This window comes from Pseudoalteromonas sp. SG45-1 (assembly GCF_014164135.1).
Lineage (GTDB): Bacteria > Pseudomonadota > Gammaproteobacteria > Enterobacterales > Alteromonadaceae > Pseudoalteromonas > Pseudoalteromonas distincta.
This window is the reverse complement of the sequence record NZ_JACJEP010000003.1, coordinates 173015-230685: the sequence shown is the minus strand read 5'-3', so window position 1 is coordinate 230685 and position 57671 is coordinate 173015. Positions and strand designations below refer to the sequence as shown.

The following is a 57671-nucleotide window of genomic DNA, read 5'->3' as shown; positions in this document are numbered from 1 at the left end:
ACAGACTTAGAAATAGAGCGCGAAATAAATTCGCACCTACGATTTGTATTTTTACTTTGTGTAGGCGAGGTTTATGCCTCTCCTTCACCTTCTTTATTTTTTTCAGCCTCTTTGTACCATAACGCAAAAAAGCACTCTGTTAATTTGTGCTCTATCTCAAGCGCTTTTTCTGTCGGGCAAAACAAGGTAAAGCTTGCTTTAAATTCACCTAAATCGGTTGTACCAAAGTGAATTACCGGCTCTGGGCCAGATATTTTTGCATCAAGTTTACGCTCAATCATCGAATTATAACGGCTTGCTACTTCTTGAAACTCTTCGCAGTACAGTTTAGCTTGCTCAGTGAGTGTGTCGTGAATAGGGTACGGGTTAAAGCTCTCTCTTCGGACAATAATAAAATGATGTGTAACAAAGCGTTTTACAAAGTTTAAGTTTTTAATAGAGCTGGTAATCAGCTTATTATTAGGTATGTATATGGTTTTTCTAGAAAATTGATAAGTATGTATATCAATTTCATGCATGGTTGTTTTTATCCAATCCGTTTCAGCTACTTCACCAAAGTAATCACCAACTTGTATCCAATCACCCACTCTAAACGGGCGAGTTGTTACGAGGTAAAAAAAGCCTATTACACACTGAATAAACTCACGCGTTGCAAGTACAATCGCCACGGCAAAAGCAGCAATAGAAAGTGCAAAGTTTTGAATTTCAGTAGACCACACAAATAGCAGCGATATCATCATTACAAAATTAATAAAGTGCTTAATATTGTGTGCGATGTAACGGATGTCTTTTTCTTTTTTTTCTGCGCGACTTTTAGCAAGCTTATCAACAAGCACTTTTAGTACAAATGCAATTGTGATCATTACAATTGAAAGAAGAAACGGATGCAGCAATATATCTCTAGTCATGGTATCCAATTAAATGTGAGTTGATAAAAACAGGCTCAGTATATTGATTTATTAAACCAATTAGCAAATTTAGTGTAAAAAAAGTAACCAATAAAAAATGTAGCTATGTTATTGAGTTACTTGATCAGTGCAATGCTTGTGATTTTTAGCCATTCTTTTTCGGCATATGAGTACAAGCTCAATGGCTGAAATAAAAATCAAAGTATAGCCAAGCGTTTCTATACCTTCTTCAACAATGTTTTTTACCGCACGTACATAGTCATCACCCATTACTGAATGCCAAAATGCGCCTTTGCCCATCATTCGCGAAAATGCGAGTAAAGTAACCATGCCTGATAAGCAAATTCCATAACTAGGAGTGAGGCTATAGGCTTTTAAAGCGTTAAAAATACTTCCTCTGTTTGTTATTAAATAAACAAACACGCCAGCTAAAATTGAATAGACGATACTTTGCCAAGCGCCATCAAAAAAGTATAGGTCGAGGTAGGTATCAAACTCTCTCACAAACATCATTGCCGATAACGCAGCTAGTAATACAGCCGGTATTTTGAGTTGAAAGTTAATTCGCGAAGCGTAAAAAAATAAAATACAGCTTAAAAAAGTTAAAACATCTTGCATATGTTCGGTAAGAGTTTCTTCACTGTAAAGTGCATCCTGTTTTAATTCAAACCCTTCAAGTTGAATTAAATGAGCAACACCCGCTAGGCATAATAAATAAATAAAAGATCGCAGTAAAAACATAAATAACCAAGAGAAACTATAAATGCGCGGGATTCTAATCGTTAAAATGCTTTAAAGCCAAAACAAAATTTAAACTTTTAACCTTTTTATTGGTCTAAAATTTTTACTGTTAAAATAATGGCTTAGATGTTTTTTTAATGTTGAATGGATGTTTTTAATGTGACGTTTTAAGTGGTTTATTGTGCAAAATATAACAAGCATTAAAAAGCCCTTACTAATTACTTAACAAGGGCTTTTTATAATTGAGCGCTTAGAGTTTAGCGCCTAGCGCATAGTAACAAACTCTTCAGAACCTGTTGGGTGAATCGCAACAACGGCATCAAAATCAGCTTTAGTAGCGCCCATTTTCATGGCAACTGCAAAACCTTGAATCATTTCATCAACCGCAAAACCAATACCATGTAGGCCAACTACTTTTTCGTCTGGGCCGGCACATACAAGTTTCATTTTACAAGGCTGGCGATGTTTAGTTACCGCTGTGTACATAGCTGTAAAACCAGATTGGTAAATCTTAACGTTTTCTTCGCCGTATTGAGAAATAGCTTCTTGTTCAGTAAGGCCAATAGTACCAATTGGTGGGTGACTAAATACAACAGTAGGAACTAGGCTGTAATCCATTTTTAAATCATCAGGTAGTTCTTTATTAAATAAGCGTTCTGATAAAGTACGCCCTGCTTTAACTGCTACAGGCGTAAGTTCAATACCGTTTTCGATAATATCACCAACAGCATAAACGTTTTTAGCTGTGGTATTTTGAAACTCATCAACTTTAACAAAACCATCGCTGTTAACTTCCACGCCGGCAGCAGCTACATTAATTGCATCTGTTGTTGGCTGGCGGCCAATGGCCCAAATTACTTGGTCAACGTTATGAGTTTTACCATTATCTAAATGTAGCGTTACAGAGCCATCATCTTCTTTAACTAATTTATGAGGTACAGATTCTGTATGAAGAGTAGGGCCTTCGGCAGCCATAACATCAACAAGGGTTTCAACTATGTATGGGTCAAAGTTACGAAGTGGAGAATGCTTACGAACAAATAAATGTGTTTCAGTACCTAAACCATGTAATACACCAGCAAGCTCAACGGCTATGTAGCCTGCGCCTATTACTGCAACGCGCTTAGGTTGCTCTTTTAGCTCAAAAAAGCCATTTGAATCGATACCGTGTTCAGCACCTTCAATATGCGGAATGCTTGGGCGTCCACCTACTGCAATTAATATATGGTCGGCTGTGTAGTGCTTGCCGTTTACTTCAACTGTTTTATTATCTACAAATTTAGCAAAGCCTTTAATTACAGTAACGCCATTGCTAGCAAGGCCACTGTCATAACCTTTATGAATTCGACCTATGTAGGCTTCACGGCTTTCTACTAACTTGCTCCAATCAAAGCCTTTAACTTCAACATTAAAGCCGTAATCTGGGGCATATAAATTAATTGCTTCAGCAACCTGAGCACCGTGCCACATTACTTTTTTAGGTACACAGCCCACGTTTACACACGTGCCGCCCATGTGTTTTGCTTCTATAAGTGCTACTTTAGCGCCACGCATTGCCGCTCTATTTGCAGAGGCAATACCACCACTGCCACCACCGATTGCAATATAATCAAAGTGTTGTGTCATTTTATGTCCTTAGGCGTTGAGTTTTATGCGCATTAGCATAACATTAAGTTTTAAAAATAAAGAGTGTTTAGGTGACCTATGTTTAGTAAAAAAACATTCGAATTTCTTGCTCAGCTTGATCAAAACAATAATAGAGACTGGTTTAATGACCATAAATCACAGTATGAGGAATACGTAAGAGAGCCCGCTTTAGATTTCATTAGGCAAATGCAAGCACCACTTGCTGAGGTTTCTAGCCATTTTGTCGCATCAGATAAAAAAGTCGGCGGTAGTTTAATGAGAATCCATAAAGACGCGCGTTTTAGTAAAGATAAAACCCCATATAAAATTAATGTAGGAATTCAATTTCGCCATTTTATGGGAAAAGACGTACACGCCCCTGGTTTTTATTTTCACTTAGCAAATGACGAATGTTTTGTAGGTGCTGGTATTTGGCGACCAGAATCAAAGGCGCTTAATGCCATTAGAACCTGCATAGATGAAAACCCAAATAGCTATAAAAAAGCAATTTATGATGAGCAATTTAAATCTATATTTGAAATGTCAGGAGAGTCGCTAAAACGCCCACCAAGGGGTTTTGAAAAAGATCATCCCTTAATAGATGAGCTCAAACGAAAAGACTTTATAGCCATTAGCCCACTTACTCAAAAGCAAATATGCAGTAATAACCTAGTTGATACGGTACTAGAACGTTATAAAGTGGCCGACTCATTAATGGGTTATTTGTGTTTTGCTTTAGAGCAACCTTATTAAAATTAAACAACTTAAAAGCGGCTGAGTTGTTTTTTTACTTTTAGACCCAATTTAAAACGTAATGCATTAACGCAAAGAGAGTATTTATGAGCAACCCACTAATTGGCCTTGAAGGCTTACCACCATTTTCAAAAATAAAGCCTGAGTACGTAGTACCAGCACTAAAAGACGGTATTGAGCTTTGTCGTAAAGCCATTGATGACGTGCTAGCGAAAGGTTCGTACACGTGGGATGACTTAGTATTACCCCTTGAAGAAGCCGACGACAAATTATCGCGTATGTTCTCCCCTGTATCGCATTTAAATTCAGTAATGAATAACGACGAATTACGTGAAGCTTACGAGCAGTGCTTACCGTTAATATCTGAATATTCAACATTTGTAGGTCAGCATCAAGGTTTATACAACGCGTATAATACGCTTTATAACAGCGACGAATTTAAAACGCTGACTACAGCACAACAAAAAACAATTACTAATGCGCTTCGTGATTTTAAATTATCGGGTATTGCATTAGCGCCAAAGCAGCAAAAACGCTACGGCGAAATTAGCGCGCGTTTATCAGAACTTGCCTCAAAATTTGGCAACAACGTAATGGATGCCACACTTGCTTGGCACAAACATATTACTGATGAAAGCGACTTAGCTGGCTTGCCAGAATCTGCTTTAGCGCTTGCAGCTGACACAGCAAAAAGTAAAGAGTTAGACGGTTGGGTATTCACCCTTGATTTCCCGTCGTATTTACCAATTATGACCTATGCAGATAACCGCGAACTCCGCAGAGAAACTTACACCGCGTTTTCTACGCGCGCATCAGATCAAGGCCCTAATGCCGGTGAATTTGATAACTCAGAGATTATGAGTGAGGAGCTTGCGCTTCGCCATGAACTTGCACAGTTACTAGGATTTAACAGCTACGCTGAAAAGTCACTGGCAACTAAAATGGCCGAAACACCAGCGCAAGTATTCTCGTTTTTAGAAGACCTTGCTGCTAAATCAAAACCACAAGCAGAACAAGAAGTGGCAGAGTTAAAAGCCTATGCTGAGCAAAAACATGGTATTTCTGAATTACAGGCATGGGATTTTGGTTACTACAGCGAAAAACTTAAGCAAGAAAAATACGCTATTTCAGATGAAGTACTACGTCCTTACTTCCCTGCAAATAAAGTATTAAGTGGCTTATTCGAAACCGTTAACCGCTTATTTGGTATTAGCGTAAAAGAAGTTACTGATTTTGATACTTACCACAAAGATGTACGTTTTTTTGAAATTGTAGATAGCAGCAATACCTTACGTGGACGTTTTTATCTCGATTTATATGCACGCGACCGTAAACGCGGTGGTGCGTGGATGGACGACTGTATGGGTCGTAAAGTACGTGCTAACGGCGAACTACAAACTCCAGTGGCTTATTTAGTGTGTAATTTTAATAAAGCGGTTGGCGATAAACCTGCATTGTTTACTCATGACGAAGTGACTACCTTATTCCACGAGTTTGGTCATGGTATTCACCACATGCTTACACAAGTTGATGCTGCCCCTGTTGCGGGTATTAATGGCGTGGCGTGGGATGCGGTAGAGCTTCCTAGTCAGTTTTTAGAAAACTGGTGTTATGAAGAAGAAGCATTGAGCTTTATTTCAGGTCATTATGAAACGGGCGAGCCGTTACCTAAAGAGCTACTTGATAAGCTACTAGCGGCTAAAAACTACAACTCAGGCATGCAAATGCTGCGTCAAATTGAGTTCTCGTTATTCGACTTTAAAATCCACAATGATTATAAAGCGGGTGAAGAGTGTCAAATTCAAGCAGTACTTGATGACGTACGCAGCCGTACCTCGGTCGTTAAGCCTCCTGAGTTTAACCGTTTTCAGCATGGCTTTAGCCACATTTTTGCAGGCGGTTACAGCGCTGGTTATTACTCATATAAATGGGCTGAAGTACTCTCTGCTGATGCTTATTCTAAATTTGAAGAAGAAGGTATTTTTAACCCGCAAACCGGTCAAGCCTTCATGCAAAATATTTTAGAAAAAGGCGGCAGTGAAGAGCCAATGGAATTATTTAAAAAGTTCCGTGGTCGAGAGCCAAATGTTGACGCGTTACTACGTCACAGCGGTATTGCAGCTTAAAAATCTAATATTTAGCACAAACCAAATTAAAGCGCCTAAATGGCGCTTTTTTATTATTTGTAAATTATTATCTAATAATTTTTAGTAATTTCATCCTGTCGTACTATGCTTTTAGCACACCTATTAAAATGGATTAAGGCATGGCAAAGTTGGTATTAGCAATTGATGACGACAAATATGTTCATCATATAATTGAAGAGTCTTTAGCAGGGTTTTGTAAAATAATTCATGCAAAAGATGGCGATGAAGGATTAAGGCTAACCAATAAATATAACCCTGATATTATTTTACTCGATATTGAAATGCCAGGTATGTCAGGCTATGACGTATGTAAAACGATAAAGCAAAGTGAAAGCACTCAAGATATTCCCGTTATGTTTCTCTCATCTAAAATAGAGTTAAGCGATCGGGTAAAAGGTTATAGTGTTGGCGCATCTGATTACATTACTAAACCCTTTAACGCAGAAGAGTTAATAGCGCGTATAAAAGTGCTTTACGAATATCGACAGCAATGTGCAAAGCTAAAATTGGATATAGCAAAAGCGAATAAAACAGCGGAAATAGCGATGACAGAGTCGGGCGATATGGGCCGTATAATGCGCTACGTTGGACAAAGCTATCACGCTAATAACTTTCAATCGTTGAGTGAACACTTTTTTACCTTTTTTGCTCCTTTAAATTTAGATGTTGTGGTTGTGTTTTGGTATCAAGGAACAGGTGTTTTTTACAGCCAGCAAAGTGGTGTTTGCCCGTTAGAGCAAGAGCTGCTGGAGCAACACAGACAAGCTCAACGATTTGTTGATATTGGTAGTAGTACTATAATTAATTACCCCAAAGTATCCCTTTTAATAAAAAATATGCCAGTTGATAACGATGCTTTGTACGGGCGCTATAAAGATCTGTTCCCGCATATATTAGAAGTAACCAACGAGAAGGTTATTACCATGGAAAGAAGCGAAAGCAGTTATGAGCAGGCAGCTCAAATAAGTACAGCCCTTCAAGATATTGTTAAGCAGTTAACTACACAAAATATAGAGCAAAACAAAAGTACTAAAATATTTATAGAACAGCTACATGAACTTGACTGCGCCATTAAGCTACAACAAACACAAGCAAATCCCGCGGATCTCACTTTATATATATCCCAACTGGATCAAACGATGCAGTTATTTGTATCGGCTAATAGTGATTTAGCCTTTATCAAATATCAGCTTAAACAAGTTGCCGAAAGCCGCAATGAGCTTATATCTAATTTACGCACTAAAGCGGAAGCCGCAAAGGTCAATACTAATCATCATAGTGATATAGAGCTATTTTAGTGCTTTAAAGTAAAGCGGTTGATATACTACAGGCGTATTTTATCGTCGGAGTTTATTGTGGTTATTCAGTGTGCTTTTAAAGAGTTACGCCCTTATTTAAATGAATTAGAAACACGCTTTGGTTTAGCCCAATGGGCGCAAAATTGCAGTGGCTTTAGCTTACATTACGACGATAAAGGGTTAAGCCTATTTAAAACCGACGAGCCTAAACTAGGTGCAATTAACGTTGATTTTGTAACCGGTGCTGCCGCCCATAGGCGTAAGTTTGGCGGTGGTAAAGGGCAAGCAATTGCCAAAGCGGTTGGCTTAAATAAAGGTGCAACGCCTGTTGTACTCGATGCTACCGCAGGCCTTGGGCGAGATGGCTTCGTACTTGCCTCGCTAGGGTGCAAAGTTATATTACATGAACGTCACCCGGTTGTAGCTGCACTTTTATACGATGGCTTAAAGCGAGCCTATAGCGATATTGAAATTGGTTTGTGGATGAAAGAAAATATGAGCCTAATATTTGGTTCAAGCCATACCCTACTATCGCAATGTGAAAGCATGCCCGATGTGGTTTATTTAGATCCTATGTTCCCGCACCGCGAAAAATCAGCATTAGTTAAAAAAGAAATGCGTGTATTTCAAGAGCTTGTTGGTGCAGATACCGACGCTGACGATTTACTCGAATTCGCCTACCCACTCGCCAGTAAGCGCGTAGTAGTAAAACGCCCCGATTACGCCCCATTTTTAAATGACAAAACCCCAAGTATGCAAATTAAAACCAAAAAGAACCGTTTTGATGTCTATGTAAAGGCAGCAATGGTTTAAACATCAAAACAAATTGGTGGTATATCCCTAGAATTTACCCATGTAAGAATCGTTATATTGGCTTGGATCTTAGGATCTAGCCTTTTGAATCTAGGATCTTATTACATTTTCATGTTAGAATTTGCGCAATTTTTTGGCATAGCAAAGTAGCACAGTAATGATCTTAGATGATATTCGCATTGTTTTAGTTAACACGTCACATTCGGGCAATATTGGTTCGGCGGCTCGCGCCATGAAAACCATGGGTTTATCAAAGCTTTATTTAGTTGATCCTGCTTGTGAAATAGACAGCCAAGCAAGTGCTTTAGCCGCAGGCGCAACTGACGTTTTAGGCAATGCAGTTATTGTAGGTACTGTTGAAGAAGCTATCGCTGACTGTACATTAACAATTGGCACAAGTGCGCGTTCTCGTACGCTTTCGTGGCCAATGGTTGAACCACGTGAATGTGGTGAAAAACTCGTTGCTGAAGCCGTAAATGGTCCTGTAGCGCTAGTATTTGGTCGTGAAAACAGCGGCTTAACTAATGAAGAATTACAGCTTTGTAATTACCACGTATGTATTCCTGCTAATCCAGAGTACAGCTCGCTTAATTTAGCTATGGCCGTACAAACACTTAGTTACGAAACACGTATGGCGTTTTTAAATCAACAACCTAAAAAGGTTGAAGAAGACGATGCAGTTTACCCAAGCTCAAAACAAACAGAACTGTTTTATGAGCACCTTGAAGAGACGCTTTTCAAAACCGGTTTTATTATCAAACAGCACCCTGGGTTAGTTATGACTAAATTACGTCGTTTATTTAACCGAGCTCACCCTGAAGATGCCGAAATGAATATTTTACGCGGTATTCTCACTTCAATTAATAAGTCTATCCCTAAGTAACTTAGGTATAGCTATTAGTTATAAAAACCAATGGGTAAATAACTAGCTAATACTTGACTAAAATACTCAGGTAATTACAATGGCTGTAATACTTGACCAAAGAGGTCAAGTATTAAAAGTTTGTTAACTCTACAATTTAAAAAGTAAGAGTTTATAAATCAAATTTTTATCAAGTGATAATACTTGACTAATTTACTCTGGTAATTAAAATTTGCACTCTTTTGTGCAGGGGGCGTTATGAAGTTAACATCAAAAGGCAGATATGCCGTTACAGCTATGCTGGATGTTGCACTACACACAGGTGTAGGTCCTGTAGCCCTTGCTGATATTTCACAAAGACAAGAAATTTCTTTGTCTTACCTTGAACAATTATTTGCTCGTTTACGTAAAAATGGCCTAGTAAGTTCTGTTCGTGGACCTGGTGGTGGTTATTTACTAGGGCGTGAAGCGAGCGTTATCTCTGTTGGCGATATTATTAGCGCCGTAGACGAATCGGTCGATGCAACACGTTGCCAAGGTGCCGATACCGGCTGTCAGAGTGGTATGCGTTGTTTAACACATAATTTGTGGTCAGACTTAAGCGCACGCATAGAAGAATTTTTGAATAATATTACCCTTGCTGAATTGGTGGAAAAATCAGATGTGAAAGAAATAGCATCGCGCCAAGATAACAGTATCAATAATGCAATTAAGCAGTTGGAAAACATTCAAGTAAGCTGTCAACTTTAAGGTTGACCTGCAGCGGAGAGAGAAATGAAGTTACCGATTTATTTAGATTACGCAGCGACCACGCCTGTTGATGAACGTGTTGCTAAAGAAATGATGCAGTGCCTGACAATGGACGGTAAGTTTGGTAATCCTGCGTCACGCTCACACCGTTTTGGTTGGCAAGCAGAAGAAGCTGTTGACCAAGCGCGTACAGATATTGCTGATTTAATTAATGCAGACCCACGTGAAATTGTTTTCACATCGGGTGCAACAGAATCAAATAACCTTGCTATTAAAGGTGCAGCACAGTTTTACAAGAAAAAAGGTAAGCACGTTATTACCGCTAAAACTGAGCATAAAGCTGTAATCGACACATGTCGTGAGCTTGAGCGCCAAGGTTTTGAAGTAACTTACATGGACGTTGAAGAAAACGGCCTACTTGATTTACAAAAACTTGCCGACACAATGCGTGACGACACAGTACTTGTAAGCATCATGCACGTTAATAACGAGCTAGGTGTGATTCAAGATATCGCGACTATTGGCGAAATGTGTCGCGAACGTAAAATTATGTTCCACGTAGATGCAGCGCAAAGCGCGGGCAAAGTATTAATCGACGTGCAACAGCTTAAAGTTGATTTTATGTCGTTCTCTGCACATAAAGTGTATGGCCCTAAAGGTGTTGGTGCACTTTACGTTCGTCGTAAACCACGTGCTCGCCTTGAAGCGCAAATGCACGGTGGCGGACATGAACGCGGTATGCGCTCTGGTACACTAGCAACTCACCAATTAGTGGGTATGGGTACTGCGTTTAAAATTGCTAAGCAAGATTTCGAAAAAGATCACGCACACATCAGCGCCTTACGTAATCGTTTAATCGACGGCATTATGGCTGATATGGACGAAGTATACTTTAACGGCACACAAGACCAATCAGTACCGGGTATTGTAAACATCAGCTTTAACTTTGTTGAAGGTGAGTCGTTACTTATGGCAGTAAAAGACATTGCAGTATCGTCAGGTTCAGCCTGTACATCTGCAAGCTTAGAGCCTTCTTATGTATTACGTGCACTTGGCCGTAACGACGAATTAGCACATAGCTCAATTCGTTTTAGTATTGGTCGCTTTACTACCGAAGAAGAGATTGATTACACCGTCGAATTAATGAAAAACTCTATCGGTCGCCTACGTGAGATGTCTCCACTTTGGGAGATGCATCAAGAAGGTATTGATTTAGATTCAGTTGAATGGGCTCACCACTAATAGTGTGAGCACATACCCTAGCAGGTAATGAGGATAGAATAATGGCTTATAGTGATAAAGTAATCGACCACGTAGAAAACCCACGTAACGTAGGTACTCTAGATAAGAACGATCCGTCAGTGGCAACGGGTATGGTAGGCGCACCAGCATGTGGTGACGTAATGAAACTGCAAATTAAAGTATCTGCCACTGGCGTTATTGAAGATGCAAAATTCAAAACCTACGGTTGTGGTAGCGCAATTGCTTCTTCTTCACTTGTAACAGAGTGGGTTAAAGGCAAAACGCTAGACGAAGCAGCGACAATTAAAAACACTGATATCAGTGCAGAGCTTGAGTTGCCACCAGTGAAAATTCACTGTTCAATTTTAGCCGAAGACGCAATTCAAGCAGCAATTGCAGACTACAAAAGCAAACAAGCGAAGTAAGAAGAGAAACTCATGGCAGTGACATTGACAGATGCGGCAGCAAACCGCGTACAATCATTTTTAGCAAACCGCGGTAAAGGTTTAGGCCTGCGCGTTGGCATTAAAACGACGGGCTGTTCAGGTCTTGCTTATGTACTTGAGTTTGTTGACGATTTAAACGAAGACGATGAAACTTTTGCGGCTAAAGGTGTCACATTAATTGTTGACGCTAAAAGCTTAGTTTACATCGATGGCACAGAGCTCGACTACACTAAAGAAGGCTTAAATGAAGGGTTTAAATTTAATAACCCGAATCAAGCAGATGAGTGTGGTTGTGGCGAAAGCTTTACCGTTTAAGCTTTAAATATCTTTGTAGTATAAATAAGCCCTGCCAGTTAATGTAGGGCTTTGTTATTTCTGAATATTATTGGTTGAAGTTATGCGTTACTTTGAATTATTTGCAGTCCCCGTTGATTACAATATTGATTTAGCAACGGTTAACAAGCACTACTTGGAATTACAGCGTACTGTACATCCCGATCGCCACGCGAATGCGAGCAGCCGCGATAAGTTAATGGCTGTGCAAAGCACTGCCGAAATTAACGATGCGCTACAAACATTAAAGCACCCAGTAAAACGTGCTGAATATATGTTGAGCGAGCTAGGCGTTGATATTCGTGCAGAGCAGCAAACCTTGCAAGATCCAATGTTTTTAATGCAGCAAATGGAACTTCGCGAAGAACTTGAAGAGCTAACATCAGCTAGCGATCCTGATACCGCCATTGCAAATTTTGAAAAACAAATTAAGCAATTAAACGCGCAATACAGTGCACAACTTGCTGAGCAATTAGCAAGTAATGATGAGCAGCAATATCAACTTGCCGCAGATAATATTCGTAAACTGAAGTTTGTTTATAAGTTACGTGAAGAACTAGAGCGTATCGAAGACAGTTTATTTGACGATTAATTACTTGCTGCAAAGCGAGCAACACGAGTTTAAAGAGCATTATGGCATTATTGCAAATTGCTGAGCCGGGGCAAAGCGCGGCACCACACGAACATAAACTAGCAATTGGTATTGACCTTGGTACAACTAATTCATTAGTTGCAACAGTGCAAAGCGGCGAAGCCCGCACGTTAACTGATGATCTTGGCGCGGCTATGTTACCGTCGGTTGTTCGTTATCAAGCAGGCGGTATTACTGTTGGCGCAGAAGCTGCACAAGCAGCAACGCAAGACCCTGCTAACACACTTATTTCGGTTAAGCGTTTTTTAGGTAAAACTCAGGCTGAAATAGAGCAAAGTTATGGGCAACTACCGTATGAATTTTGTGAGCACAATGGTGCGCTAGCAATAGAAACTGCGGCAGGTAAAATTAGTCCAATTAAAGCATCAAGCCATATTTTAGCTGCATTAAAAGCACGAGCTGAGCAAAGTTTTGGTAACCAAGAAATTTTAGGGGCTGTAATCACAGTACCAGCGTACTTTGATGACGCGCAGCGCCAAAGTACTAAAGATGCCGCAGAGCTTGCGGGTATTAACGTACTACGTTTATTAAATGAACCAACAGCAGCAGCAGTCGCTTATGGTTTAGATTCAGGTCAAGAAGGTATTATTGCTGTTTATGATTTAGGCGGTGGTACGTTCGATATATCAGTACTTAGATTACACCAAGGTGTGTTTGAAGTAATGGCAACCGGTGGCGACTCTAGCCTCGGCGGCGATGACTTTGATTCGCTCCTTGTTGATTACTTTAAGCAGCAAACAGGTGTGTCAGCATTATCACCTTCAGTTTTACGTTTATTTATCAATAAAGCAAAAGCGTGTAAAGAAGCATTAAGCCAATACGCTAAAGTAAACGTGGGCCTTGAGTTTGACGATCAAAAATACACCGTTGAAGTAACGCGCGAAACGTTTGATGAAATGGCTATGCCACTAATTAAAAAAACGCTTCGCTCGTGTCGTCGTGCTGTAAAAGATGCTGGCATTGAAAACGAAGAAGTGCTGCAAGTTATTATGGTAGGCGGTTCAACCCGTATGCCATTGGTACGTAGCCAAGTACAAAGCTTTTTTGATAAAGAGCCGCTAACTTCAATCGATCCTGATCGTGTTGTAGCCTTAGGTGCCGCGCTTCAAGCCGACGTGTTAATTGGCAATAAGCCCGATTCTGACATGTTATTGCTTGATGTATTACCGTTATCGCTAGGCCTTGAAACGATGGGTGGTTTGGTTGAAAAAATCATTCCGCGTAATACAACGATTCCGGTAGCACGCGCACAAGAATTTACAACGTTTAAAGACGGTCAAACAGCCATGTCATTACATGTGCTGCAAGGTGAGCGTGAGCTTGTTGATGATTGTCGATCGCTTGCTAAGTTTAGCTTAAAAGGTATTCCACCAATGGCGGCAGGCGCTGCGCATATTCGTGTAACCTTTAAAGTTGATGCTGATGGCCTATTAAGTGTTTCAGCTATGGAAAAATCAACAGGTGTACAAGCTGAGATTCAAGTTAAGCCTTCGTTTGGTTTATCTGATGACCAAGTAGCTAACATGCTAAAAGAATCAATGAGCAACGCTAAAGGCGACATGCAAGCGCGTATGCTTAAAGAGCAACAAGTAGAAGCGTTGCGCGTAATAGAAGCGCTTAACGCATCACTTGAAGCCGATGGTGCATTACTTGACGATATGCAACTAGCTAACTTACGCGCTGAAATTGCAGAACTGGTAAAAGTGCGCGAAAATGCACAAGAGCCTGGCGAAATTAAAGCAGCTATCGAAAAAGTCGATAATGCGAGTAGCGACTTTGCATCGCGTAGAATGGATGCATCAATTAAAAAGGCCCTTACAGGGCAGTCAGTAGACAACATTTAAGAGAGATTAGAATGCCACAAATTGTTTTTCTTCCACATCCTGAATTATGTCCTGACGGCGCTGCAATTGAAGCTCCTACAGGTCAAACGGTACTCGACGCTGCGCTTAAAAATGGTATTAGCATTGCGCATGCTTGTGAAAAGTCTTGTGCATGTACTACGTGTCACTTAGTGATTCGTGAAGGATTTGACTCACTTGAAGAAAGTGATGAGCTAGAAGACGACATGCTAGATAAAGCATGGGGCTTAGAGCCTGAGTCACGCCTTGGTTGCCAAGCAATTATAAGAGATGAAGACCTAGTGGTTGAAATACCTAAGTACAATCTCAATATCGTTAATGAAGAGCACTAGTTTTTAACGATGTATATATTAAAAGCCGCTGTTTGATACAGCGGCTTTTTTGTTTGTGAATTGTAGGCGTGACAAGCAAAGCTCGTATGTTATTTTGTAGACGCAAAGCTTGCTGGCGTTATGTGTTTTAACTCTAGGTTATAAATATAGAAGCTGCGCTTCTCACGTGAGCAAAGATCCTAAAATGTTAGCCTTGGCTCTATGTCACGTATTAAAAGCTAACACCTTAAAACGTAATTTTGGAGGTTTATTTTGAGTAATCTTATTTTCTCAGACTCATTTATTAACGGCGAATTTTATAAAACTGATACGCGCTTTAGCGTTAACGATCCCGCTACCGAAAAAAGTATTGTTGAAGTAAGTGATATTGACGAGCAGGGTGTAAATAGCGCAATAAACGCAGCTCAAGGGGCTTTTGTTAAGTTAAAAACGACAAATGCCACTGAGCGAAGCGAAACCTTGATGCGCTGGTATGAGCTAGTAATAAAACACAAGCAAACACTTGCAGAGCTAATGACCAAAGAGCAAGGCAAGCCACTCAAAGAATCTCTTGGTGAGATTGATTACGGTGCAGGTTTTATCAAATGGTTTGCAGAAGAAGCCAAACGTAGTTACGGAGATGTAATTCCGCCAACAGATGACTCGCATCGTTTAACTAGCTTTAAGCAGCCTGTCGGTGTTGTAGCTGGTATAACGCCGTGGAACTTTCCTATTGCTATGGTTACTCGTAAAGTAGCGCCAGCCTACGCTGCGGGCTGTAGCTTTATACTTAAACCTTCTGAACATACGCCACTATGCGCTATCGCACTTGCTTATTTGGCCGATCAAGCTGGTTTTGTTAAAGGTGCATTTAATGTACTGGTTTCTCAAGATGCCAAAATAGTAGGTAAAATGCTGACTGACTCAGAAATCGTGCGTAAGTTTACATTTACCGGCTCTACTGGTGTAGGTAAGCAGTTGCTATCGCAATGTGCAGACACAATTAAACGCACCTCGATGGAGCTTGGCGGTAATGCACCTTTTATTATTTTTGATAATGCCGACTTAGATGAAGCTGTTGAAGGGCTAATGGCGGCTAAATTTAGAAATAGTGGGCAGGCATGTGTTGCTGCAAACCGTATTTTTATACAACGTAATATTCTCGACAAAGTACTTTCAAAAATCACGCCTAAGGTTGCAGCGTTAAAAGTGGCGAATGGTTTTGAAGACGATGTTGATATTGGTCCACTCATTTACCCTAAAGCCAAAGAGAAAGTGCAACAGTTAGTACAAGACGCACTCGATAAGGGCGCGACGCTGATTGGCGATAACAGTGACTTAGGTGGCAGCTTTCAAAATCCATTAATAGTAAACAATGTCACCACAAAAATGGATATTTACCACGAAGAGGTATTTGGTCCAGTATTGACGGTTATTCCTTTTGATGAAGAAAGTGAAGTGCTTGCACTTGCTAACGATGTACCATTTGGCCTAGCAGCCTACTTTTACAGTCAAAACATTAAGCAAGTCTACCGAATTAGTGAAGGGCTTGAATTTGGTATGGTAGGTGTAAACGAAGGTGTTATATCAAACCCAGTAGCGCCATTTGGTGGTGTTAAGCAATCTGGTTTAGGCCGAGAAGGCGGTCATCAAGGGCTTGATGAGTACTTAGAAGAAAAGTACGTGTGTATTAAAATATAACGCCCGTTAAGTTTATGAGCGCGAATTTACTTCGCGCTTTTTTATGACGTTAATATGGCAGATATATGAACTTTATCTTTTACTGTTGCTACACAGAGCACTAAATGCTACCTTTGGAGCCATATTTTTTGTTAATAAAACAACATAAAAAAACAAATAAAAAGTAAAAGGATTTCTATAAGTAGAAATAACCCCGTGTGTAAATGCCACCGTATGGTGGCATTTTTTTGTTTCAATAGTTATAGACTGTAATAAGCGCATTTTGAATAAAGGCATGGCTTATAGGTGCTAACTTATAGGTGTGTAACCGGGTAAATTATCAAAATCTATCTCATCTAACTGCTCTGGATCTGCATACTCGTTGATATAATTTTTATAAACCTCTGACTCAATAAAAATAGCAAAAATATCACCATCAAGATGGTTTTTAGCAACCATTGACCCTAAAATAAATAAACACTCACTGACCGGTTTTGCTTTTTTGTAGGGTCTGTCTACTGCAGATAGCGCTTCAAAAATATCCGTAATAGCCATTAACCTTGCAGGCACCGACATTTGCTCTTTGGTTAAACCTCTTGGGTAACCAGTACCATCAAGTTTTTCATGATGACCTAAAGCATATTCAGTAACATTGCTTAAGTGTTTAGGAAACGGCAGGGCATCTAAAATATTTTTAGTTACATCCATATGACGCTTCATTACTTCACGTTCGGCTTCGGTTAGCGTGCCTCTTCGTATTGTTAAGTTTTCAACTTCATCAGCTGAGAGCAATGGTGTATTAATATCATTAATAACGAGTTGGTATTTGTTTGCAATGCGTTCAATGTGCTCAAGTTCTGCATCACCTAAAAACTCGCCCCCTACATTAACACGCTGTAATAATGCACGGTCTAATGCCAACTGTTTAAGCTCGGTATCAAGTAGGCGTTCAAATTGTTGAACTTCGATAGGTTTTTGCAGCTTCATCGCACAGATGATCTTTTGCTGATACGCTATTTTTAAATCTCGGCTAATTATTTCAAATTTAGCATCTACATATTTTATTCGATCAAAAATAGTTTCTAGTTTTGTCGACTTTTCCATGATGTGATCGGGGGTCGCTATTTTCCCACAGTCATGTAACCAGCCAGCTATATCAAGCTCATGTCGGTCAGCTTCAGTCATCGAAAATGAAGCCAAAGGACCTTTATTTATATCATTAACGGCATCAGCTAGCATTAACGTGAGTGCTGGCACTCGTTTACAATGGCCACCGGTATGAGGAGACTTTTCATCTATTGCCATCGCAATTGTTTCAGCAAAGGTCGAAAAGAGATCTTCCATTCCCTTAATTAGTGTTGAGTTAGTTAGCGAAATAGCGCCTAAAGAGGCAAAAGATCGAATTAGAGTGACGAGCTCTTCACTAAAAGGAATGTTTTTATTTTGCGCATCTTTTACATTTATAAGCTGGATTACGCCAATAATGTCATCTTCATGATCTTTTAAAGGAATTGTTAGCATGGACTCAGAACGATAACCCGTGCGTGCATCCATTTTGCGTGCAGCGCTCATATCAAAAGGCAAGGCATCATACACGTCAGGAATGTTAATCACTTCCCCTGTATTAACAGAATGCGCAACAATAGCAGTGTCATTTGGTTTGCCATCAATAAAAAGATCTATATTAGGAAAATCAACAGGACCACCTAACGTGCCACCTAAATAAAGATTTAATGACTTGTTTATTACCGTTTCAAACTTGAGTTGTTTGTTTGGGGTAATAGAGTAAATGCTGCCAGCATCAGAATGTGCTATCGACATTACAACTTGCAGTATTTCATCAAGTAACTTAGACGAGTTTTTTTCGGTTGTTAGTCTAATGCTAATATCGATAAAGTGCTGAAGATTTGTTTTGTCTTTAATGTGCTGTCGCATATGTTTACTACTTTTGAGTATGTTTGAAGGCACCATTCCAATCCTTAGCTAGTGTTTGCAAATCAGTGCCCTTAATACGTTCAATAAAAATGGCATAAATGTTGGGGCTAAATACGGTTGTACTGCGTAGTTCTTTAAATAAGCTAAGTGCTTGTGGCCAGTTTTTATTATAAAAAAGCGTCATGGCCTGCTGCGACTTTTTAACTTCATTTAACTGCTCTTCATCGAGCTTATCTGTAAAGTTTATAGGTTCAAACAACTGTACAGCGGCTGTTTTACCAACAACTTGCACTTTATCTATTAAACGAAATGAAATATGAGGGCATTTTTTCATTGTCTCTTCTGTAACAAGAATAGCTACGCCATAAAATTTGGTCAAGCTTTCTACTCTAGCACCTAAATTAACAGTATCACCAAGAACTGTATAGGCTTTACGGTAAACCGAACCCATATCACCTACATTCATGTCGCCAGTACTTAAACCGATACCTATTTTTATTGCAGGCTGGTTGTTTTCTGCAAATAACTGATTTATTTTCGTTAACCCGTTGATCATAGACATTGCGGCTTCAACACCATGGCGAGCGTGGTTTTCATCTTTCAGTGGGGCATTCCAAAATGCCATCACCATATCGCCTACGTACTTATCAATAGTTCCGTGATGATCAAATATGATTTTGGTAATAGCTGTAAGATATTCGTTTAAATATTCACTTAACTGATGAGGCGACATACTTTCTGATAGTGAAGTGAAACTACGAATGTCGGCAAACAACACCGTCATATTTTTTCGCTCACTTTTTTGAGATAAACTTTTACCTTGAAGTATCATTTGGTTTATTCGCTCAGGAGGAACATATTGGTCAAACATAGATTTTATTTTTCGGCTGTGTTTCATTTCAGCGATAGAGCCTACAATGATGTAATAACCGGCTAATATAGTGATAAGTAAAAGAGGCATTAATAAAGGTAAACTAATTTTTTGTACTGACCATAAATAAACGTTTAAAAATATAACGACACTTGTGACTGTAAGAGACAAAACAATAATAAAACGTGCGCTCTTAGCGTGGCTAAAAAATGACAGTACGCAACCCGTCAATGCAATGATGAGTAAGCTTGCTCCCTGTGACCAATTAGGTTTAGATGGCAGTAGCTCTGGGTGCATTAACCCTTCAAATATATTGGCATGAACCTCCACACCCGGGTATTGCAAACCAACAGGTGTTGATCTTAAATCAGCAAGCCCTACGGCGGAAGTACCAATAAAGGCTACTGTGCCTTCTAATTCATCTAAACCAATTTTTTTGGTCAAAATATCGGTAGCCGAATAATAGGGGAAGCTATGCGCACGCCCTTTGTAAGGAATTAATATTTGCCCATACTCATCAGTTTGAATCCACTTATCTTGAAACTTTATACCTTCGAATAAGGTTATACCATCTAACCTATTGGAACGGGTTTCTATGTTTTCAGCAAGGGTATAAAGTCGAGCAACTTCAAGTGCTAAAGAAGGATAAAGCTTATCGCCAACTCGATTTATAAGAGCTGCTTTACGTATAAAGCCATCTTCGTCGATATGTGCATTAATAAAGCCGGTGCCCGTTGCAGCATTTTGTAACTGTGGAATATTTACAATAGCACCAGGAAACTGGTTTATTTGTGAATTAGTGTGTTCTTCGCTTGCCCATACAACACTGTTTTTAGCTGGCAAGTTTTGATTAGTCAGTTGTTCATCAATTAGTAAAAAACCAAGAACAGTATCATTTTTAGATAATGCGCTTGCTAGTTTTGTGTCTGCATCGACTTGTTTAGTAATTTCAGCAAAGGGGATGGTGTACTTTTTTGATAAATCAGGAATTTCAGACATAATTTTTGTAACAGGGTTTTCTTCCTGTTCAGAAAAAAATATATCGAATGCAATAACAATAACACCTGCATCACTAAGCTTTGTAACAAGGTCTGCTAATTTTGAGCGACTCCAAGGAAAGCGTCCTTGTTCTTGCATGCTCTTTTCATCGATATCAATTATTACAACGGTTTCATCGATGCGTCTAGGCGTCTCTGAAAGCGTCAGTAATAATCGAGAGTCGTATATTATACCTTCTACACGGTTAACTAACTTTGCAAGCGACCCAGTTGAAAATAACTCTATTGATGCAATTAATAATGTAATAACAGCGCCAATAAAAAAGTGCTTTGAGGTAATGGGTTTTAAGAAGCTAATGAGCAACGCTCCTTGATAGACTAAAAATCAAAAACTCGTCCTTCTCGGCCGCATTCTATTTTTACCTGTTGAGCGTACTGCGTCTGTAAATACTTTTCTATAGAGACTAACTGTTCATCGGTTCTTGATGGATCGTGGCTAATAATAATCACATTTTTAATACTCGCTTTTATAGCAAGCTCAGCAACCTGATCTATGGTGCTATGACCCCAACCATGCTTAAGAGGCAAGTCTGCATCTATAAATTGAGCATCGTGAATTAGTAAATCAGCGCCTTCAATAAAATTACTCCATTCGCAAATACTTGTGTTTAGCTTGTCTGGTGGGTTTAGCTCATTGTCGGTAACGTAAGCTATCTTTTTTTCATCTGCTTTAATGCAATAAGCAGTACCGCCACCAGGGTGATTCAGTGGAGCAGTCGAAACCAAAAAACCGTTAAGTGTAAATTGCTTTTGAGACGATAAATCAGTATTAAGCGTAATATTGGCAGGTAAATCCTGATAACACACAGGAAAGTACGAACCACTCATTTGCTTTAATATGGCATCTTGGCTTTTTTTATCATCAACGTTGCCAGCTACAATGGTTATATTGCGGTTGGGCTGGTAGATAGGTTTAAAAAAAGGAAACCCTTGAATATGATCCCAATGATTGTGCGTTAGCAAAATATTGATAGGACTTTGTGTTTCTAGTAAACGTGTACCGAGTTCTACAATACCGGTACCAGAGTCTAAAATAAGATCTTTACCGTTGTTTTGTTCAATGTACACACATGAGGTATTTCCCCCAAAAATGTGTGTATTACTTCCAGCTGAAGGCATCGAGCCTCTAACACCAAAAAATTCAACTTTCATAATTTAAGGCTAAGCTCCATCTGCTTCAAAATTGAATTTAGAAATACTAACATTGTTAGAGTTAGTGTCATTACAAGTGCTACTTACAACAACTTGGGTATCATTTTGCAGGATAATTGAAGTAAATACATGTGTACTGACACATTGGCTTGCTTCATAAAATCCGACACCACTGGCTCCAAACGTATTATCTAAAGTACCGTCAGTTAAAATGCGCGCTAACATGCCTTTATTGTTGCCCATACCAACTAAAACAATATTGTTGTTGGTATCAAAAACGGCACTTTTTACTTCGGTATCTCCCGTTGAAGCTAATGTATATTGGCCTAAAGGGTAGCTGTCATCAATTACTCCGGATGCGAGTAATCGCGTAATACTGGCTTTATAAGGCGTATCTACAACGTTTGCAATTAAATATAATTTATTTGATTCGTCGACTAAAACTTTTACCATTTTATTCTCGGAATCAGTGGTTGTTTCACCTATGTATTTGTAGGTTTGCTCACCGTCGGAGTCGAGCTTTAATGCTATTAATTCTGAACTGGCACCTGATACAGATTTACCACCAATAAAAATACTATCATCACTGATAAAAACACTTTCATAATATTCAAAAGGTGTTCCTATAATTTTTCCATTGCTACCAAAGTCATCGTCAAGTGTACCGTCAGAATCTAGCATCATGATAAACGAACTAGGAGTATCGGCTATAACTACAGAGCCAACTGCTACAACGTTGCCATCATGTAGTGCTAAATCAGTTAAGTTAAGCTTTTCAGCATCTGAAATAGAAGTAGAGTAAATACCATCACTGGCGAATGAGGTATCTAAATCACCATTTTGATCGACTTTAGCTATAAAGCCCTCTTCACCGTCAGTTTTGCTTTTAGATCCCGCAACAAATAAGCTGCCGCTATTGTGTTCAACCAACGCGATATTAGGTACGCTCAAATCTATGGCAATTTCTTTATGACCACTTTCGCTAAAGCTAGTATCTATAGCCCCCGTACTCGTAAAGCGTGTTAATACTAACTTAGTAATTGAGTTCGATTTAGCCGTTGATGCAAGAATATACTTACCGGCATGAGGGCCATTGCTCAGTTGTAAAACGTGCATTGATTGATCGTCAGATTCTGCGCTTATAGTATCAAAAGCAAGATAACCAACGTCTGCAAAGTTACTGAATAATGTGGCTTGCTCGTCAATTGCTGCAACAAATGGTTTAGTGGTTGAGTCGTCAATAACACCCGATACCCATACTGTATCATTCGCATCTATAGTTGCCGATTTGGCAAATTGCTTACCATTGATACCTGAAATAATATTAATACCTGATGCACCATAAGTACTATCAAGTGAACCATCAGACATTAAAATACGGGCAGAAAATAGTTTTTCACTAGCAGAAACTCCAGTAGTGCCAGATAACGTAATTTCATTTTTTATAGGTTCGTATTTTATGCCGGTTATATCCGCCCCACCATTTCCACTTCCGCCATTACCATCAATATCGTAAATAGCAGTACCTGCATCACCAAAACTCGTTATAAGAGTACCCGTTTTATCAATAGCCAAAACCACGGCTTCTTTTTCACCACTATTACGAGTTATGTAACCACCTACAAAAGCTGTAAAGTCGGTGTTTTTAGCGCCGCCAATTGCAAATAGTTCGTCATCTTTATTATTCTTGGACAAGTCGAGCGATAATGCTGCACTACCATTAAAACTTCCATTGTTTTCACCATCAGAAATTAAATAACGTATAAGTATGTCTTTATCGCCAGTTGCACTTGTGACACTGCCAACAACCATAAGATCAGAGCTATTAAAGTTTTTAATAGCAAACGCTTCGTCATCTCTACTAGCGCCGCTCACATCGACAATTTTAGGGCTTCCGGCTTCATAAGCGAGCGTAGATATATCGTATTTTATCCATAAGCTATCGCTGTCGTTACCATTAAATGACTTACCAACAGCCTGAATTTTATTGTCGCTAAATTCAAGGTCATTAATCACGAGGGTGCTTGCTAATGCGGTACAGTGAATACCTGAATTATTATCTCCAGAGTTATTACTTAATACGCCAGCGGTATTCATTTTCAACAAACATGCTTCGGTATTTGTGCCATCAAAACTAGTGTAAGCAACAAAGAGGCTTGTACCATCAGAGATGATAGCTGTTGCTTGTTCATCATTTTCTAAATCTAATACTTTAACGCCATCACCATTAAATGCTGTATTTATCACACCACTCGTTGTATACGATGCAATAACGATATCTTTGTCGCTGTTATTACTAAAACCTACAAAGTAAAGGTTATTATTTAGCTCAATACTGTCATTAAATTCACCGCTTGAAAAAACTCCAGAAAGCTCAAGTTCACCTGTTATAGGGCGACCAAATGTTTCATCTTCAACAGGAACTAGAGGCTTCGTATCATCAGTGATATCAATTATTATATTAATAGTAGTTGTTTCGTTAGGCGTACCATCATCAGTAATAGCTAGGCTCAATATGTACTGAGGAGTTGTTTCAAAATCAAACGGGCTTTCACCTTTTACAGTTAATAAGCCAGAATCATTATTTATTTCGAATATGGGGGCACCACTGAGTAGGGTGTAACTTAAATTTTGGTTCTCAATGTCTGAGGCACTAACAGTCCCAATAGTGTCTCCATCGGTTGCGTTTTCGCTAATATTAAAACCTTGGTTTGACGCAACTGGAGCATCGTTAATAGGAGCAATCGTAATTGACAAACTACCAGCATCTGTAGCGTTATTCCCATCATCAACAGTATAACTGACAACAACAATACCGTTGGTATTTACAGCCGGTGTGTACTGTAGTTTGTTATCAATAACGGATACTGAACCGCTATCGGCTGACGCTGCTGTTATGCTTAGGCTATCACTATCAGCGTCTAAATCATTAATCAACACATCAATGAGTAGCGGTGCTGCATCTTCATCCATCGTTGCTGTGTCAGTATTTGCTATTGGAGCATCGTTTACAGGTGTAATAGTGATAGTTAACGTTGTTGTACTGGCACCACCGCTGCTATCGCTTACAGTATAAGTAACTGTTGCTACGCCGTTGTCGTCGGCTGCCGGTGTATATTGAATTTGATTGCCAACCACTGATACAGAGCCAATATCAGCTGATGCTGCGCTTATGGCAAGGCTGTCGCCATCCACGTCTGAGTCATTTGCTAATACATTTATTAGTATTGGCGCTGCATCTTCATCTATTGTAGCTGAGTCTGCGTTTGCTATTGGAGCATCGTTTACGGGAGTAATAGTAATTGTTAAGTTAGTAGTTGCAGTACCGCCGTTCCCATCATTTATTGTGTAGTTAATAATTGCTGTTCCATTTGTATTAGCAGTAGGCGTATATTGGATTTTATTATCAACAACAGATGCAGAACCTATATCTGCAGTAGCAGCTGTTATCACAAGAGTATCGCCATCAATGTCGGAGTCGTTAGCTAATACGTTAACTAATAACGCAGGAGCATCTTCGTTCATCGTTACTGAATCAGCATTTGCAGTAGGGGCATCATTAACAGGTGTAATGGTAATCGTCACACTTGCTGTTCTGTCGTTTATACCTTCATTACCAGTGCTATAACCATCAGTAATGGTGTAAGTTAGTACTATCTCACCTGAAAAATTTGCTGGTGGAGTAAACTGTATTTTTCCGGCGACAATAGTCGCTTCACCAGCAGTATTTTCTATATTAGAAATAGTAATTGTATCGCCATCTGCATCAGTGTCGTTAGCTAGCACATCTAATAAAGATGCAGAGCTGTCTTCGTCTAACGTATATTGATCGTCATTGGCTTCTGGAAAAGTATTAACGCCGCTTTCACTTAAGGTTACTTGAGCTGTTGCAGTTAAGCCTTGCTCATTTGAAATTGAATAGGTAAAGCTATCTACACCAATAAAACCTAAGTCTGGCTGATAGGTAAACGAGCCATCAGCATTTAATGTAAGTTCGCCATTTTGAGTTGCATTAATTGCCGTGGTATTAACTGATAAATCGCCAGCCTCAATATCAAAGTCGTTAATTAACAAGCCATTTTGTACTGTTACTTCAAATAGTTTGTTTTTGTTAAATTGATAGGCATCATTTTGTGCAACAGGGTTATCGGGTTCGCTGTTTATTACTAAAGTTACGGTGGCTGTAGAGGTTGCACCTAATGAGTCTATAGCTTGGTATTGAAATTGATCAACACCATTAAAATTAGCATCCGGCACATAACTAAAGCTGCCATCAGTTGCTAATAATAGTTGGCCATGTGTGGGTGCCACCATAAACGTTTCATCAACTGAAAAACTGTCATTATTTGGGTCATTATCGTTACTAAGCACACCATTGGCTGCTGTAACCACAAGTGTTTCATCTTCGCTTAAACTATAGCTATCATTTTTTGTAATAGGGGCTACGTTAGTGTTTGAGCTTACAATGGTTACATTTGCAATAGCCTGAGCACCTTGTGCATCAACAACTCTATACTGAAAGCTGTCTTGGCCTTGCATATTTTGCTCGCCTTGGTATTCAAAGCCACCATTATCAAAAAGGGTTAATTGTCCTCTTGTTGGTTCGCTAACCGGCGTTGTATCAACAGTTAAGTCATCTAAGTCTATATCGCTATCGTTTATAAGTAAGCCTGGCGATAGGACAACTAAGGTTCCATTGTTTGTAACGCTGTAAGTATTATCAAGCGCAATAGGAGCGTCGTTAACAGCTAAAATGGTTATCTCTACAACTGCGGTATCTGTCATACCTAGCTCGTTAGCAACTTGATAGCTAAAGGCATCTTCACCATTAAAGTTTGCAATAGGGATATAAGTAAAATCCCCTTTTTCATTTATATTAAGAGTGCCATGCTGCGGTAGAATTAATGCATCTGTATTTACACGTAAATCGCCACTGTATTGATTCGTATCATTTGTTAGCACGTTACCTTGCAGAGTTTGATCTTCATTTATCTGAAACTGATCGGCATTAGCCTCTGGTGCAAATGCAAGCTCTCCACCCACTGGCGCTATATTTATTATATTAGCAAAACCACTTTCACCACTGCCATCAACACCGGTAATAAGTACTTGATAACTTTTATCTGTAAGTGACTCGGTAATGCTTAATGCAGTATCTTGAATACTTAAAAATTGTTGCCCATTCTCTAATTCATTAATGTTAGTAGATGTGACTCCAGCTTGAGTTGCAATATAAACGTTGTAACGATTAAGTTCGGGGTTAGCTTGCCACGAAAGATTAATATTATCTTCGTCTCGTTGTGCTGTAACACCTTCAATTTGATATGGTTGCCAGTTAAATGTGATTGCATCAGCAAGTACCTGATTATTTAAAGTGTCAGTTATCCATATTTCGAGACGTATTTCCCCTGGAGTTACGCCATAAAGCGCAGGGCTGAGGCCTATAATTGACTTTTCGTAGCCAACACCACAATCAGAAGAACACAGTGATATGCTTTTATTAACACTAGGGAGCACTAAATTAACTTCAGCAATGCCATCAGTATCCGAAGCTTCAAGTAAAAAAGAAACATTACCTTGTACGGTGTCGTTTGTTTGTGAGAAAACAATATTAGCGCGAGTATTTGCTAAACTTGCTCCAACAACTCCTCTACTTGAAGTGACAGCACCTAAAACTTTTGTACTCTTGGTTTGATTACTCGCTATAACACCAGCCAAATTTATATAGCTAGTCACCGTTGGCGGTACTACTTCAGCCGTAGGTGATTGTATTGTCTCTTGAGTGGGGCTTTCTTCTGAGCCTCCACAGGCACTTAACAAAAACACCATAGAACCAAGCAAAAATAAATTTTTTGCTGTCATTTTAAATACTCCATAATAAAAGCTTTGTATCCAATGTGTTTATGGTTCTAATTTAAAAGAACCGCTAGCATTTACATCAGGATTATTTATTTCGTTAAGATTAAAGTTGCCAGTAATATTGTCTAGGTCATTCAAAAATATTGCATCAACATCGCCCTCGGCTTTATTGTTACCATGGGATGCAAATGTAACGGCCAGCTCAAGTGCGCTTAAATTTATTAAGCCGCTGTAAGCTGCATACCAATTTCCACCAGCGTCATTAAAACTAATTTCGCCATCAGGTACGGTGCCATTATCAAAATCAACTGCCATAGTCATAGCAAAGTCAGTAACAGCACCCACACTCGAATTTACATTAAAGCTTGATACTTCATAGTTAAATACACCTTGGCGCTGAGCTATTTGATCGACTAAAGATGCGCTGCTAACAGTTTGAAATTGTTGTTCAGAATATATATCCATAACACCTGTATCTGCTTCAAAAGCATTTACTTCAACTTCAGTTACCGATGCTTGCTCAGTTTCTTCTTCGTTGTCGTCTTTAGGATCAATTGCTACTATATTTTGATCAAACACACGTGCCGCACGTGTCGTTTTAAATACTTCACCAGTGGCTGTAATTTGTGCAAACGAAAATGCTTCGTTATCACCCAAAGAAACCACGTTATTATTTTCTAACGTTAAATCTATTGCGCCATCCCATACCGCTAAAAATACATCGCCTTTAACCAGCTGAACTTCAAAATGCGTTCCGCGTATTCCAATAGAGCCTACGGGAGTTTTTACACTATAAGAGCCGCCATTTTTTTTAATTACGCCGGAAATAGAGCGCAAACCGCCTTTAAGTAACTCAATAGAAGCAGAGCCCTGTTGGGTATTGTCATTAAATTCGTAGTTAGCAATATTTAATTCTGAGTTTTCTTTTAAGGCTATTAAACCACCATCCAACATTGAAAATTGCGCTTTGCTTTTCTCTCCAGTCGTAATGCGATCTACGCCAAAAACAGTATCTCTGCGCTGCAATTGTCGTTGTTGTTCATTGCTTCCATCAACCGCGAGTACAGAGCCTCGTGCTAAAATAGTTTTACCAGCAGGGTCGTTTGCTTGTGTATAAAAACTTACACAAAGTAAAGTGGTAATTACAGGGAGTAAATGTTTCATAAATACCTTAAATTAAAATGAGTAAGAAGCGCTTAAATTGATATCTAAACGGTCATATTCGAATAAAGAAATATTACTGGATTTATCTTGATAGTTGGCAGCCAACTGTATGGCTAAATCGCGATTAACTAAGTAGCGAACAGAAGTTGAGAACATAAAGAGGTTATCGGCACGTTCTTGTAAAAATAAAGGGTGATCATCTTTATAATTAATCCATTGGTATCCAGCAAGAGATAACAACTGCCAATGTTGAGCCAACTGAGTGTTCACTTGGTAGTACAAGCTCGTAATATTACGGCTATTAAATTCACCTTCAGTAATGTCCGCTTCCTCGCTTTTAGCGTTAATGCTTAAGCTTTGAAACCAATTTTTAGCTGCATAGCTAGCACCTGCATTCATCGCATAAAATGAGTTGTCGAGCTTTTCATCAAATCTATTGTTTAAAACACCCGCAGTCAAAGAGCTAAATAAATTAACTTGTTTATTTAGCGTAAAATTAGCTCCGGCCGTTAAAGCTGATTCAGTACGATAAAGTTCGCCATCAAGCATCAACGGAGTGGTAGCAACTCGTGCAAACCAACTTATGTCATTTTGTTTATATTGATAGGCGGCATTAATGTGCGCATTTATACGATCGTATTGACTGAGTTCTTCAAACTTGTACCACCCGGTATCAATACTTAAAGTGATTAAACTTTTTTGATCAATAGGGTGAGAGTACTTTCCTCTGTAATTAAGTCGTGCATAGTTGTCCTGCGTACTTTTACTTTCTGGCGATAACAAAAACTCACCAAGATTAGGAATTATAATCGTATTTTCTGCTGTACCCGCGTTTACGTTGCCATCAACGCCAAGGGCAAGCACAATATTCTGTTTATAAGAGCGTCCAGCTTCTTGTTGCTTAAGTGCAGCAGTTTCTAGCAATGACTGTGCTGAAGACTTTATATTATTAGGTGTGTCAGGTGAGTTAATTAGTATTAAAGCTTGGGTATCGGCAGCAGGTAAATTATTAACTGTTAAATAAGCGCGAACTAAGTACAAGCGAGCTTCATACCATCTAGGATTATTTTCAACCACGCGTTCAAAGGCAAATACAGCTGGCGCCGCATGCCCTGTTTTAAGTGCACTGACCCCTAATAAAAAGTCGTATACGGGTTCGCCCAGGTACTGGTATTCGCTATTACTTTTTTGATAAGCCTGAGTGTATTTTTTTTCAGAAACTAATTTTTGAATCTCAATCAATAGCTTATTGAATTCATCATTGCTTTGAGCCAATGAGTTAAAGCTCATTACAGCTAAACAACTACACAGTAAATTTCCTAAAACCTGTTTAATCATGCTTAATTTTATATCCCAGTAGAAGTTTGATGTTCTGTAAAAAGTGATGCCAACATTAGAAACCTACCACTTTTTGTAGCTAAGTATAGTTAATACAGTCACATTGGTTAATTAATTGTAGATAAGTAACGAGTTATACCAATCCGCGATAATACTTAATCATTTTGCGGGGCTAAACGTGTCGCTACCAGTGTTAAAAAATTCTCATTTACGACTGCATGGATGCCGAAGGTAGAGCAATGCAGGAGCAATTGCCGAGAACAACTAAATAGCGAATTTTTTGCCAAGCTATCAACATGTTTTTCCATCCTCAAAATAGATCACTTAATTAAGCGAATTGGTATTAAATACTTGTTTATTAGATATTATTACTAATTAGGGCGTGTTGATCTTTGTGGATTGAAATTTTTTATCTAGGGATGATTTAATCGCTGCGTGAGATTTGTAAATTAGTGGGTTTAACTAGAGTATTAATAATTGTGTTGCAAGGTTAATATATTAGAAGGTTTTAGAGTTTATATTACAGAGTAAAGATAGGGTATAAATATGAAGGCTTACTAGGAAAAAAGTGGGGCGATTGACGGGGCTTGAACCCGCGACAACCGGAATCACAATCCGGGGCTCTACCAACTGAGCTACAACCGCCACTACACACACCTTGTTTGGTGTGGCGCGCATAATACATAAAATAATAATTGTTGTGAAGCCCAAAAGTGAAATAAATTAAAATAATTTAAATCAGGCAAATATAATTAGTATTTAGTCGTTAATATTTTTTCAAAGTAGGCTATGTTTTATCGCATAATTGCCTCTAAAAAATAGAATATACTTGCATTTAATAGTATTAATTCATTATTTCATGAGAATAAATTGTAAATTAATGTATAATAATGCCCGAAAACGCTTAATAAAAAACATTTGGAGTAAATATGGATTCAGTACTTAATTGGCTTAACGATAACTCAGGCCTAATTTTACACTACGGTATACAAGCAGTTGTTGCGCTTGTTATCTTTTTACTTGGTAGTCGTGTTGCTAAGTTTTGTTCTAACTTAACTGAAAAAGGTTTTGCTAAAAAGAAAGTAGATAAAGCTGTCGGTTCATTTGTTTCAAGTATTGTGTACACACTTGTATTTGCTGTAACTATTTTAATGGCACTTTCGCAAATTGGCATTGAAACAACTTCGTTCATTGCTATTTTAGGTGCTGCCGGCTTAGCTGTTGGTTTAGCATTGCAAGGTTCATTATCTAACTTCGCATCAGGCGTACTAATTATTTTACTTCGTCCATTTAAGTCTGGTGACTTTGTTGAAGCAGGTAATAAAATGGGTACGGTTAAAAAAATCGAAATATTCTCAACTGAACTACGTACTCCAGATAATAAAGTAATTATCGTACCAAACTCTCAAATAATGTCTGGTGCTATTACTAACTTCTCACGAGAGTCTACTCGTCGTATCGATTTAGTTATTGGTGTTGGCTACGATGCTGATTTACGTCACGCAAAAGAAGTATTAAAATCTGTATTAGATGCAGAAACACGCATACTTAAAGATCCAGCTTACAATGTATCTGTAAATGAGTTAGGCGATTCAAGTGTTAACTTTATTGTTCGTCCTTGGGTTAACGCTGCTGATTATTGGCCTACTTACTGGTCATTAATGGAAAATATTAAAATTGCATTAGATGATGCAGATATTACTATCCCATTTCCACAAATGGATGTTCACTTTCACAAGCAAGACTAATTTTAAATAGTTATTTAATTAAAGTTATCTTTAATTGTTGTAGTGCTAAAAAGCTATTAAACATAAAATTTTCATGCGGGATCTGCCGCATGAAAATTTTTTACATTATTACTTAGCTGTTTAGCTTGCTCTAACAAGTAATGCTTTAATAAAATAGATGTACATTTATACAAAGGTTATTTTTTAATGAAATTAAAGCTTTTATCAGTTTTAGTTGCGGCTTCTGCTGCAACAAACGCATTTGCTGCAGACGCAGATCAAAGAACATGGGAAGTTACCAGTGAATTAGGTGCTATTGTCACAAGTGGTAATACAGAAACGACCACACTTAAAGGTGGCATCAAAGTTCAGCACAATCTTGAACACTGGAACAACGAATACAAGCTAGACGGCATCTACAAAGAAGATGAAGTTGAAGATGCAAATGGTGACAAAAATAAGCAGCGCACTAACGAAAAGTATTCAATTTCTGCACAAGGTAATTACAAATTAAATGAAGATCATTCTCATTTATTCATTTATGGTTCACACGTTTCAGATTATTTTGGAGCGTATAGAAGTGAGTCGGTAATTTCTGCAGGTTACGGTTTGCGTTTATTAAACGAAAAAACTATGTGGTTAAGTGCTGAAATTGGTCCTGGTTATAAATACTTTGAATACCCAGATGACAGCACTGAAGTTGATGACAACGGTAACTCTCTTGCTGGTGAATTTGAAGGCGAAGTAATTGCCTTGGGTAAGTTAGATTACAACTGGCAAATTTCTGAGAATGCACGTTTTACTCAATTAGTTGCTGTTGAGTACGGTGATACAAACACCAAAACTCGCTCTGAAACTGCATTACTTGCAAAAATAAACGGCTCGTTACAAATGAAAGTCGCTTTTAATGTCACTAACAACTCAGATGTTGCTGACGATAAAGAAAGCACTGACACTGAAACGTCATTCACGTTGGTTTACAGTTTTTAACCAATGTAGTTAAGTTAATTACACTAAAGTGACAAAAGGGACGAAAGTCCCTTTTTTATTTGCCTAAAATTAAGGTATTATAGCGGCCAATTTTGGTTGTAGACCTAGGGATATACCTACTCGTGAAAGTTTTTACACAATTAATTAGTGCTTTTATTCTACTTTGTAGTTTTAGTGCTTTGGCTTTTACGCCAACAGCGTCTCAAATTGAGCAATTTAAAAAGTTACCTAAAGCTCAACAAGAAGCCCTCGCAAAACAGTATGGTGTTGACATATCAACGATCACTGGTACAAACCAATCTAATAATCAAAATAATACACAGCAACAAAATAGTATTGGTGAGCGCGCAGAACCCGAAAAAGAAAAGCTTACAGATGAAGAGCGCTTTAAACCAAAAACAGACGAATTAAAGCCATACGGTTACGAATTGTTTGCAGGTGAACCAACTACATTTATCCCAAGCGAAAATGCCGCAGTACCAGATACATATATTGTGGGCCCTGGCGATCAATTAAAAATAAACTTTTATGGTAAAGAAAGTGACAGTTTTGAAGTCATAGTTGACCGTGAAGGACGTATTAGTATTCCAGATTTAAGCCCTGTAGAAGTGGCCGGTTTGACCTTTGCTGAAATTAAAGAATTAGTAAAAGTAAAAGTTGAGCAAGAGGTAATAGGTGTAAAAGCGTTTGTATCGCTTGGTCAGCTTCGTAGCATGCGTATTTTAGTGCTAGGTGAGGCTTACAAGCCAGGTAGCTACAGTGTTTCTTCATTAACAACTGTTTCGCACGCATTATTTGTAAGCGGTGGCGTGTCTGATATTGCTTCTCTTCGTAATATTCAAGTTAAACGCGCAGGCAAGGTTGTAGCAAATTTTGACCTTTACGACTTACTTATTAATGGCGATAGCAGCAACGACATCGTATTAAAGCCGGGCGATGCTGTATTTATTCCATCAGTTGGCGCTCAAGTAACAGTTGAAGGTGCAGTTAAACGTCCCGCTATTTTTGAACTTAAAAAAGGTGAGTCTGCTAAGCATTTATTAGCAATGGCCGGAGGCCTTAAACCCAATGCATACGCTAAAAGCGCAATTGTAGAGCGCTTTAACTTCGATCGTAAAGAAGTACTCTCGGTCGATTTTTCAAAACCACAAATTAACTATATCCCACAAGATGGCGACCGCATTCGCTTTAATTCAGTTAGCTCGCAATATCAAAATTCAATTAGCTTAATTGGTGCAGTGGCACGCCCAGGTAATTATCAATGGCACCAAGGTAAGCGTATTTCAGATGTACTTAAATCTATACGCGGTGACCTACTACCGCAAGCCGATTTAAGCTACGGCCTCGTAATCCGCGAAATAAATGTAAACGGCGATATAGAAGCGCATCAGTTCGACGTTGCTCAAGCGATTATTAAAAATCCTGAAAACAACTTACAACTTAAAGCTAATGACAAGATAGTTGTATTTAGTCGTTTTGAAGAAAAAGAAGCAGAGCAATCAGCTCTAGCAAATATGGCCCTTAGCCAAGAGCAACAAGAGCAGCAACAAAAAGCAGAGCAATGGCACAAGTTTGAGCAAAAAGAGTTCGAAAAATATATTGGTGTTAATCAAGAAGACGAAGAGCTTGTTCTTGAAGACAATAAAATACTAACAATTGCTGAAATTTCTAAACGCAAAGCAAAAGAAGAAGAAGACCAAGAACTCAAACCTGAGGATTATGCATTATTTAGTCGCCATAACTTGTTAGCGCCAATTATTGCTAAATTTAAACAGCAAGCATCAGTGCAACAAGCAATGCAATTAGTTGAAATCAGCGGGAATGTAACTTTCCCTGGTATTTATCCACTAATGATTGGTGGTGAGGTAAGTGATTTAATAACAGCAGCCGGTGGTTTGCTGGAGTCTGCCTACGTAAAACAAGCTGAAATTACACGTATTGTAGCCAGCGATGGTTCTAAAATAGAACACTTACGATTTGACCTTGAAAGCGCCATGAAAGGCGACCTTCAAAGTAATATTACATTACAAAGTAAAGACAGCATCAACGTTTTTGCAATTCCAAACTGGCAAGAAAATGTAAAAGTAGAATTAAAAGGCGAGCTTAAATTTCCAGGCACTTACACTATACGCCGCGGTGAAACGCTAACTGAATTACTTGAACGCGCGGGTGGTTTTTCACAATTTGCAGAACAAAAAGCAGCTGTATTTACCCGTACATCAATTAAAGAACAAGAGGAAAAGCAGTTAGCGCGTTTATCTACAGAGCTTCGCCGCGACATCGCCTCTAAGAGCTTCCAAAACTCTGTAAGCAGTAACACACTTTCTTATGAAGAAATGAACAAGCTGTTAAACGACCTCGCGAGTGTTGAAGCCGTAGGGCGTTTAGTAATTGATTTACCTTTAATTGTAAATAATCAACAAAACTTAGTACTTCAAGATGGTGATACACTTTATGTACCAAGCAAGCGTGATTCAATTAGCGTAATTGGTGAAGTTAACTACTCCACATCACACCTATATAAAACAGGGGTGAGTGTTGATGATTATATTGCTCTAAGTGGTGGCCTTAAAGAGCGTGCCGCTGAAGATCGAATTTACATTATTAAAGCCAATGGTTCAGTGAAAATACCAAGTACAGGTGGTTGGTTTGCAGCAAATAATGCTGACCAGTTAGAACCAGGTGACACAATAGTAATACCAATGGATGCAGGACATATGGACAAGCTAACGCTTTGGAGCACAGCAACGCAGATCCTTTATCAGTTAGGTGTGGCTGTTGCTGCTGTTGGTAGCCTCTAGTGTCGATAGTTGCGACTTTAAAACAATAATATTAATAAGTGATTATGATGAAAGAAACGGAAAGTGTATCTTACAAAAAATTAACTGAAGATGAGATCAAATTACGTACATTGATTTTCACAATCTGGGATGGCAAGTGGCTAATTTTATTGATTACTTTAATATTCAGCTCTTGTGCCGTAATTTATGCTTTAAATCAACCAAATATCTACCGATCAGAAGTATTATTGGCCCCCGTTGAAGATGAGGCTTCAGGTGGTTTATCTGGCTTAGCTAGCCAATTTGGTGGGCTCGCTAGCTTAGCAGGAGTCAACTTTGGAGGAAAAGCTAGTTTAGATAATACGAAAATAGCTATTGAGGTTATGAAGTCACGTAAGTTTACGAGTCAATTCATAACTGAACACGGTATTCTTCCTGAGTTAATGGCTTCTCAATCATGGAAAAGAAAAGACAATGAGCTGATCTATGATCAAGATTTATTTGACTCTAAATCTAGACAGTGGGTTAGAAAGGCCCAAGAACCATCGAAGTCGAAGCCTTCGATGCAAGAGGCTTATGAAGCGTTTAGTAAAATTCTGGTTATTAGTTCAGATAAAACCTCAGGGTTAATTAAAGTAAGTTTAGAGCATATATCACCTCATTTAGCTCAACAGTGGGTAACTTGGTTAGTTGAAGATATCAATAAGGTGATGAAAGAACGGGACGTTAAAGAAGCAAGAAAAAGCACTGATTTTTTAGAAAAACAACTACGACAAACTAACATCACAGATATTAAAACTGTTTTGTACAAATTAGTTGAAGAGCAGGCAAAGACAATTATGTTTGCAGAGGTGCGTGATGAATATGTATTTAAAACAATTGATCCAGCACTAGTACCAGAAAAACAGGTAAAGCCGAAAAAATCCTTAATTTGCGCTCTTGGTTTTATTATAGGATTAATCTTTGGTACGGTTTACGTTTTAGTTTGTAATTATGCAAAATTTGGATTGACGAGAAGTTAACACAATAAATAAGTAGTTAGAGGCCGTTAAAGTGAAAATACTTATAACAGGCGGTGCCGGCTTTATTGGCTCTGCTGTAATTCGACACATTATAGAAAGTACAAATGACTCAGTTGTTAATCTTGATAAGCTTACTTACGCAGGTAATTTAGAGTCACTTAAATCTGTGGATAAGAATGCGCGCTATACTTTTGAACAGGTAGATATTTGTAAACGCATTGAACTTGATAGAGTGTTTGCAACGCATAAACCAGATGCAGTAATGCATTTGGCAGCTGAGAGCCATGTAGACCGGTCAATAACTGGGCCTAGCGATTTTATCCAAACAAATATTGTAGGTACTTACAACCTATTAGAAGCGGCGCGTGAATACTGGAATACATTAAATGATGATTGTAGAAAGTTATTTAGATTCCACCATATTTCAACGGATGAAGTTTACGGCGATCTTCCCCACCCAGATGAACGAAAAGGCGAGCTACCGCTTTTTACTGAGGAAACATCCTATGCTCCAAGTAGTCCTTATTCGGCAAGTAAAGCGTCGAGTGACCATTTAGTCCGATCATGGCTACGCACTTACGGACTTCCTACTATAGTTACAAATTGTTCAAATAATTATGGACCTTATCATTTCCCTGAAAAGCTAATACCACTAGTTATATTAAATGCGCTTGAAGGAAAAAAGCTCCCTATTTACGGAAAGGGTGACCAAATTCGCGACTGGCTTTATGTTGAAGATCACGCTCGTGCACTTTATAAAGTAGTAACTGAGGGTAAAGTCGGTGAAACTTATAACATTGGCGGTCATAATGAAAAGGAAAATATTGAAGTAGTACAAACTATTTGTAGTATTTTAGATGTATTAGTGCCGAAAGAAACAAAATATGCAGAGCAAATTAGTTATGTTGCAGACCGCCCTGGGCATGATAGGCGTTACGCGATTGACTCATCAAAAATGAATGCAGAGCTAGATTGGACACCGGTTGAAACCTTTGAAACAGGCCTACGTAAAACTGTTAAATGGTATTTAGATAACCAGAGATGGTGTGAAAACGTTCAAAATGGCTCTTATCAACGCCAGCGATTAGGCATAAATGTATAACATTATATTGCTCACTTTAAAGAGCAAATAGGATAGAAATATGAAAGGAATTATTTTAGCAGGTGGGTCAGGTACGCGTTTGCATCCAATAACTAAAGGCGTATCAAAACAACTGCTCCCAATCTATGATAAACCAATGATTTATTATCCACTATCTGTACTGATGTTGGCTGGTATAAACGAGATATTAATTATCACAACTCCAGAAGAGCAAGATGGTTTTATCCGTTTGCTGGGAGATGGTTCGCAGTTTGGTATAAAACTGACATATAAAGTACAGGCGTCTCCAGATGGCTTAGCCCAAGCTTTCATTATAGGTGAAGAGTTTATTGGTTCTGACGATGTTTGTTTAGCCTTAGGGGATAATATCTTTTTTGGGCAATCATTTGGTAAACAACTTAAGCATGCAGCTGAAAATTTAATTGGTGCAAGTGTTTTTGGTTACCAAGTAATGGATCCAGAGCGTTTTGGTGTTGTAGAGTTTGACGAAAAGTTTAAAGCGCTCTCTATAGAAGAGAAACCAAAAAATCCTAAGTCGAACTGGGCGGTTACAGGACTTTATTTTTATAATAATTCAGTAATAGAAATAGCTAAAAATGTTAAGCCTTCGTCACGTGGTGAATTAGAAATCACGTGTGTTAACCAGGCATACTTAGAGCAAGGTAATCTCAACGTTGAGCAATTGGGCCGTGGATTTGCATGGCTCGATACCGGGACACACGACTCACTTTTGGAAGCTTCGCAATTTGTTCAAACAGTAGAGAAACGTCAAGGTTTTAAAATTGCTTGTTTAGAGGAAATAGCATTACACCAAGGTTGGTTAAGTAAGCTGCAGGTACAAGCTATTGGCCATGCACTAAGTAAAACTGGCTACGGTCAATACTTACTAAATATCACTAAATAGTTTTGAAAGTAAAATATGAATATAATTAAAACCAAAATAAAAGATCTAGTAATTATAGAGCCTAAAGTATTCGGTGACGAAAGAGGTTTTTTTTATGAGATGTTTCAAGCAGAACGTTACAAAGCTGCAGGCATAAATGCTGATTTTGTACAAGATAATCGTTCTCGCTCGTCAAAAGGCGTGTTGAGAGGGCTTCATTTTCAAAAGACAAAGCCGCAAGGAAAGCTAGTGTCCGTCATTGAAGGTGAGGTATTTGATGTGGCGGTCGATTTACGGCCACATTCAGATACTTTTGGTCAGTATGAAACCGTGTTATTAACAGGGGAGAACAAACTGCAGTTTTACGTACCCCCCGGTTTTGCACATGGGTTTTGTGTGTTGAGTGATATCGCTGATTTTTATTATAAATGTACAGATTACTACGATCCAGCTGATGAAAGTGGTTTACTATGGAATGATGAATGTCTAGGAATACAGTGGCCGCTTGAAGCACCCTTATTATCAGATAAAGATAAAGTTCAGCCCACACTAAGCGAAGTTAAAAATAGACTCATTAATGGGTGGGATGACTAATGGCGCTTTACACTGTATTTGGAGGGCGTGGTTTTATAGGAACTGAGATTGTGACTCAGTTACTTAGCTTAGGGCATACTGTTTTCGTCCCAACAAGAGACGATATAACTATATTTGAGCGTGACCTAGGAATCGTAATTTATTGTGCAGGAAATGGCGATTGTAAAAACACACCTTTTTCAGTATTAGAAGCGAATGTCACTTTAATTTCTGACATTTTACAAAAAAGTCAGTTTAAACGTTTGATGTATATATCTTCGACTCGTGTATATATGAATCAGCTACAATCGAGCGAACAATCTGAATTAACTATCTGCGTAGATGATAACCGTCGTTTATTCAATTTAACTAAGTTAGTTGGTGAAGAATTATGTCTGAAAAGTGGTCGAGATGTATGTGTATTAAGACCTAGTAACGTCTATGGTGTTGCATTAAACAGTCCTTTATTCTTACCCGCAATTACTCGTAATGCAATTAATATGGGGAAAGTAGACATGTACATTCCTCCAAGTTATGCAAAAGACTATGTTTCGGTAAGTGATGTAGCAAGTAGTTGCATAGCACTTTCAATGCTTTCTAGCACTACACAACAAGTAATCAACATTGCTGCGGGGGTCAATATAAAAGCTGAACAAATCGCTAATATATTGCAAGAAAAAACTCAATGTGAAATAGTTTGGCACGAAATCGACTTTCCAAACGAAAAATTTCCTATTACCGATACTACTAAAATTCTCTCATTTATACCTAACTATAAGGCTAAAAGTGTTTTAGCAGATCTTGAAGGCATGATTGAACGATTTACTATTGAGATGAATGGTAAATGACATATCAAATCGTAAAAAAAGATATTTTATGGGGGTATTTGTCTCAATTTTTTAATATGGCTTCAAGTCTTTTATTATTGCCATTTATCTTATACTTTATGACAACCGAAGACGTAGGTTTATGGTATGTATTTGTCTCCATTATAGGGCTCATTCAATTACTCGAATTTGGTTTCTTACCAACAGTCTCAAGATATATTTCTTATGTATATTCTGGAGCGCAAAATATTGAATTGGATAAAGTACCCGACTATGAAGTCGATAGAGGCATCAATATTGAATTGTTATCGGGTATAATTTTTTCCGCAAAAAAAATCTATGGCTGGGTTTCCATTTTAGCACTACTTTTACTCACAATTGCAGGTTCAGTTTATATATCAACACTCGAGTATAGTGGCGACAGGGCTTTAGTATATTCATCTTGGATAATATATGGTGCTGCAGCAATAGTGATCTTTTATTTTGGCTACTACAGCAGCATTTTGAAGGGGCGAGGAGATCAAACTAAATTAAACAAATCAATAGTTCTTTCGAAGCTGAGTAATATCATAATAACTATCCCGCTACTTTATGCTGGCTTTGGCTTGTTAGCAATTGCATTGGGTGTTCTTATGTCTGCTATTGTTGATCGTATTTTAGTTCGCTTTTTTGTTTTTGATAAATGTGCATTGGAAACAATCGAGGCTTTTAAAATAAAGTCAGACAAAGATTACACATCAGTTATTTGGTGCAATGCTAAACTGATGGGGTTGGTCCAACTAGGTAACTTTCTAACAGTTAGGAGCAGTGTACTCATTGTGTCCTCTGTTATTGGTTTAGAAGCTGCCGCAACATATGGCTTCACTTTGCAAATTACATCGGTAGCAGTAATTGTCGCTTCAATGTATTTTGGATTACAGCTACCACTCATGAACTCAGCTCAAGTTTCTAATAATATCACAATTATTAAATCCACATTTTTGAAGTCCATTGGTATATCTTGGGTGCTATTTTTTATATATATGTTTGGGACCATCACGTTGGGAGTTTATTTGGTAGAGGTCTTGTTTGACAGCGCAAATTTATTACCTAGACCAATGTTAATTGTTTTTTTAATTGCAGCCTTCCTGGAAATGAATCATTCATTATGTACAGCGTATTTGACAACCAAAAATACAATAGTATTTATGAAACCAATGCTAATCACTGGAATATTAATATTTAGCTTTTCGCTTTGCTTTGGTTCTATATTTGGCTTGTGGGGTATTATTCTTTCACAATTTTTTCTACAACTTATTTATAATAACTGGAAATGGCCACTGATAGTTTTCACTGAGTTAAAAATATCACTTAAAGATCCATTAATAGAGCTAAGAAATAGACTATGAATATTATTATTGATCTAATTAGAAAAAAAAATGAACACCATGTCTTTAATTTTGAAACAATTAAATCTTTAAATAAATTAGATAAAGAATGCGTTTACTTTTTAGATAGAAAATCATCTTCAATAGATGCCATTACTGATAAAAAAAACTTACATAAAGTAAACGTAAAAAGCAGTAAATTATACTTCTGGCTAAATTCCACTCTAGAGCTTTTAAAAATTATAATAAAGTATAAAGGGAAGAGTAATAAGTTTATTTTGTTATCAGCGACACCTTTGCAATATCAAGTTTGTTCATACCTAACTAGTTTATTTAAAATTGATATAAATATTTTTATGCATGGTGAGCTTGGTTATATATCTAATCCTCAGGGGCTAGGCCAAAGATTAGGTGGTTATTTTATTAATAGCTCTTTCAATAATATAAAATCTAGAGTTAATTTTATCGCTTTGAGTGAGTACATATGTAGCCGTTTATCTAGTAAATATAATTACACTGGCTTTCGTTTTGTAGAGCACCCTTTACAACAGGTTAAAAGGGTTGATGTAAATAATGGAGAAACAATAAAAATTGGTAGTTTTGGTGTACATTCGTACGAGAAAAGCTCTAATGAAATTTATAACTTAGCAAAACTTGTCGATATTAAAGGCGTTAAAAATATAGAGCTCGTTACCGTGGGTGTTTCAAGTGGTAACTTTGAGTACGATTTGAGCCCGAATGTATCGCACATCTGTCGTGGCTTTTTGAATTCATCACTTATTCCAAAAAATGAATTTTTAGCACAAGTACAAGCTTTAGATTTTGCACTGTTTTTTAGTGGCGATGATGAAAAATATGATCTAATTCCGAGTGGGGTTTTCGCTGATTGTATAGCATTTGAACTGCCGATAATCTCACTATATAACTCTAAGATGGAACATTTTTTTAAAAAACATGGTGCAATTGGTATTTTATGCAAGAGCGTAGATGAAATGGCTGATGCCTTACTTCGTTTATCTTGCGATAGTAATGAATTACATGATTACAAAAAAGTTATAAGAAATGTTAAAGCAAACTTTACATCAGATGCTTATTCCAAACAGTTATACAGAGTATTATATGAAAAATGTTAAACTATTTTATATTTATATATATATAGTTCCAGCATTATTATCATTGATACTAATTAGTTTTGGCGGAACCTTGTTAGGTGACTTTAGAAGCTTTAGTTATGATATGAAGGCGAGTGACTTTTTATTAACTCTCATTCAGGTTTTAATTCCTTTAATTATTTTATATCTATTACTTAAGTTGGCTAATAATATTGCAATTACTAAAGAAAAAGGGAAACTATTTGAAGGTTTTATATTAATTTTATTTGTTTTTATTTTTTTTATTACCTTTTTTTTTGGTGCTATAAAAATTGGAGAAGAAAATGTTGGAGGGCTCGCTGGTCTTCTTATGTCATTGGTTGTAAAATTGAATCCGTATTTATTACTCGGCCTGTTAGCCTTTTCTAATATAAAAACTAAAAGCTTCGTTCTTTGTTTAGCTATTTGTATTTTTTACTGTTTTAAACAAGTGTCGCTTCAGGGGTACCTGATTTCCCTATTCTCATTAATTACTTTTTTATTAATAAGAGGCAAAATAGGGAATAAATTATTTTTTACTATGCTAATAATGCCATTTTTGTTATATAGCGTATTGTTTGAAGTGTTAACGTACATATATACATTGCGAAATGAAATGAGAGGTGTTGAGTTTGATGCATCTCAAATAATGTCTTTAGCAGTGGGGCGTGTGTCTTCTCTATCATCATATATCTATATCAGAGAAAGTATTTACAGTTACACATCAGTTTCAGATTTTTTCTCATTGGGCATATTTTTAGAGCGAGTTCTAGGCGTTGGCTTTTTAGATACAGTCTCGCCCTCTGCTATTTTTAATAATGCAGAACTCGGTGAGGCAAATTATAGTATATTTCTGGGACTTAATGGTTTTCTACTGTCATTATATAAGAGTTCAGTCTTTATTTTCCACTTTAATATAATCATAATATTAATTTGCTTTTGCTTAATGTTTCAGATGATCCCATTTTTTGATAGAAAAAATCGAGTTGCTATGTTCTTTTTTATAATGTACATGCCATTTTTGTCTTTTGATATATGGGAGTTTTCCATCATTTTTCAAAGTTTAATTTTGCTAAATTTATTATATTTTTTCTATCGGTTATCCGTTTTTTGTTTTTCATATATTTTTTATCCACACCATTCAAAATCTTAGTTAGGTCTATGTCATGAAAAAAATAATTTTTTATTTACCTTCTTTAGCACCTTCAGGTGGGATTGAGCGAATAGTATCCGAGATTGTGAATCAATTGAGTAGTTTCTATGATATTACAATTTTGGTTAAGGATGATGGGGATAGCTTCTACTTCATAAAAGATAATGTGAAAATTGAATCCATCCAAAATAAATTAAACCTTAATATGAATAGTCGAATTAAGAGAGGAGTCTCAACATTAAATAATATTGTAAGCAGTGTCTTTAAGTTGAGAAATTATTTAAAATCACGTGAATTTGACTATATATACATAACACATCCGCTCGCACAGATAGAACTATTATTTGCAAGTATACCTAAAAATAAAATAATAATATCTGAGCATGGTGCATCTAATAATTATAATTTTACCTATAAATTAATTAAGAAACTAACTTATAAGAGTTGTAATTCTTACTGTATTCCGACTACACAAGACATAGAGTATTACAAAGCGTATAATTTTCCAGTTGTCCATACCCCACATTACAAACCTAAGCTTGATTATAGTTTTAGTAATTTAAAAAACAAAGTTGTTCTCAATATTGGCCGTTTTACAGATGATAAAAAGCAATTAACTCTTTTAAAAATATGGTCAGAAATACCTAGCAAGTACAAGTATGGCTGGCAACTACATATAGTTGGAGAGGGGGAGCTTGCTAATGATTTATCTTATTTTATTGCCAATTACAATCTGCAGAATGAAGTAAAGTTGTTACCACCAATAAGCAAAGTCGAAAAGTATTATCGAGATGCTTCAATTTTTGCTCTTACTTCTCGTAGCGAAGGTTTTGGTATGGTCCTTCTTGAAGCTATCGGGTTTGGTCTGCCATTGATATCTTTTAATTGCCCTTCGGGGCCTAAGGACATCATAAATGATAGAAATGGTTTTTTAATACCGCTTGATTCTGAAGCTGAATATAAAGCTAAGTTAATAGATTTAATGAATAATGAGCAGTTATTAGCTAGTCTCAGTAATGGTGCAAAGCTCACTGCTCATAATTGGTCTGATTGTAATATAACTACTATATGGAAAAACGTTTTCAAATGAAGCTGTCAATAATAATTCCTGCCTATAATGCAGAAAAAACGATAATTAATGCATTAGATTCAGTATATAATCAAAAAAACATAAACGACTTAGCCTTCGAAGTTATTGTTATTAATGATGGCTCAACTGATAACACCTTTGAAGTTGCCAGTAACTATTCAGAGAAAGTTAATAACTTAACCGTTTATAGTAAAGAAAATGGTGGTGTATCCAGCGCTCGAAATTATGCAATAGAAAAAGCTATTGGTGAGTGGATTGCATTTTTAGATTCTGATGATGTTTGGTTAGATTGTAAGCTTGATAAGCAGTTCAAAGTTATAGATGAAGTTAAAAGTATCGATTTCATTGGCTGTGCAAGAAATAATGAAGAGTTAACAGTTTTAGGGCATAAAATAGATAAGCTTTACAAAGCAACAGTTGATGATCTACTGATCAAAATGTTCCCACAAACTTCTACTGCTTTGGTAAAAAAGTCATTATTAGATAAAGTTGGTTACTATGATGAGACTATGACCCACGCAGAAGATGGTGAGTTGTGGGTAAGGCTATGCCACGAAGGTGATTTTTATTATGTCCCCGACTCTTTAGTTACAACGGGTAACGGTAAAAATAATTTTGGCGACAGCGGCTTATCTGGGGATCTAGAAAAAATGCATTTAGGTACACTAAAAATCCTCGTTAAATCCAGAGAGAATAAATTAATATCGAGAACTATGTATTGTTTTTATAAGATATTTTACGAGCTTAAATTCTTGAGACGCAAACTTATAGTAAAGGTTAGATGACTGTGATGTTTAAATTAAAATGGTTTTTATCAGGCCTGATTTTAAAGCTGTTTTGCAAAAAAATAGGTTTCCCATCATATTTTAGCTTCCCTATCTTTTTCAAGGGGCTCAATAAGGTTTCGCTTGGAAAAAAAGTAAGAATATTTCCAGGCTCTAGAATAGAAACTCATGGTCGAGGAACTATTAACATCGGAGATAATGTGGGTATTGCTCAAAATTTTCATATAACTTCGGGTGGGAAACTTGAAATAGGATCAGGTACGACGATTGCTGCAAACGTTATCATTACGAATATAGACCATGATTATAAAGATATTAATAAAACACTATTAGATCAAGGTTGTAAAATAACAGATACAGAAATTGGGAGTAATTGCTTCATAGGGGCTGGCGTAATTATTCAAGCTGGTACCAAGCTTGGAAATCACTGTACTGTTGGAGCAAACTCAGTTGTTAAAGGGAATTTTCCTGATTTTTGTGTAGTAGTAGGCTCCCCAGCAAAAATAGTAAAGATTTATGACTTAGATATAAATGAATGGGTTTCAGTCTCTAGGTAGCTGAAATACTATAAATTTAAACGCTCGTTAGTCTAACTAATTAGGTTTATTTAATATGCCGCTTTCGTAAAATTTAGGCTGCAAGTCGTTTTTTATAGCGGGAAAAAAGTCTTATTAAAATGTAAAGTTAAAAATTTACTCCTAACTTGTAAGGATTAAAATTCCAGCAGATTCATTTTTCTACAGATTCCTCTTCAGTATCAAAGTTTATACAGCGTATTTTATATTTAAGAATAAAAACTGGAAACATAAAAATGTTAAAAAAGTTGGGTTTTATTAATATCATATACTTAGCATTATGTTATTTATTAACAAAAATACTTTACAATAAACAAAAACTTATTCGGTTTCCTTTTGAAGTTAGGGGGAAGCGTTTTATTTTATTTGGGAATCGGTTATCTACAGGTCGCTATTGTAGAATTGAAGCCTATCCAGAGAATAATGAAAAAGTACTGTTTATTGGGGACGACTGTCAAATCAATGACAGCGTACATATAGTAGCAAAGCAGCAAGTAATACTTAAAAATAACGTACTACTTGCGAGTAGGGTATTCATCAGCGATTTAAATCATGGTTCATATACTGGCGAAGTTCATACTCATCCGCACGAAATTGCAGCTGAGAGAGTTAACTACACCAAGCCGGTTATAATAGGCAATAATGTATGGGTTGGCGAAGGAGCGGTTATCTTAGCCGGAGTAACCGTAGGTGATAATTCTATTATCGGAGCTAACTCAGTCGTTTGTAAAGATATAGATGCCAACTCCATATATGTAGGAAATCCTGCAAAAAAAATTAAGTATTACGATTTTAAATTGAATAAGTGGATATCTAGTGCCAAACAATCATAGCAACAAAAACGTTCTTCTATTTTGCCCTTCTTTTTTTGGGTATGATAAGTCGATTAAACAAGAAATCGAAGCTCTTGGAGCAAAAGTATCTTTGTTTGACGAGCGGCCATTTAAATCTTTTATAGGTAAATCTATATTGAGGTTAAACCTTAGTTGGTTGATTAAAAAGCATATAGAAAATTATTTCAAAAAAATTATATATCCTCAGATTAGTGATTTGGATTTTTTGGTTTTCGTAAACCCTGAATCAATACCATCAAGTTTAATTAGAGAAATCAAGCTGCTAAACAAAGATATAAAAGTAATTACTTATATGTGGGACTCGTTTCTAAATAAGAAAAATGCAAAGCAGCTAATCAATGTTTCTGATTCTTTTTTTACTTTCGATCCTAAAGATGCAAAGCAATACAATGTGAGTTTTTTACCGTTATTTTATGTATCAGAGTATGAGGAAATTCGAACTAAGAAAGGCAATAGGTATGACTTTTCATTTATTGGTACTGCACATTCTGACCGATATAAAATACTAAAAAAAATAACATCAGCAAATATGAATGTATTTTCTTTTTTATATACACCAAATAAACTAGTTTTTTTATATAAAAAATATTTTTGTAATGAACTTGTTGGGTTAAGTTTGAAAGGCGTATCTTCTACTTCTATGTCTAGAGAAGAAGTGATCGATGTAATAAGCGATAGTCGTGTGGTAATTGATATTAATCATCCATCACAAGTAGGTCTTACTATCAGAACAATCGAAACTTTAGCCGCTGGGAAAAAACTAATAACGACTAATAAAGAAATAAAAAACTACGACTTTTATAATGAAAACAACATTTTGTATTACCATAGTGAGACAACTGTAAATGATGTATCGAAATTCATTGAACAGCCTTTTTCAGATTGTTGTGATAAATATAAAGAATTCAGCTTAAAAAATTGGGTGAAAAAAGTACTTTATGAATAAAATTATTCCAATAATAATGGCGGGTGGCTCAGGTACTCGCTTATGGCCACTTTCTCGTGGCAATTATCCAAAGCAATTCTTATCGTTAAGCGGTAAGCATACAATGCTGCAAGATACGTTAAGCAGGTTAAATGGTCTTGAGCATAGCCCAGCTATGCTAATTTGTAACGAAGAGCATCGTTTTATCGCTGCAGAACAAGTCCGCCAATTAGGTGTAAAACATAGCGGTATATTCTTAGAGCCCGTGGGGCGAAATACAGCACCAGCAATAGCACTTGCTGCCTTTAAAGCTATTGAAAAAGGTGATGACCCATTACTACTTGTGCTTGCTGCAGATCATTTAATAGATGATACAATCTCGTTTCACGACAGTGTTAATAAAGCAGCAGACCTTGCAAAGCAAGGTAAATTAGTAACATTTGGTATTGTAGGAAATAAACCTGAAACAGGCTACGGATATATAAAGCGCGGCAAAAGGTTCAGTACAGGCTTTGTAGTAGACAGCTTTGTTGAAAAACCAAATTTAGACACGGCTAAACAGTATATTGCCAGTGGTGATTACTATTGGAATAGTGGTATGTTTTTATTTAAAGCGAGCCGTTATCTAGAAGAGTTAAAAGCTTTTCGGCCTGATATTTATGACGCATGCAAAAAAGCAATTGAAATACAGTCTAACGATTTAGATTTTATTCGTGTAGATAGAGCTGCATTTGAAGCCTGCCCAGATGAATCAGTAGATTATGCTGTAATGGAACACACACAAGATGCGGTTGTTGTGCCTATGGATGCAGGTTGGAGTGATGTAGGTGGTTTTGCTGCGTTGTGGGATGTATCTGCTAAAGACGAGAATGGCAATGCATTTACAGGAGATGTAAGAGCCATTGATACAAAAAATACTCTTGTATTCGGGGAAGATAAACTTGTAGCTACTGTAGGTGTTGAAGACTTAGTAATAGTAAATACCAAAGATGCAGTACTCGTAGCTCACAAAGACCAATCACAACATGTAAAAGCAATTGTTCAGCAATTAAAGTTAGAAAACCGCTCAGAAGCAACTATGCATCGTGAAGTGTATCGCCCTTGGGGGAAATACGATTCAGTTGATAATGGTGAACGTTTTCAAGTTAAACGTATAACAGTAAAACCGGGCGCTAAATTAAGTGTACAAATGCATCATCACCGTGCAGAGCATTGGATTGTTGTATCAGGCACAGCCAAGGTTCAAATTGACGATTCAGAGCAGTTTGTAACTGAGAATGAATCTGTTTACATTCCTATCACGGCTGTGCATGCACTCGAAAACCCAGGCAAAGTGGATTTAGAATTAATAGAAGTTCAGTCTGGCTCTTACCTAGGTGAAGACGATATCGTGCGTTTTGAAGATCGCTACGGTAGAGTTAATTAACTATAATTGAGCGGAATAAATTTTTATATAGCTATCATCACCCTTACCCTTAAGTTCGTTTTGGGAAGGTTAGTTACTATATTTTAATTTATTTCTGATTAGTTTTAAAAGGTACTACATGGATAATAACTTAATAACGTCAGAGGTTATTGCTGATAGCGGTATAGCTTTTGGCACTAGTGGCGCACGTGGACTAGTCACAGATTTTTCCCCTGAAGTGTGTGCAGCATTTGCAACAGCATTTATAAAATCTATTGATACACAATTTAGCTTTAATACAGTTGCTTTAGCTATTGATAACCGTCCAAGTAGTTATTTAATGGCGCAAGCTTGTGCTGCTGGTTTAAAACAACTTAGCCTAAATATTGTATATTATGGTGTAATACCTACACCAGCGCTTGCTCATAAAGCAATGAAAGACAAAATACCAAGCATAATGGTTACAGGAAGTCATATACCTTTTGATCGTAATGGGCTCAAATTTTACCGTCCTGATGGTGAAATAACTAAAGTAGATGAGCAGGTTATCTTAGCTAATAAAGCGGCCCTAAATAAAGAAATCTACTTAACTGAACTAGAGTTAGATAAAGCAGCTGTACAGGCTTATATAAGTCGCTATGCTGATTTATTTAGCCATGATGCTTTAGCACGCAAAAAAATAGGCATTTATGAGCACTCTAGTGCTGGACGCGATATATATAAAACTTTATTCGAACAGTTAGGGGCTGAAGTAATAAGCCTTGGGCGTAGTGATAAATTTGTGCCAATAGACACTGAAGCTGTATCAGATGAGGACCAACAAAAAGCGTTAAACTGGTCTAACGAATATGGCTTTGACGCTATATTTTCAACGGATGGTGACGGTGACCGCCCATTAATTGCAGATGAAAACGGTAATTGGCTCCGTGGCGACATATTAGGTTTGTTGTGTAGTCAATTATTAAATATTGATTCGCTAGCCGTGCCTGTGAGCTGTAATACCGCTATTGAGTTGTCGAATAGTTTTAAAAAAGTGGTAAGGACAAAAATCGGATCGCCTTATGTAATTGCTGAATTTACTAACTTGAATAAAGAGCACTCTAATATTGCTGGTTTTGAAGCAAATGGTGGCTATCTATTAGGCTCAGATATAAGCGTTAACGGGAAGTTACTTGAAGCATTGCCTACTCGTGATGCACTTTTACCTGCGTTAATGTTACTAAGTCAGCAACTTCCTATTTCAGCCCAGCTTAAAAAGCTGCCTCAACGATTTACTGTGAGCGATCGTTTACAAAACTTTCCTAGAGAAGATAGTTTTGCTTTAATTGAAGAGTTGAGCACTGACGCAAGCACATTTCTAAGTAATTTAAACATAAAACAAGATTACTCAATAAACTTAATTGACGGTCTACGCATTACCCTACACAATAATGAGGTAATACATATCCGACCATCAGGAAATGCCCCTGAGTTACGTTGTTATATTGAAAGTAATACAGAAAAAAATGCACTTTCAAAACTTGAGAGTGTTTTAAATTACCTGACACTAAACAGATAAGGTTAACTAAGCCAGTTAACATGGAAATTTTTATGATTTTAGATCTCTCGTTTACTTTTATTATTGCGTTCGCAATGTTATTCCTCATGAGAAAAGTAGCGCGTAATATAGGGCTTGTAGATATGCCTTCTGGCAGAAAAGCCCATACAGGCAACATTCCACTTGTTGGTGGTGTAGCTATATGTATAACAATTGTTCATTACATTTATTCTCATCCTGGCATGCTTACCCACGACAATTTATTTATGCTTTGCATAACAAGCCTCACAGCTATAGGTGTTTTGGATGATAAGTTTGATTTAAGTGTTAAGTTTAGAATGGCGGTGCAAACGGGTATATCTATAGTAATGATTTACTATGCCGATGCACAAATGCTGACACTAGGAAATATGTTTGGCTACGGTGAAGTAACTTTGTCTTGGTTAGGGCCAATAATTACAGTATTAGCAGTTATAGGCTGTATTAATGCTTTTAATATGGTAGACGGAATAGATGGGTTACTTGGAGGTTTATCTATAGTCACATTCGGGAGTATCGCTATTTTGCTGTCTTTCTCAGGAGAGCAAAAGTTGAGCTATTTGTGTATTTTGCTTGTTGTTACAATGATCCCATATATCATTATGAATTTAGGTTTAGTCGGGCGTGAGCGAAAAGTATTCATGGGGGACGCAGGAAGCATGATGATTGGCTTTACCGCAATTTGGCTATTAATTGGAGCCAGCCAAAATTCTGGTAGCCCGATGATCCGTCCAGTAACGGCCTTGTGGTTAATAGCGGTGCCTTTAATGGATATGGTCGCAATTATGTTTCGTAGGCTTAAGCAAAAAAAATCGCCTTTTAAACCAGATAGAGAACATTTACATCACATTTGCCAAAGAATTGGTTGTTCACCGCTGCAAACTCTTTTATTAATATGTTTTATAGCAGCAATATTTGCTGGAATTGGCATGTTGGGCGAAGTTTATAACATTTCTGAATACTATATGTTTTACAGTTTTATAGTTGTATTTAGCGTTTATTTATTTGCACTGGCTAATTATTGCAAAGTAATTAACTATATTAGGCGAAAACTAGGTTTACCCAAGCTTATAATTTATTAGTAAGTAGGTTTATTGTGTCGCAATAACTGCATCTACAACTAAATTTGCCAGCTTATAAAATATAAGAGAATCTTTAGTATACAGTCTTCGTCTTATAGCTAAATAATGTATTTCATACCAAAGGGGGAGGCTTACTTCCCCCTTCCAATCTCAATTATTATCTTGTCACTTAATAATTTTTTATACTTATTAGCTAAAGCATTTTTTGCATCATCATCCCCATGCACAATTTTTATCAGGCTTGGCTTTTTATGCATACCCGTTACAAACTTAATTAATCCGTTTTGATCGGCATGGGCGCTGTACCCGCTAATTGTATGTACTTTTGCGTTTATAGTAATGCGAGCATCATTTATAAAAACATACCCATTACGTGGGCCATATTTTTGAATTTCGCGACCTAACGTTTTGTTTCCTTGGTAACCTACAAACAATACATCGGTGGTTTTATCATTTAAAAATCGCTCAAGATAATTAACTATTCGCCCACCAGTACACATACCACTTGCCGCTAATATTATGGCTGGTGTTTGTCGCGAACTTAAATAGTTAATAACAGCCAAATGCTCCTTGTGTGAATCAACCGTAGTTAGGTTTTTAAAATCGAGCGGGTGCCTACCGTTTGCAACTTTGCGTTTGGCTTCGCTATCCCATAGGTATTTAAACTTTTTGTATTGCTCAGTAAAATTGGCTGCCATAGGGGAGTCGAGTATTACGTGAATGTCTCGCCACTTAGACTTTTTAGATGAGCTATGTATGAGTTGCTCCAGCTCATATAGCAGCTCTTGTGTACGCCCAATACTAAAAGCTGGCACTAACACCACGCCATTATCGCTAACAGCGCGTTCGATAATGTTTTTTAGCGTTTGAGTGCGCTCTTTACGGCCTTGATGATTTTTATTCCCGTAGGTTGATTCAATAACTAGGGTGTCGGCTTTATAAGGCGCTTTAGGCGAAGGGAGTAGCGGGGTATACGGTGCGCCTAAATCCCCTGAAAATACAACGCGATGTTTGTTGTTATTGCTATTTGTAATATCAATTTCAACGTAGGCAGAACCTAATATATGCCCAGCACGCTGAAACCGCGCTTTAGCTTTATTGAGCCCTTTGCAAGGTAGTTCAAACCACGCTTTATAGTCAACAGCTACTATACGTTTATTTAATAAGCTTAAGCAGGCAGCTATAATTTTAGGGTCGCGGGTTACACCTACTTTTAAAGCATCTTCTATTACTAAAGGTAATAAGCTGGCAGATGCAATACTTGTAAAAATAGGGCCTTTAAAACCAGCTGCTAATAAGTAAGGAATTCGGCCAACATGGTCAATATGGCAATGGGTGACAATAAGCGCAGTAACATGGGTAATATCAAATTCAATTGAAAGATCGACTTTAGAGTCTTCGCCTTGAAATAACCCGCAATCAACAAGCACGCTTGTTTGCTCGTTAATTACCAGTTCGTGGCACGAACCGGTAACTCCATTAACCGCACCATGATGAAGTATTTGCATTGCACTTCCTTGTTATCAATTTGTTACATTGAATTTTAAGGTAGAAGCAAAGCCACAAATATTCAAGGTTATAGCGCTTGAGCTAAATTAATAACCTCACCTACAAATATGAACCAACCTGTAGGTGCGAATTTATTTCGCGCTTTTATTATTTTATTACTTTGGGCTCTTACTTAAATATTAATTTTTAGATCATATGAATTCAGGTTTTTAATAAATTTATTACCTTTTCCTAAACTTTTGTTTAGCTTGCTCTAAACATTGCTTTGTAAGCGCTAAACCAGCGTTAAAGCCTTTATTTCTCTTAAATTCAATAACATTGTTTACTAATGTGAGTGGCTATTAACCACTAAGGCTTATTTACATAGGCACTCTATGGTGGTTATAATGCCGCCGTTATTTAGTTTAGCGTTGTGTTTTTTGCAACTTAGTTATGTGTCAAGGACTATTATGGAAAGTTGGTATTTAGTCGTATGCAAACCTAAGCAAGAAGAGAGAGCCAAAACTAACTTGCAAAATCAAGGGATTGAAGCGTTTTACCCCAAATTAACTACCGAAAGGTTGGTTAAAGGTCGGCGTACCGTCAAACAAACCGCTTTATTCCCTAATTATTTATTTGTATGCCTTGAGTCAAAAAACGGTAATTTTTCTGCTGTAAAAAATACACGTGGAATTGGTGGCTTTGTATCCTATGGATCACAGTATCAATTAGTTTCTACACATATAATTAATCAGCTAAAAAATGAGCGTTCACTTACCACAGAATCACTAATACCAAAAGCAGGTGATGTAGTAAGTGTGAATAACGATTCATTTAGTAATATACAAGCAATATACAAAGAGCCAGATGGCGACCTGCGCAGTATTTTACTAATTAACTTACTTAATCAAAAAATTGAAGTAAGTGTAGATAATAAAGATATTAAGCAATAATAGCTAAAGCGTAACAGCGTAAAAAATAGCTATATATCAGTACATAGGAACTGTAACCTAAGGGCGGAAGCGTGCCTAAAGCACTGTGGTTAATTACTTGTAGACGCACAGCTTGCTGGCGTGACGAGCAAAGCTCGTAATAGAACTTCTTCACAAAGAGGTCAAGGGCACTGCGCTTTAGAGAAGTAAACAGCCATAAAGTACTTGTTTAAATGGCTTCTCATTTACTCCTCATTCGCTTCTCTTTGTGCAATCATATTTTAAGTGATTTATTCACAAAGAGGTTAAGAGGGCGCTGCGCTTTAGAGAAGTAAACAGCCACAAGTACTTATTTAAATGGCTTCTCATTTACTCCTCATTCGCTTCTCTTTGTGCAATTATCAATAAATGTATTTCAAAAAGAAGTTATGAGCACGCTGCGCTTTTAACGTTGAAGCCCCGTGGCAAAGTTTAACACCGTGGTTAAGGTCACTCGTAGACGAGTAGCTTGCTGGCGTGACGAGCAAAACTCGTAATAAGGGTTATTCACAAAAGGGTTAAGAGCACGCTGCGCTTTAGAGAAATAAAAAGTCATAAAGCATTCGTTTAAATGGCTTCTCATCTACTCCTCATTCGCTTCTCTTTGTGCAATAAATCTTTAAGTGGTTAATCTGAAGATGTCGAGGGCGCTGAGCTTTAGAGAAGTAAGCAGCCATAAAGCACTTGTTTAAATGGCTTCTCATTTACTCATCATTTGCTTCTCTTTGTGCAATTGATGATGAATGCGTTAAGTGCTTTACTAAAAACGGCTATCAATTAAATTTATTCATAAAGACCTTATGAAAATACTGATATAATTTCAGTGTTAATTAAAAACTTAGTTACAAAGCTTTTACAAAGCAAAGGCTATTGCTTCACAATAGTGCGCATGCTTTAATTAGTCGGCTAAAATACAAGTGCTCACCAAGGTTGGTGAGTAAGTGCAATATTTAAAATAACTTTGGGATTCTACAATGGCGTTAAGCTGTAAATCACTCGCATCAATACTCGCAATACTAAGCATGACCGGCTGTACAATAGTTCCCGGCAGCCACTTTGAAGGTATAGACTCAGGCGAGCAAACACAAAACCTTGAACAAGATCTCGAAAAAGTAAACATTCAAATAATTGACTCGCAACTAATAAATAAACAAAATCAAGCGCGTATAGCTGCTAAACCAATTTCAAGCACCGCTGGTTTAAATGTAAGTAACTACGAATACAAACTAGGTGTTGGCGACGTACTAACAATAGGTGTATGGGATCACCCTGAGCTAACAATACCTGCAGCAGTACAACGTACCGCAGAGTTTGACGGCTTTAGAGTACAGCGAGACGGCACCATTACTTACGCTTACGCACCAAATATACCCGCTGCTGGTAAAACAATAAGCCAAGTACGTAATGAGCTTGTAAAACGCTTAAGCCGAGTAATAGAAGACCCGCAAGTAGACGTAAAAGTAGTGGGCTTTAGAAGCCAAAAAACCTACGTTACCGGTGAAGTTAACAAGCCTGGCGTATACCCAGTAACCGAAATACCACTTACCTTAATTGATGCCTTAAACCAAGCAGGTGGTTTGACTGATGCAGCCGATTGGCGCACAGTAACATTTACCCGTGGCGACAAAACAGAAGTTATTAAACTTGATGACTTTTATGCCCATGGTGACATTTCGCAAAACCGTTTGTTACAACATGGCGACATAGTGCACGTAAATCGTAACGATACACAAAAAATATTTGTATTAGGCGATGTTAAAAAAGCAGGTTCAGTAACGCTTAACCGTTATGGTTTAAACTTAGCCGAAGCGCTAAGCGACTCGGGCGGCTTAAACGAAGCAACAGCAGACGCTAATGGTGTATTTGTACTGCGTAAAAGTGACGTAGAGCAAACCGGTGTTATTGCAAACGTATACCAATTACACGCTAAAAATATAGCGGCAATGGTATTAGCTGAGCAGTTTGAGCTACAACCGCGCGATATTGTATATGTAACATCGGCACCACTTGCCCGTTGGAACCGTGTAATAAGTTTATTATTACCGTCGGTAGCATCGGTTGATAGCCTAGACGATATTTCATCAAACTAAGGGTTTTTAAAAATGTTTGATTCAGTTTTAGTGGTGTGTGCAGGCAATATTTGCCGCAGCCCAACAGGTGAATATGTTTTAAAGCAAAAGCTTGAAGGCAAAAATATTAAAGTATCGTCTGCTGGGTTAACAGCACTTGAAGGCAAACCAGCAGATGCAAAAGCAAAACAAATAGCGCTCGCACATGGCGTTAATATGGACGCTCACCAAGGCCAGCAGCTTACATCAAACTTAGTTGCGCAAAATAGCGTAATACTGGTAATGGAAGAACGCCATTTAAAAGACGTACATGCTCGCTACCCTGAGGCGCGTGGTAAAACGTTTTTACTCGGTAAGTGGATTAATAACGCCGAAATACCAGACCCTTACCGCCAAAGCCAAGAGGCTTTTGAACACGTTTATACATTAATCGACAGCGCATGTAGCGCTTGGCAAAAGTATTTATAAGGAATGGCTAATTTAATGAATACCCAGCCGAATAACAGCGCTAGTAACGCTAATAATAAAAGCACTAATAACACACAACCAACGCAAGAAATTGATTTAATGGCGCTATTAGGCGCATTGCTCGATCGCAAATATTTTATAGTAGCCGTAACCGCGCTGTTTATGTTTGTAGGTGTTATTTATGCAGTATTAAGTACCCCTGTTTACCAAGCAACAGCCATGATACAAGTTGAAGACGGCGGCGCATCAGTCCCTGGTTTTGACGATATGGCAGGAATGTTCGAAAGCACATCCGCAGCAGTAACCGAAATAGAGCTACTAAAGTCGCGCAGTATAATAGGTGAGGCAGTAGACACTTTAAAGCTTGATATTATAGCAGAGCCTAAACTATTCCCGTTTATAGGTAGCCGAGCTTACCGCACTTTTAGCCCAATGGAAGATGGCGATTTAGCTGAGCCAAGCTTTGGTGCAAGTAGCTACGCATGGGGCGGCGAGAGTATAAATGTATTTAGGTTTGACGTACCACGCTTTGCAATCAATAAAGAGTTCACGGTTGTAGCTCAAGGAAATAGTAGCCTTACACTTTTAAATGGTGACGGCGAGCAAATGTTATCGGGTAAAGTGGGCGAGGAGCTTACAAACGGTAAATTTAACTTAACTATTCGTACTTTAAATGCGCGCCCTGGTACAGAGTTTACAATTACCCGTAAAGATCGCCTTAATACTATTTTAGATTTGCAAACTGCTATTGGTGCAAGTGAAAAAGGTAAAGACTCCGGTATAATTAACTTAAGCTTACAAAGTACTAAACCGAGCTACGCTGAAAAAGTGCTTGATAAAGTAGCTGCTATTTATGTACGCAGAAATGTTGAGCGCAATAGCGCAGAGGCGCAAAAGTCGCTAGAGTTTTTAGAAGTACAATTACCTGAAATTAAAAAGCAGCTTGAATACGCAGAGCAACGCTTTAACGACTACCAAATTAAACGCCAATCAATAAACATAACACTCGAAACCCAAGGCGTGCTTGA

46 protein-coding genes and 1 tRNA gene (1 of these 47 cut by a window edge) are annotated in these 57671 nt (G+C 37.6%); 36 read left to right on the top strand and 11 right to left on the bottom strand.

Translation table 11 applies throughout. From position 1 onward, the window contains the following. Window positions 1-71: 71 nt before the first annotated feature. The 3 genes from H5117_RS04780 to gorA all read right to left on the bottom strand — a co-directional run bounded on the left by H5117_RS04780 (window position 72) and on the right by gorA (window position 3275). Entirely contained in the window at window positions 72-908 is an 837-nt protein-coding gene (locus H5117_RS04780) for a mechanosensitive ion channel family protein (protein WP_182724178.1), read from the bottom strand. A 108-nt stretch (window positions 909-1016) separates the two neighbouring features. After that, a complete protein-coding gene (locus H5117_RS04775; protein WP_165742883.1) occupies window positions 1017-1649 on the bottom strand; it encodes a hypothetical protein in 633 nt (210 codons plus the stop codon). A gap of 264 nt (window positions 1650-1913) precedes the next feature. Then, on the bottom strand, window positions 1914-3275 hold the full coding sequence (gene gorA, locus H5117_RS04770; protein WP_182671026.1) for a glutathione-disulfide reductase: 1362 nt from the start codon (window positions 3273-3275) through the stop codon (window positions 1914-1916). Between the two features lie 78 nt (window positions 3276-3353). On the opposite strand from gorA, the gene H5117_RS04765 reads away from it, so the two are divergent. The 13 genes from H5117_RS04765 to H5117_RS04705 all read left to right on the top strand — a co-directional run bounded on the left by H5117_RS04765 (window position 3354) and on the right by H5117_RS04705 (window position 16445). Then, entirely contained in the window at window positions 3354-4028 is a 675-nt protein-coding gene (locus H5117_RS04765) for a DUF2461 domain-containing protein (RefSeq protein WP_138488457.1), read from the top strand. A gap of 86 nt (window positions 4029-4114) precedes the next feature. Next, a complete protein-coding gene (gene prlC / locus H5117_RS04760) occupies window positions 4115-6154 on the top strand; it encodes an oligopeptidase A (protein WP_149602058.1) in 2040 nt (679 codons plus the stop codon). Window positions 6155-6294: 140 nt separating this feature from the next. Next, window positions 6295-7473 (top strand): response regulator transcription factor, encoded by a 1179-nt coding sequence (locus H5117_RS04755; protein ID WP_182716452.1) that lies wholly within the window; start codon window positions 6295-6297, stop codon window positions 7471-7473. Window positions 7474-7530: 57 nt separating this feature from the next. Continuing rightward, complete coding sequence (locus H5117_RS04750) at window positions 7531-8286, top strand: class I SAM-dependent methyltransferase (protein WP_024598033.1); 756 nt, start codon at window positions 7531-7533, stop codon at window positions 8284-8286. 157 nt (window positions 8287-8443) lie between these two features. Then, window positions 8444-9169 (top strand): tRNA (cytosine(32)/uridine(32)-2'-O)-methyltransferase TrmJ, encoded by a 726-nt coding sequence (gene trmJ, locus H5117_RS04745; protein ID WP_002958423.1) that lies wholly within the window; start codon window positions 8444-8446, stop codon window positions 9167-9169. Between the two features lie 237 nt (window positions 9170-9406). Further along, window positions 9407-9898, top strand: a complete 492-nt coding sequence (gene iscR / locus H5117_RS04740; RefSeq protein WP_007586371.1) for a Fe-S cluster assembly transcriptional regulator IscR — start codon at window positions 9407-9409, stop codon at window positions 9896-9898. 24 nt (window positions 9899-9922) lie between these two features. Next, window positions 9923-11140: an IscS subfamily cysteine desulfurase gene (locus tag H5117_RS04735; RefSeq protein WP_002958425.1), complete on the top strand. Its 1218-nt coding sequence runs from the start codon at window positions 9923-9925 to the stop codon at window positions 11138-11140. 41 nt (window positions 11141-11181) lie between these two features. Next, complete coding sequence (gene iscU, locus H5117_RS04730; RefSeq protein ID WP_002958426.1) at window positions 11182-11565, top strand: Fe-S cluster assembly scaffold IscU; 384 nt, start codon at window positions 11182-11184, stop codon at window positions 11563-11565. A gap of 12 nt (window positions 11566-11577) precedes the next feature. Beyond that, complete coding sequence (gene iscA / locus H5117_RS04725; RefSeq protein ID WP_002958427.1) at window positions 11578-11901, top strand: iron-sulfur cluster assembly protein IscA; 324 nt, start codon at window positions 11578-11580, stop codon at window positions 11899-11901. Window positions 11902-11983: 82 nt separating this feature from the next. Further along, window positions 11984-12511 (top strand): co-chaperone HscB, encoded by a 528-nt coding sequence (gene hscB / locus H5117_RS04720; protein ID WP_002958428.1) that lies wholly within the window; start codon window positions 11984-11986, stop codon window positions 12509-12511. A 41-nt stretch (window positions 12512-12552) separates the two neighbouring features. Next, window positions 12553-14415 (top strand): Fe-S protein assembly chaperone HscA, encoded by a 1863-nt coding sequence (gene hscA / locus H5117_RS04715; protein WP_002958429.1) that lies wholly within the window; start codon window positions 12553-12555, stop codon window positions 14413-14415. A gap of 11 nt (window positions 14416-14426) precedes the next feature. Continuing rightward, entirely contained in the window at window positions 14427-14765 is a 339-nt protein-coding gene (gene fdx, locus H5117_RS04710) for an ISC system 2Fe-2S type ferredoxin (RefSeq protein ID WP_002958430.1), read from the top strand. Between the two features lie 252 nt (window positions 14766-15017). Further along, a complete protein-coding gene (locus H5117_RS04705) occupies window positions 15018-16445 on the top strand; it encodes an NAD-dependent succinate-semialdehyde dehydrogenase (RefSeq protein ID WP_182712123.1) in 1428 nt (475 codons plus the stop codon). Between the two features lie 288 nt (window positions 16446-16733). On the opposite strand, the gene H5117_RS04700 is transcribed toward H5117_RS04705, so the two are convergent. The 7 genes from H5117_RS04700 to H5117_RS04670 form a co-directional block, all read right to left on the bottom strand. After that, on the bottom strand, window positions 16734-18395 hold the full coding sequence (locus H5117_RS04700; RefSeq protein WP_182692623.1) for an HD family phosphohydrolase: 1662 nt from the start codon (window positions 18393-18395) through the stop codon (window positions 16734-16736). After that, complete coding sequence (locus tag H5117_RS04695) at window positions 18367-20592, bottom strand: CHASE2 domain-containing protein (RefSeq protein ID WP_182736307.1); 2226 nt, start codon at window positions 20590-20592, stop codon at window positions 18367-18369. Before H5117_RS04695 ends, H5117_RS04700 begins: the two co-directional genes overlap by 29 nt. Before the next feature lie 14 nt (window positions 20593-20606). After that, on the bottom strand, window positions 20607-21440 hold the full coding sequence (locus tag H5117_RS04690) for an MBL fold metallo-hydrolase (RefSeq protein ID WP_182736306.1): 834 nt from the start codon (window positions 21438-21440) through the stop codon (window positions 20607-20609). 9 nt (window positions 21441-21449) lie between these two features. After that, window positions 21450-27302 (bottom strand): Ig-like domain-containing protein, encoded by a 5853-nt coding sequence (locus H5117_RS04685; protein ID WP_182736305.1) that lies wholly within the window; start codon window positions 27300-27302, stop codon window positions 21450-21452. 39 nt (window positions 27303-27341) lie between these two features. Beyond that, window positions 27342-28463 (bottom strand): FecR domain-containing protein, encoded by a 1122-nt coding sequence (locus tag H5117_RS04680; RefSeq protein ID WP_182736304.1) that lies wholly within the window; start codon window positions 28461-28463, stop codon window positions 27342-27344. Between the two features lie 12 nt (window positions 28464-28475). After that, window positions 28476-29801, bottom strand: a complete 1326-nt coding sequence (locus H5117_RS04675) for a surface lipoprotein assembly modifier (protein WP_182736303.1) — start codon at window positions 29799-29801, stop codon at window positions 28476-28478. 569 nt (window positions 29802-30370) lie between these two features. Then, window positions 30371-30446 (bottom strand) — tRNA-His (locus H5117_RS04670). A 284-nt stretch (window positions 30447-30730) separates the two neighbouring features. Between H5117_RS04670 and H5117_RS04665 the strand changes: the two genes are divergently transcribed. The 19 genes from H5117_RS04665 (at window position 30731) to wecA (ending at window position 51647) form a co-directional block, all read left to right on the top strand. Next, entirely contained in the window at window positions 30731-31549 is an 819-nt protein-coding gene (locus tag H5117_RS04665) for a mechanosensitive ion channel family protein (protein ID WP_002958438.1), read from the top strand. A gap of 186 nt (window positions 31550-31735) precedes the next feature. Continuing rightward, the gene (locus H5117_RS04660; protein ID WP_182736302.1) at window positions 31736-32518 is read left to right on the top strand and encodes a YdiY family protein; all 783 of its coding nucleotides are present in this window, start codon (window positions 31736-31738) and stop codon (window positions 32516-32518) included. 122 nt (window positions 32519-32640) lie between these two features. Next, on the top strand, window positions 32641-35319 hold the full coding sequence (locus tag H5117_RS04655; protein WP_182736301.1) for an SLBB domain-containing protein: 2679 nt from the start codon (window positions 32641-32643) through the stop codon (window positions 35317-35319). A gap of 47 nt (window positions 35320-35366) precedes the next feature. Further along, complete coding sequence (locus H5117_RS04650; RefSeq protein ID WP_259404246.1) at window positions 35367-36320, top strand: Wzz/FepE/Etk N-terminal domain-containing protein; 954 nt, start codon at window positions 35367-35369, stop codon at window positions 36318-36320. A 31-nt stretch (window positions 36321-36351) separates the two neighbouring features. Then, a complete protein-coding gene (gene rfbB / locus H5117_RS04645; RefSeq protein WP_182736299.1) occupies window positions 36352-37422 on the top strand; it encodes a dTDP-glucose 4,6-dehydratase in 1071 nt (356 codons plus the stop codon). A 40-nt stretch (window positions 37423-37462) separates the two neighbouring features. Next, window positions 37463-38326 (top strand): glucose-1-phosphate thymidylyltransferase RfbA, encoded by an 864-nt coding sequence (gene rfbA, locus H5117_RS04640; RefSeq protein ID WP_182736298.1) that lies wholly within the window; start codon window positions 37463-37465, stop codon window positions 38324-38326. A 15-nt stretch (window positions 38327-38341) separates the two neighbouring features. After that, window positions 38342-38899, top strand: coding sequence for a dTDP-4-dehydrorhamnose 3,5-epimerase (gene rfbC, locus H5117_RS04635; RefSeq protein ID WP_182736297.1), 558 nt, complete (start codon window positions 38342-38344; stop codon window positions 38897-38899). Then, window positions 38899-39726, top strand: coding sequence for an NAD(P)-dependent oxidoreductase (locus H5117_RS04630; protein ID WP_182736296.1), 828 nt, complete (start codon window positions 38899-38901; stop codon window positions 39724-39726). The genes rfbC and H5117_RS04630 overlap by 1 nt, the downstream gene beginning before the upstream one ends. After that, the gene (gene wzx / locus H5117_RS04625; protein ID WP_182736295.1) at window positions 39723-41093 is read left to right on the top strand and encodes an O-unit flippase-like protein; all 1371 of its coding nucleotides are present in this window, start codon (window positions 39723-39725) and stop codon (window positions 41091-41093) included. Before H5117_RS04630 ends, wzx begins: the two co-directional genes overlap by 4 nt. Beyond that, window positions 41090-42205, top strand: a complete 1116-nt coding sequence (locus H5117_RS04620; RefSeq protein ID WP_182736294.1) for a hypothetical protein — start codon at window positions 41090-41092, stop codon at window positions 42203-42205. Before wzx ends, H5117_RS04620 begins: the two co-directional genes overlap by 4 nt. Beyond that, window positions 42192-43355, top strand: a complete 1164-nt coding sequence (gene wzy, locus H5117_RS04615) for an oligosaccharide repeat unit polymerase (RefSeq protein WP_182736293.1) — start codon at window positions 42192-42194, stop codon at window positions 43353-43355. Before H5117_RS04620 ends, wzy begins: the two co-directional genes overlap by 14 nt. A 13-nt stretch (window positions 43356-43368) precedes the next feature. Next, the gene (locus H5117_RS04610; RefSeq protein ID WP_182736292.1) at window positions 43369-44445 is read left to right on the top strand and encodes a glycosyltransferase; all 1077 of its coding nucleotides are present in this window, start codon (window positions 43369-43371) and stop codon (window positions 44443-44445) included. Further along, on the top strand, window positions 44442-45230 hold the full coding sequence (locus tag H5117_RS04605) for a glycosyltransferase family A protein (protein WP_182736291.1): 789 nt from the start codon (window positions 44442-44444) through the stop codon (window positions 45228-45230). The genes H5117_RS04610 and H5117_RS04605 overlap by 4 nt, the downstream gene beginning before the upstream one ends. 5 nt (window positions 45231-45235) lie before the next feature. Continuing rightward, the gene (locus H5117_RS04600) at window positions 45236-45787 is read left to right on the top strand and encodes a DapH/DapD/GlmU-related protein (protein WP_259404250.1); all 552 of its coding nucleotides are present in this window, start codon (window positions 45236-45238) and stop codon (window positions 45785-45787) included. A gap of 254 nt (window positions 45788-46041) precedes the next feature. Further along, on the top strand, window positions 46042-46638 hold the full coding sequence (locus tag H5117_RS04595) for a DapH/DapD/GlmU-related protein (protein ID WP_182736289.1): 597 nt from the start codon (window positions 46042-46044) through the stop codon (window positions 46636-46638). Continuing rightward, window positions 46622-47605, top strand: a complete 984-nt coding sequence (locus H5117_RS04590) for a lipopolysaccharide biosynthesis protein (RefSeq protein WP_182736288.1) — start codon at window positions 46622-46624, stop codon at window positions 47603-47605. Before H5117_RS04595 ends, H5117_RS04590 begins: the two co-directional genes overlap by 17 nt. Further along, window positions 47598-49010, top strand: coding sequence for a mannose-1-phosphate guanylyltransferase/mannose-6-phosphate isomerase (locus H5117_RS04585; protein WP_182736287.1), 1413 nt, complete (start codon window positions 47598-47600; stop codon window positions 49008-49010). Before H5117_RS04590 ends, H5117_RS04585 begins: the two co-directional genes overlap by 8 nt. Window positions 49011-49128: 118 nt before the next feature. Further along, window positions 49129-50547 (top strand): phosphomannomutase, encoded by a 1419-nt coding sequence (locus H5117_RS04580; RefSeq protein ID WP_182736286.1) that lies wholly within the window; start codon window positions 49129-49131, stop codon window positions 50545-50547. Window positions 50548-50579: 32 nt separating this feature from the next. Then, a complete protein-coding gene (wecA, locus tag H5117_RS04575) occupies window positions 50580-51647 on the top strand; it encodes a UDP-N-acetylglucosamine--undecaprenyl-phosphate N-acetylglucosaminephosphotransferase (protein WP_182736285.1) in 1068 nt (355 codons plus the stop codon). Between the two features lie 131 nt (window positions 51648-51778). Here wecA and H5117_RS04570 read toward each other — a convergent pair whose 3' ends face one another. After that, a complete protein-coding gene (locus H5117_RS04570; RefSeq protein ID WP_182736284.1) occupies window positions 51779-53155 on the bottom strand; it encodes an MBL fold metallo-hydrolase RNA specificity domain-containing protein in 1377 nt (458 codons plus the stop codon). Window positions 53156-53605: 450 nt separating this feature from the next. Between H5117_RS04570 and rfaH the strand changes: the two genes are divergently transcribed. The 4 genes from rfaH to H5117_RS04550 form a co-directional block, all read left to right on the top strand. After that, window positions 53606-54088, top strand: coding sequence for a transcription/translation regulatory transformer protein RfaH (gene rfaH, locus H5117_RS04565; protein ID WP_182736283.1), 483 nt, complete (start codon window positions 53606-53608; stop codon window positions 54086-54088). 992 nt (window positions 54089-55080) lie between these two features. Further along, entirely contained in the window at window positions 55081-56196 is a 1116-nt protein-coding gene (locus tag H5117_RS04560; RefSeq protein ID WP_182736282.1) for a polysaccharide export protein, read from the top strand. Window positions 56197-56208: 12 nt separating this feature from the next. Next, a complete protein-coding gene (locus H5117_RS04555; RefSeq protein ID WP_182736281.1) occupies window positions 56209-56643 on the top strand; it encodes a low molecular weight protein-tyrosine-phosphatase in 435 nt (144 codons plus the stop codon). A gap of 15 nt (window positions 56644-56658) precedes the next feature. Continuing rightward, window positions 56659-57671, top strand: partial view of a polysaccharide biosynthesis tyrosine autokinase gene (locus H5117_RS04550; protein WP_182736280.1) — the start only. Its footprint extends 1237 nt past the window's final position; 1013 of the gene's 2250 nt are visible here — the first part of the coding sequence; the start codon lies at window positions 56659-56661; the stop codon falls past the right edge of the window.

Excerpts from the sequence above, each read along its gene's own strand:
- H5117_RS04780 (WP_182724178.1), bottom strand. The coding sequence starts at position 908 with ATGACTAGAGATATATTGCTGCATCCGTTTCTTCTTTCAATTGTAATG.
- H5117_RS04775 (WP_165742883.1), bottom strand. The coding sequence starts at position 1,649 with ATGTTTTTACTGCGATCTTTTATTTATTTATTATGCCTAGCGGGTGTT.
- gorA (WP_182671026.1), bottom strand. The coding sequence starts at position 3,275 with ATGACACAACACTTTGATTATATTGCAATCGGTGGTGGCAGTGGTGGT.
- H5117_RS04765 (WP_138488457.1), top strand. The coding sequence starts at position 3,354 with ATGTTTAGTAAAAAAACATTCGAATTTCTTGCTCAGCTTGATCAAAAC.
- prlC (WP_149602058.1), top strand. The coding sequence starts at position 4,115 with ATGAGCAACCCACTAATTGGCCTTGAAGGCTTACCACCATTTTCAAAA.
- H5117_RS04755 (WP_182716452.1), top strand. The coding sequence starts at position 6,295 with ATGGCAAAGTTGGTATTAGCAATTGATGACGACAAATATGTTCATCAT.
- trmJ (WP_002958423.1), top strand. The coding sequence starts at position 8,444 with ATGATCTTAGATGATATTCGCATTGTTTTAGTTAACACGTCACATTCG.
- iscR (WP_007586371.1), top strand. The coding sequence starts at position 9,407 with ATGAAGTTAACATCAAAAGGCAGATATGCCGTTACAGCTATGCTGGAT.
- H5117_RS04735 (WP_002958425.1), top strand. The coding sequence starts at position 9,923 with ATGAAGTTACCGATTTATTTAGATTACGCAGCGACCACGCCTGTTGAT.
- iscU (WP_002958426.1), top strand. The coding sequence starts at position 11,182 with ATGGCTTATAGTGATAAAGTAATCGACCACGTAGAAAACCCACGTAAC.
- iscA (WP_002958427.1), top strand. The coding sequence starts at position 11,578 with ATGGCAGTGACATTGACAGATGCGGCAGCAAACCGCGTACAATCATTT.
- hscB (WP_002958428.1), top strand. The coding sequence starts at position 11,984 with ATGCGTTACTTTGAATTATTTGCAGTCCCCGTTGATTACAATATTGAT.
- hscA (WP_002958429.1), top strand. The coding sequence starts at position 12,553 with ATGGCATTATTGCAAATTGCTGAGCCGGGGCAAAGCGCGGCACCACAC.
- fdx (WP_002958430.1), top strand. The coding sequence starts at position 14,427 with ATGCCACAAATTGTTTTTCTTCCACATCCTGAATTATGTCCTGACGGC.
- H5117_RS04700 (WP_182692623.1), bottom strand. The coding sequence starts at position 18,395 with ATGGTGCCTTCAAACATACTCAAAAGTAGTAAACATATGCGACAGCAC.
- H5117_RS04690 (WP_182736306.1), bottom strand. The coding sequence starts at position 21,440 with ATGAAAGTTGAATTTTTTGGTGTTAGAGGCTCGATGCCTTCAGCTGGA.
- H5117_RS04685 (WP_182736305.1), bottom strand. The coding sequence starts at position 27,302 with ATGACAGCAAAAAATTTATTTTTGCTTGGTTCTATGGTGTTTTTGTTA.
- H5117_RS04680 (WP_182736304.1), bottom strand. The coding sequence starts at position 28,463 with ATGAAACATTTACTCCCTGTAATTACCACTTTACTTTGTGTAAGTTTT.
- H5117_RS04675 (WP_182736303.1), bottom strand. The coding sequence starts at position 29,801 with ATGATTAAACAGGTTTTAGGAAATTTACTGTGTAGTTGTTTAGCTGTA.
- H5117_RS04665 (WP_002958438.1), top strand. The coding sequence starts at position 30,731 with ATGGATTCAGTACTTAATTGGCTTAACGATAACTCAGGCCTAATTTTA.
- H5117_RS04660 (WP_182736302.1), top strand. The coding sequence starts at position 31,736 with ATGAAATTAAAGCTTTTATCAGTTTTAGTTGCGGCTTCTGCTGCAACA.
- H5117_RS04650 (WP_259404246.1), top strand. The coding sequence starts at position 35,367 with ATGAAAGAAACGGAAAGTGTATCTTACAAAAAATTAACTGAAGATGAG.
- rfbA (WP_182736298.1), top strand. The coding sequence starts at position 37,463 with ATGAAAGGAATTATTTTAGCAGGTGGGTCAGGTACGCGTTTGCATCCA.
- rfbC (WP_182736297.1), top strand. The coding sequence starts at position 38,342 with ATGAATATAATTAAAACCAAAATAAAAGATCTAGTAATTATAGAGCCT.
- H5117_RS04630 (WP_182736296.1), top strand. The coding sequence starts at position 38,899 with ATGGCGCTTTACACTGTATTTGGAGGGCGTGGTTTTATAGGAACTGAG.
- wzx (WP_182736295.1), top strand. The coding sequence starts at position 39,723 with ATGACATATCAAATCGTAAAAAAAGATATTTTATGGGGGTATTTGTCT.
- H5117_RS04620 (WP_182736294.1), top strand. The coding sequence starts at position 41,090 with ATGAATATTATTATTGATCTAATTAGAAAAAAAAATGAACACCATGTC.
- wzy (WP_182736293.1), top strand. The coding sequence starts at position 42,192 with ATGAAAAATGTTAAACTATTTTATATTTATATATATATAGTTCCAGCA.
- H5117_RS04610 (WP_182736292.1), top strand. The coding sequence starts at position 43,369 with ATGAAAAAAATAATTTTTTATTTACCTTCTTTAGCACCTTCAGGTGGG.
- H5117_RS04605 (WP_182736291.1), top strand. The coding sequence starts at position 44,442 with ATGAAGCTGTCAATAATAATTCCTGCCTATAATGCAGAAAAAACGATA.
- H5117_RS04600 (WP_259404250.1), top strand. The coding sequence starts at position 45,236 with ATGTTTAAATTAAAATGGTTTTTATCAGGCCTGATTTTAAAGCTGTTT.
- H5117_RS04595 (WP_182736289.1), top strand. The coding sequence starts at position 46,042 with ATGTTAAAAAAGTTGGGTTTTATTAATATCATATACTTAGCATTATGT.
- H5117_RS04585 (WP_182736287.1), top strand. The coding sequence starts at position 47,598 with ATGAATAAAATTATTCCAATAATAATGGCGGGTGGCTCAGGTACTCGC.
- H5117_RS04580 (WP_182736286.1), top strand. The coding sequence starts at position 49,129 with ATGGATAATAACTTAATAACGTCAGAGGTTATTGCTGATAGCGGTATA.
- wecA (WP_182736285.1), top strand. The coding sequence starts at position 50,580 with ATGATTTTAGATCTCTCGTTTACTTTTATTATTGCGTTCGCAATGTTA.
- H5117_RS04570 (WP_182736284.1), bottom strand. The coding sequence starts at position 53,155 with ATGCAAATACTTCATCATGGTGCGGTTAATGGAGTTACCGGTTCGTGC.
- rfaH (WP_182736283.1), top strand. The coding sequence starts at position 53,606 with ATGGAAAGTTGGTATTTAGTCGTATGCAAACCTAAGCAAGAAGAGAGA.
- H5117_RS04560 (WP_182736282.1), top strand. The coding sequence starts at position 55,081 with ATGGCGTTAAGCTGTAAATCACTCGCATCAATACTCGCAATACTAAGC.
- H5117_RS04555 (WP_182736281.1), top strand. The coding sequence starts at position 56,209 with ATGTTTGATTCAGTTTTAGTGGTGTGTGCAGGCAATATTTGCCGCAGC.